We start from the raw sequence: 53,007 nt of genomic DNA, 5'->3' as shown, positions 1-53,007 counted from the left end.
GCAGCGAGCAACACCGCTTTGTAACCGGCAAGGTTGGCTTGTGAAGACAAGACGTCCATATTCTGTGCGCGTGATAAGGTGCGTGGCAATAGCTCCATGGCAAAGGCGGTAGCCCCTTTGGCAGCATAAGTATCCAGTTGGGTATTGCGATAGGGATCAAGCATACCGATGATGATTTGACCAGCGGTTAAAGCAGCCGTCGTTGACGTCGGCAAATCATTGACGGTGGTAATAATCTGCGACTGGTTGACGACGTCAATGCTACTATTGGCAATATCAGCACCCGCTGCTTGATATAACGCATCTGCATAATAAGAGGCTTGACCTGCGCCTGACTGAATGACCACCTCAAACCCAAGTTCGCGTAATTTCTTTACTGCGTCTGGGGTTAGCGCGACCCGACTTTCGCTTGCGCTATCTGCACTAATAACACCGATTTTCATACCGTCTCCTTACGTCTAGTGACTATACTTACGTTTTCGTCATTCAATTAGCAACAAGCTTTAGCCTAACGTACTGAAATATGCTAGGAATAACATGATGAAGATGAATAATATGGGTAATAACCACACTACTTTATCAACCTTACCAGGTACAACATACCAACCATCAACTTTTTCTGGTAAACCTTCAGCTGCGAATTTTAACTGCTGACCTTTGACTGTCTGTTCGTGCCAACTTTTTTGCTTACCATCAAGTATCAAGCTTGCAACGATTGACACAACAATGTTGATAGCGCCGCCGATGACGACAAACCAAGGCCATGCGATGGTTGGTGGCGTCCAACTGGTAAACGGAATACCTGCTGCAAACACGTACACACCGATAAACCCAACAATTACACCAATAATAAGGCCTTTCTCTGTAGTGTTTTTTGAAAAGAAACCCAAACCAAAAATAGCCAATTGTGCACCAACAAAATAAGAAGACACTTCTGTAAATGTTTCTAAGATAGACCCTTTGCTATCAATGAATGCGAATGCAATAGGGATAATAAATATTGCCCAAGTAACGGTAAAAATACGAGACGCTGTTAGATAATGTTTCTCGTCGCCATCTCTTTTCATATATGGCTGATAAAAATCGAGTACGGATATTGTTGCTAGAGAGTTCAATGCCGACGATAAGCTTGACATTGAAGCTGATAATATTGCGGCAGCAATTATTCCCATTAAACCAGGAATAGCGAGCATATTTGCAAATATCAAGATAATTTGATTTGGTTCTGCAAATACTTTACCTTTGAAATAAACGTAGAGTAAAGCGCCAATAAAAAAGAATAAAAAGTAGATAAAGAATGCAGCAAAGCCCATTAATAGATAAGACTTTTTGGCATCTCCCATACTCTTTGCACCTAAGGTACGCTGTACCATCATTTGATTACCACCGTATACGGTGATATGAAACAATGTCATCGCGACCACCCCTGCCCAAACCGTTGGGGCAACAGAAAAATCTAGGCTCCAATTCAATGGATTTAGCTTATCGTTTTCTCCCAGCATAGTGAGAGCTCCTGACATCGGTGATACTTCTCCAATTAATATGTAAAAGATAATTCCCGCACCAAGAAATAGAATAAATCCCTGCAAGACGTCTGTCCAAATGACAGCGTTCATACCACCCATGAGGGTGTAGCCTACAACAATAGCTGACATAAGGATGATTGCAGTTTTCGGATCTATACCTGTCGCAAAAGTAATGACAAAAGCCGTAGCAGTTAGGATAGAGGCTGTAGTGATCGTTTGGGTAACCAGAAACAGTGCACTTATGATGGCTCGAGATTTTTTGCCAAACCGACGCTCTAAATAATCATAAATAGAAGCGACGCCACTGCTATAAAAGAAGGGTAGGAAAAATACGACGACGATGAAGATGACTATGGGATAGTTGATATGAATGGCGAGGGCTGCCATACCATCACCATATGCCCAAGCAGGTCCACCTAAGAATGATAAGGCACTGATGTATGTAGCAATTACGGAAATACCAATGGCCCACCAAGGGGATGAGCGGTCACCGATATAATAGTCTTCTGCAGTAGAAATTTTCCGACTCATAAACCAGCCAAGCAAAAGATTGGCTAATAAATAAACAATGACAATCACCCAATTGAGGGTACCAAAACTTTCCATCATCAAGATCCTTTTGTTAATGGCCCTCCCAGGTTCATAAAGTAAAACCTTATGAACTTGAGTAGGATTTAATATAAATTAATATGACTTGAGTATATTTAATATTGAATTCGAATGCAATAAATTTATATAATCGTGTTTTGGTATGTTTTGAATTTTAGAAGGAAGAATGTCGAAATAGACTTTGTTTAAAAAGTGAGCGATATTAAAGAGGCAGTAAAAGCAGAGTTACTAAGCTAGATACTCCATACGAAGCTTACTATAACTGACAAGATGAAGTGCGTCCTGCTGTCCAAAGCCATGGACATTAACTTGGAAGATTGTAGTTACGGAGCCTGAAGATAGAAGTCAAGCAACATCTATCTTAGCGAGGCTTTGCTAAAAATTGTGTAACGGCTTATGCTTATAGCCCACTAGCCATAAAATAAGCAATGACCAACCAATCTGACATTGAAAAACTGGCTGAGCAAATGGCTAGCAGCATGAATAGCTTTGATGACATCAAATACTTTCAGGAGCAGCCCATGCAATCTTTTATCGATACTGCCTTAGAATAGCTGAGATGGAAGACTATCTCGGCTATCCTAAGCATGAGAAAGCAGACAAACCTAATAAGCACAATAATAGGCACACTAAAAAGACCGTCCGCAGTGACACAGGCGATCTTGAGATCTTCACCTTAAGAGACCGTGATGCGCTGAAATGGAGTAGTTACATTGAAGAGGCACATAACTTATTTGCTAATGTCAGTATTTATTTCGCAAGCCACTATTGACCTATGTAGGGTCAATAGGACATTCAAGTATTTTTAACTCAACAACGTGATACTTATAAATTTATCCATGATTAAAGCGTACGTCGGGTGAATAAAGGCATGACACCTGGTGAAATTGCAGAAGATATCAAGTTGCCACCCAGTTTATCTAAGGTATTTTCTAATCGCGAACAGCTTGATTCTAAGATCGTAGCGCTGACGACGATTACGATATTTATGAGCTACGATTTTGAACCCTTTTATTAAGCCTGTTTTTTGTTCAACCATAATGCGGAGCTTAGCGAGATACGGATTGGCTTGTTTACAGAGCTCTAACAATTGACCCCAACGTGGCTTTTTAAAGGAGATGAAGCTCTATTCATGTAACTTTGCAATGCCCTGATTGAGCTATGCTGAAGAAACCGTAGTGTAGTGGTCAACTAATTTAGGACACCTGATAAAAGCGTTCTTAGAGGATATCCAATATTCTATGTAACTCTCATTTAGACTAAACGCCTGCAGATGCAATTATTAAACATAATGATAAACCTATTTAAGGCAGACTCCCAGTTTCAAATGGACATCGATCACTGCTTTTTTTTGTCAGTTAGATAATGTCTGCACGGCTAGACTTATCTACTTTGCAGACGCTGAAAACATTACTGTTGCATGATATTTTTTTGACAGATTCAGCCTTTAAATCTGCATTGTATATTCTGATTTTCTTAGTCATGATAAGCTTCTGTTAATATTCTTATTTTACCAAATTTACTTATACGGTTTCTTTTGCATAGCTCATAGGTGTCTCAGTTGAGATTCCCAACAGTTTAAATAAAGGTTGTTGTACTCAGGTTATGTCACATATTAAGGTTCATGAACCATTTATTTTTCTATTAACTATAGGCTATTGTTTTTACTAGACAATCATCTTTTTTAAACTATGAACCTAAATTTAGGTAGCCATAAGTTAAATGAAGTTTATGAGATTATGATCAAATAGTTATTAAGTTCATTTTAGATTCCATCATACCCATTCGTTACCATCTTGACCATACTCTCTCGGGTCACTTCAAAGTGACACTGCCAGCCGATAACGAAAGATCCAAGCTCTTTATGCCGAGGTGTTTGTTAGCCAAATTTATTAACGCTTTTAACCTATATCAAACTCCATACGTCTTGCAGTTGTTTGCATAGTTTGACTATCTAGTAACTTCTTCACACAGTACAGGCTGGCATGAATACCGGCACTTATTCCTGCTGATGTTACCAACTTAGTAGTCTCGTCACTGGCATCGACAAAACGGGTATTAGCGATGACTTCAATATTAGGATAGGATGCTAAATTGTCCAAATCCATCCAATGAGTGGTTGCAGACTTGCCAGCCAGCAATCCAGCTTTTGCTAATAGCAAGGCACCGGTGCAGACTGATAGCGTTAACTCGGTAATTTTTGCTTGAGAGATAATCCAATCAATAACCACTGGATTATTTATTTCGATCTTTTCAGCACCATAACCTCCAGGGATAACCAAAACATCGATAGTGGGATGATTGTCGAAGCTATAATCCGGTATAACAGTTAAACCATTTCTAGCAGATATTGGCGCTTGCTGCTCGGCAATGGTAATGACATCAAAATGCTTATCACTGCTATCATTTTCAGCCAATGAAAACACCTCGAAAGGTCCTGCGAAATCTAATACTTCGACTTCGTTAAAAAGTAATATGCCAACGGTTCGTATCGATGTCATGGTGTGTCCTTGAGTTGATTTTATTAAATTAAATATCACTCATTCATAACCTTATAATCAAGCTTAATCTTCATTTACCTTTTCAACCAACGTCGCCATCGCATCCGCCTTTGACGTTCCTAGCTGTTTCAGTCCTGCGACAGCCCCTACTCTATTTTCAGCAGATTTGTTTTGGCTCAACTTAAAATGAGCACTGCACTAAAGCTTTGTGCAGTATTTTGGCATGACGCCCCATGCTTATATTATCAATAAACGCATTCAATACGGAATACGGTCAGCAACAACTGAAAAAAGGGTTATCTATTATCGATACTGCTTTAAGTGCTGGGTTTGCTGATCAAGCGCACTTTCAGCGTACTTTTAACATTTAGTAGCAGCCACGCCCAATCAATACCGTAAGCCCTTACCGAAATAGTAAAAATAAGCAATTACCTGCCAGCAAAACCGCTAATATTCGATTGATAGTACATAGCGTTTTGGAATACCCTGTCAGTAAATACAGCCTAGAGGTGTCCATAGTAAAATAACAAGACAGACTCAGTCTAATACAATAAAGGTTGATTTTATGACTCCTGAATTTTGGAAAAATGCATGGCAAAATAGCCAAACTAATTTTACTCAGAAAAAACCACATCCCATGCTAATACATCATTTTAAAGCACTCAATAGCCCTAAAAATGGTCGCGTTTTTGTGCCTTTATGCGGTAAGAGCGTGGATATGCTATGGTTTACCAGTCAGGGTTTTGACGTTATTGGTGTTGAGCTGTCAGAAATAGCAGTCATACAGTTTTTTGCCGAAAACGATTTGCAAGCGACAGTATCGCTACATCCAACTACCCCTAGCCTCACTTGTTATCAAGCTGAACACGAAGGACAAACTCTTGAAATTTGGGTGGGTGATATCTTTGACTTAAGTCCTATTGATATTGGAGTAATAGACGCTGTCTATGATCGTGGTGCATTAGTAGCTCTTCCAGACATTGAGCCTGACAATCTACGTACGCACTATACACAGCAAATTATGGCGCTTAGTAATAGCGCAAACCAACTTCTCTTATCTTTTGCTTATGATGGTGAGAAGCAGCGCAGCGATAATCATAAAAACTTACCTCCTTTCTTAGTGACACGATCTCAACTTGAACAATATTATGCTGAGTACTATGAGATAAACTTGATCGCACAAGAGAAAGTAGACTATGTTTCTACCGCAGGTGATTCAGGATATCGTCTTGTCTATACATTAGTATCTAAAAAATAATATTTTCTAACTCAATGCCTAACCTCTATGACAAGCCTTGTTTGGGCAAGCTCATCAAGATACTGATCTATAATTTGAGTATTCTCTTTATCCAAATGGGCATCCCACTCATCAAGCATGACAATCCTACTTTGGTCGTCCTCTCTAATTTCCTGAATTTGCTTGATGAGTTGTTGTCCTGTTGAACCTCTATGGGCTTTGTCAGTTTTGTAATTGAAATACAAATTGTGCTTGGCGGGTAAATAGTAAGCCTGTTCTTGGTAGTGCTCTTTGAGCTTGAGCAACATACAAGATTTACCAACGCCATTATTACCAACCAACGTTACTCTACCTTGCTTGGGTAGTTGTGTTGAATCAAAAATATCCCCTGTTTGCTTAACACGTATTTGGTCTGCTTGAATATAGTTATCTAAATTGACAGCGGTAGGTTGTAAGACCTCCAAAATACCATCTAGCATCGTTTTGATAACGCCAATACTGGTATGGTATCCAATCAATGCATAGCACATTTGCAATAGCTGAATTTGTCTTGGCAGCGTGGCAATTAGTACCGCCATCGTCGCAGCATCCTGCCAATTTTTATTAAAAATAAAAGCCGTGACCACAAAAACAGGCAGCATCAATATGATTATGCCTAGACTTGAATTGATATGCTGGATCGATGTGGATTTAACACTATTATTCTTCGCTGTCGCAAAGCTTTTTTGAACAATATTATTATAGAGCGTGTAATTATGCTTATTGAAAATAACGACGTTATCCCAACTGTCAAAGAGTTTAGCGGTTAAATTCAGCCGTGATTGCTGATCTGTTTTGGCAGCCGTTTTTAAAGCATGTCGTCTAAAATGCACAAACATGGAGGCGAAAACAATTCCTACTGCATAACCAAGCAGTAAGGTGCCATCTAAAAACCAAGCAATGACCAACACATTAAATAAGACATTGAGCACCAGCGCTGAAATATCAAAAATGCTATCAATGACGGTTTCAAGGGTGTAGTTGCTTTCCTGAGCGAGTGTTGTGGTTGCCGTACTCTGTAACTCATCGTTAGATAACAAGTAGGTCTTGCCTAAAAAGACAGTATGAAAATTATCATTGTACAGCTTATGAGCATCGTACTTGGCGCGCTCCGTATTGGTGACACAAAAATACGCGGGCACATAAACCGCTACTAAAGAGACGGCAAATAGCACCATATATAAAATTGAGATACTCTCCTCGGTCAAACTTTGTGCAAGGCGAGCAATAAAGTACGTTGATGAAGCAACAATAATTTGCTGAATCAGCAAAAACAGCAGTGCAACCTGCAAATGCTTATTTAGTATGAGCTTATAAATCAAATTTATTCACATCCTTTCAGATCAAAACACAATAATTGAGCAAGTAACGACTTCTTACTGGTGTCAACTCTACTGACATATAATATTCTTACTATTTTTTAGAGCTTTTTTGGGTGTAAGTCATAGCTATAGTACTATCTATGCAGAACCTACGATAGGATTGATAAATTTGACTAGATTAAAAATTCCTAACTTTATATCTATGAGATTGGCGAAATATATCAACTGTATCAATAGAGTTAATAACCTCTTGGTAATTATTTACTACATTAAATGTAGACATGGATTTATCTAGTACCTCTTTGGAGGGTGAAAATAAGTATCCCTGAACTGATAATACGGAGCAACCCCACTCATTATTTATGAAAAAAAACTGAAATGACTGTGAGATTATGCTCACGGTCACAATAATCTCCGAGAATCTGAGTGCAATTCACTTCAATAGACCTGAATTAAAATATAATATTTACATCCTTATCACCTTTTATTCAGTTAAAATCACTATTATCTAACAACGCAGTAGAAATACGGTTACCCAACTCATATGCAACAGATTCTTAATGATATTGCCGCAGAGATGGCCCTTGAAACTGATCGTGGAAAAGTGGCAGATTATATCCCGCAACTGGCGCATGTCGATCCGAACCAGTTTGGTATTGCCGTAGCGACACCTGATGGGCAGGTATATGTAGCAGGGGATGCGAGCACCCTATTCTCGATCCAAAGTATCTCCAAAGTATTTACCTTAACCATCGGTCTTGGCAAGTTAGGTGATGCGATTTGGACCCATGTTGGTCGTGAGCCATCTGGCGATCCCTTTAACTCAATCACGGTATTGGAGTTTGAATCGGGTCGACCGCGTAATCCATTTATCAATGCTGGTGCGATTGCCGTGGTGGATGCCATTATGATGGGACATGAGCCGAAAGAAACCTTGGGTGAAATTCTGCGGTTTGTACACTTTATTGCCGATGATGATTCGATCCGTTTTGACCATAAAGTGGCAGCGTCTGAAATGGATCACAGAGATCGAAATGCCGCCTTAGCCCACTTTATGAAGTCCTTTGGTCATATAAAGCACGATGTAGATAAGGTGCTCGGTGTTTATTTTCATCAATGCGCGATTGCAATGAGTTGTGAGCAGTTAGCCCGTGCGGGTCTTTTTTTAGTGTCTAATGGTGTTAATCAACACACAGGGATACGAGTGATTAATGCACAGCAGTCTCGACGGATAAACTCCTTAATGATGATGTGCGGTCATTACGATGGCGCTGGTGAATTTGCCTACCGTGTCGGGCTACCGGGTAAAAGTGGTGTTGGTGGCGGTATTTTGACGATAGCGCCAGGTAAAGGCTCAATCGCAGTCTGGTCACCAGGGCTTGATCACGTAGGAAATTCCAAACTTGGGTCAAAGGCATTAGAGATGCTGGTACAGAAAACGGGCTGGTCAGTTTTTTCGAATTGAAAGCGATCACTTAATGCTTTTTTAATTGATTATCAATCCAGCGGATAACGTAGCTTTTTCGGATGGTATTACATCCTGATTGTAGCGATTCTATTTTAGGGATCGGTAAACGGATACTCTGATCCACATTTGCGTCCATTGATACCCCCTTAGGATATATTGATATCGTATTTTGTGTCTTCCAAACGTGTATAGAAAATCCTTTTTCCTATACATTCTGACTTGGTATTTATAAATTTCCTATTCTTCTAGACTTAATTGAGCCGTATCTAAAAGAGAGGCTCAGAAATATTTAAGATAGGTTACCTAGGGAGCGTTTGAATCCATGAACCAGTGCCTTCAGGCTTGGATTTTTTACCAGTATTTTTAGCTAAATGTAAGCACTAGCATTAACAAAATCTAATTAATTGGAATACCATAATGATCTGCGATTAGTTCAACGGTACGCTATACAAGCATCGAACTGCTAGTGTTAGATATGAACTTATTGACTATAAAATCAACAGCATGGGTCATTATGATCGAGCTGTCTGATTAAAACCTCCCATATTAGTTTCTACAATTTCTTCAGCATAGCTCACTACTGAGCCTCTTTAGGTTCAGACTTGCTGCTAGCATAAATAAAATAAAGCGCAATTGCCAAACAAACCAAAGCACCTATTCGACTGCCTGAAAGGCTAATCGCCTCATTACCTAACCAACCAAAATTATCAATTAATACACTCATACTCAGCTGACCAAAAATAACTGCTACCGTTGCTACAGCAGTCCCAATACGCTGCACCGCAACCACCATAATGACAATGTAAGGCACACCGCATAAGGCACCAAGCAATTGCCATTTAGGGACATCCATCAAAGTAACGGTATGATTTGGCTCAAAAAAGAAAATGAGCAAGGCAGTTACTACTGCACCCACAGAAAAGGTTAAAAAGGCACTTTTAAATACGCCAACATTGCCGCCAAGGCGACCATTTAATGCCGCTTGAATGCTCAAAGCTGCACCGCCAATTATTGCTAATACAATCATTAAAATAAGCATCATTTAGGTTATCCTTTTGCCATAAAAACAAGTGCGGCAATAATGAAAAATAAAGCGATAATTCGTTTGCTATCTATTTTTCGTTCCATGGTTTCGAATAAACCATAATGATCTATGATTAAACTCTGAAATACTTGCCCAGCCAATATCCCAATCATCGTCAGCGCAATGCCAATAACAGGCGTCACCACGGTTAATACCACCACATAAACAGGCCCTAAAATACCACCAACCAGTAGCAAAGGCGGCTGTGAGAAAAAGGAAGGGCTGTCTCGCGGACTAAAAAACAGCATCAAAAAGAATGTTAAAGCAGCGCCAACACCAAAAATGCTCAATGTTGCCCACAGCTCGCCTACCTGACTCCCTAAAGGCCCAAGTAATCCTGCTTCAACAGACAACCCCATGCCGCCTAACACAACAATGAATATCAATAAAATGTGCATGAAAAAAATCCTTAATGAGCAATACGCTGCAGCTTACAGCAATGTATACCCATTAAAAAACGCTATAATACGAAAATGACCTTTGCATAAGTTGCACAAATGAATACGGTAGATACCATCAACATACAAACACTATTATTTTTTATAGAGGTTTTTGACGCTCAGAGTTTTTCTGTAGTGGCTCGAAAAGAAGGCGTTTCGGCTTCTAAAGTGTCACGTATTATCAAACAGTTAGAGGACTCACTGGGACAGCAGCTTTTTTACCGTAATACACGCGCTGTTACTCCTACTGAGGCAGGTCGCGTATTTATGCGCTATGCAAAATCCATGACCGAGAGCATGAGTGCAGCACAGCAGGAGCTTCAAGACAGGACATTAGAACCGGGTGGTTTAATTAGAATCAACGCTCCTGTATTTTTTGGACAACGACATATCGCACCTTGGCTGCCACAGCTTAGTGCTCAGTATCCTAAATTACAGATAGATTTGAGTTTAACGGATGACTTTATTGATCCGCATCACTATGCAACAGACGTTATTTTTAGAATTGGCACGTTACATGACTCCGCCTTTCATGCGCGTATTTTTGGCGAGCAAACCTATCATCTTGCCGCCTCTCCATCGTACATAAACACGCATGGTAAACTGCAAGTGCCAGCAGATCTGACACATCATAAATGCTTAGTATATAAAGGATCAACAGGACCCAATCGTTGGCTTTTTAAAACAGAAAGTGAAGATTGGACGCCATTCTTAGCACCCGCTTTATTGATGTCCAATAATGCAGAATCTTTATTGGTATCTGCACTCAAAGGTATGGGGATTGTGCTTTTTCCAGATTGGCTCATCGGTGAGTATTTAAAGAGCGGTGAGCTTATCAAGCTATTACCTGATTATAGTACGGCCGTCAAAACCACACCTCAACATGTCGCAGCTATTTACCCTCATACTCGTCATGTCTCTCTAAATGTTAGAACATTAATTGATTATTTTGCTAAGGTTTATGGTCGTCCTCTTTACTGGCAACTCAATTAAAAAAACAAGAATTTAAAGCAATAAATATCCATGCACCTTATCAGGAAAAGGTGCAATAGGAATATGTAATTGTACCCATTCAGGAGCGTTTCTAACTCAGGTTATTCATTGTTGTAGAAAGTACAAGATTGATGGATGCTCATTTTACTTTGTTTTACGCTTTTGTTCATTTGCGCTCGAAAATCTGCTGACCTTTCGGGTGATCATAGAGAAATTCTTGATAAGCGCAGAATCAAGCCTTCGAATACTTATCTGCTCTCATGCACACTCTATAATAAATGGGAATTGTTGTACTCAGTCTAAGTCAGATATCAAGGTTCATGAACCATTTATTTTCCTCCTTATTATAGAGTGCTGTTTTTAATATCCGGCTGAAATCCAATCAACTCAATTACCTGGTTTATAAACTTACCCGTGCCATCAATCATTTATCATCTCAATCAATACTCTTAAAAACCCATATCCAAACTAGGCAAAGAGCAACGCCTGTTATCTTCTTAAACGCTCAATGAGCCAGCCTGCTAGTGGAAATGACACCATCTGCGTCAACGGCACGAGTATTATGGTTTCAATCAATACCACCACTGGCAGACTTAGACCATGAGTCACAGGCTTTAATAACGTTAATACGATTAAGAGCGTCGGATAAAGTCCGACATATCCTACTAATATACGTATCAGTCTGTCTTTAGTATTCTGATTCATTGCCTGCTACCTATTGATAAAATGATAAAAGAAAGATGTTTAAGCGAAAAAAAACAATAATTGTCGCTTGATGATTGACTGTTTGTGAATATCCAACAAGTCTCAAATTTATAAATAAAAATAAGGCCATTAATATTAATGGCCTTATCTCATTCAATGCTCAGCTGCTTTGCTATTCCTGATAGCGAGGATAATCACTGTAGCCAATGGCAGTGCCACCATACATCGTGGCAGGATCTGCCTCATTGAGTGGCCAATCATTGGCTATGCGTTCAGGTAAATCGGGATTAGCAATAAAAGGACGACCAAAAGCAAATAAATCCCCATAACCTTTAGATAATATATCGACCCACTTCTGCACAGTATACTTACCCGCATAAATAATACGTCCTGAAAACTCAGCTCTGACAGCTTGGTAAAAAGGCTCTGGCAAATCTGGAGCATTATCCCAATCAGCCTCTGCAATAGACAAGTAAGCAATACCAGCCTGCTCAAGCACCTTAATCGCTTCAATATAGGTATGATGAGGGTCTGCTTCTACCAGCCCTAGATACACACGAGTCTCATCCGTGCTGGCAAATAAAGGCGCAAAACGTACGCCTAAACGATCAGCACCAACCACATCACTGACGGCAGCGACCACTTCTTTTAAAAAACGCAGACGATTGGTCAACGAACCACCATATTGATCATCACGTGTATTACTATGCTCAGATATGAACTGGTTCACCAAATAGCCATTGGCACAATGTAGCTCTACCCCATCAAAACCCGCTTCTAATGCGTTGCGTGCGGCTGCCGCATACATAGCGACCAGTTCACCCACTTCTTCTGTGCTCAGTGCGCGTGGCTCACTTGGATCGGCCAATGCGCCTGTACCTGGGCCTGTTTCAATAAATACTTTTACATTGTCAGCAGCAATCGCTGATGGGCCTACAGGCTGAGCACCTTGCGGCTGTAAGCTGGTATGAGACACGCGGCCAACGTGCCACAGCTGCGCAAAAATAATACTGCCTTTAGCGTGTACTGCCTGCGTGACTTTTTTCCAGCCTTCAACTTGGGCTGGTGAATGAATCCCGGGCGTCCATGCATAACCTTGGCCTCGTGGCTCAATCTGTGTACCTTCAGTCACCATAAAACCTGCTGTCGCACGCTGTGCATAGTAGCTGGCCATTAAGTCATTAGGAATATTGTCAGGCTGCGTGCTACGAGAGCGTGTCAATGGCGGCATTACGATACGGTTTTTAAGGGTATAAGGTCCAAGTTGTACAGAGGAAAATAGTGTATTTGTATTTAGAATGGTTTGTGTCATAAATGTCTCTTTTAAAGCAGCTGATGGCTTATTATTGAATGTATTTAGTCTGTTTTGATGCTTAATAACCAATCTAATGATTACTTAAGCAATGTTGGTCAGCATAGAGTTTTATGGGTACAATTAGAAACAAGCCTTTCTTGTTTATGGTACAATTATTAATGGTGAGTGTTATGAATGGTATGAACCGGCTAGATATCAAGCAGCTTAGGGTATTGCAGGCGCTGCTTGATCTACAAAACCTCTCGCAAGTTGCGCGCAAAATGGGACTGACACAACAAGCGATTAGCGAGCAGTTGCGTAAGCTACGGGATTTGTTTGATGATCGTTTGTTTATTCGTCAAGGCAATAGCATGGTGGCAACACCAAAAGCACTAGCGATGCAGCAACCGATTGACGAGATATTAAAGCAGTTGGAAGTATTGTTAGAGCCAGAAGTGTTTACGCCGCAAACCTACAAAGGCGTCTTTACGATTAGTGCAACCGACTATGCGACGCAGGCATTATTGCCGCAGTTGTTTAGTATCACACGCCGTGAAGCGCCTAATTTAAGGCTGATAGTGAGAGATTTTGCCTCAGACAATATCAATCAGCTTATTGCGGCAGGCGAACTTGATTTGCTGATTACTTTTCCAGAGTTTATCCCTGATAATTTATCGTATGTGACGCTATTTGAAGAGCAGCATTTATGTGTGACGGGTTATAAAAATACCTTTGTAACAGAGATATTCACACTGGCTCAAGTTGCCGCACACCCGCAGCTGGTGGTATCGCCTTCGCGGGCCAATTTGCGCGGATCGCATGATCAATGGTTTGCAGAGAAAGGGCTTAAACGCCATATTGTGATGTCAGTGCCTAGCTTTTCAGCAGTGCCAGATATCCTACATACCACCGATATGATTGCCTTTTATCCTGCACGACTACTACCAAATAATAAAGTTAAAAAGATTAAAATCGAAGCATTACCGCCTACCTTTAAGGTAATTGCAGCATGGCATCCACGTACCAGTGACAGTGGTATACATCGCTGGTTAATTAAGCAATTACGAAATTTATAGTTAAAGGATTAGCGTGTCTTAAAGTCATCTTATTGAGCATTTAGACTAACCCTATATTTTATGCAACACTCTCAAAAGTAGGTATAAGATGTTTATCAGTGATGGATTGCTTAATATTGCAGACTGCACGCTTACCAAATGTACCAAGGTTGTAGTCTGCAAATTCATGATATAGCGTCACCACATCGCCCATAATCAGTAATGCTGGGGTTGGTAATTTCGCTTCAGCTTGCTGCTTAGCGATACTACCAAGCGTGCCGATGAGCAGTTGCTGCGTAGGCAAGCTGGCATGGCTAATCACCGCAAAAGGCGTCGCGCTATCTCGTCCCGCTGCTATTAACCCTTCGGTCAATTCATCTAGCTGATGCAATCCCATATAAAAAACGATGGTTTGGGTGCTATCTAAATGCTCGTCATAGTTATTATTTGGCGCTCCTGATTTCTTATATGCCGTTACAAACTTCACTGCCTGCGCATGGTCGCGATGCGTCAATGGAATACCTGCACTGCTAGCAGCGGCACTGGCGGCAGTAATACCAGGGATAGATTCAAAAAAGATACCATGGCGCACCACTTCTTGAAGCTCCTCGCCGCCGCGCCCAAAGATAAAAGGGTCGCCGCCTTTGAGTCTTACAACTGTTTTACCTGCCAGCGCGTGCTTGACCAACAGCTCATTGATGCCTTCTTGCGGCAGCGCATGATTGGCTCGGCGTTTACCAACAAATATCTTTTCCGCTGTTGGTTCGCACATATCCAATATATCCTCTGAGACTAGGCTATCGTAAAGCACCACATCAGCGCGCTGCATGATTCGCAAAGCTTTTAGTGTGAGCAGCTCAGGATCACCAGAGCCTGCACCGACTAAATGCACAGTACCTACTTTTGTAGCTGCTATATTTAATGGCGTGTTTAGCGCATTGACGACACACTTTTTATTAGATAAATCGTTTGGAGGTAGTGTTGCGATAAAGGCAGATGAATCCGTCATGACGGTGACTCCTAATGATGCTGTTAGTGCAATATACGGTGCAAGCCCTATGCCATATTGATCAATTGGTTGTATTTCATAAGGCGGTTATAAAGAAGTTATAAGACAGCTATGACGCATACTCCTCAATAAGCGCATTGATTTGACCCACACACGAGCCGCAATTGGTACCAGCACGGCACGCTTTGCCCACTGCTTGTGCGCTATGACACTGCTGCTTGGTGATTGCATTGATAATGATGTTTTCTCCGACTGCCATGCAAGAGCACACCAACGGACCTGGATCGATATAGCCAGTAGCTGGACGACCTGCCAGCAGCCATTTATAGCGCTGCTGTACTGGTATGGCATCGGTACTGCCAAAGCAGCTGTCAAGCCAATGTGTACTAGGCAAATACATCAATTTTGGTGCAAAATAAATAGCTAATAGCAGCTGATCACTCGGCATAGCAGAGTCTAAAGGACTTGGTATATGGTTTAACGCTTCACTCCTCACCTCCGACTGAGTCGAGATAAAGCGTAGTTGCTTCTCTGGTTTACTCAAGGTGAAAGCGCTATTAACCGTCAGAGTATCGTCGGCATTGCCAGTCAACCACTTGTCTGATACAGACTTTTGATAGTCATCGATAAACTGCTGCCAAAATTTAGGGTCAAGCAACTGCCTAGCTGTGCGCTCGGCTGGGCTGGCAAGGGTAATGAGCACACTATTGGCTTGCCTGCTGATACTCCATGTCAGCGCTGGTAGTGAGAGAGACGAACCTGCATCATTTAACTCAAAGTTTGTAGACGCTGTTTGCGACTCACCCGCTATTGCTTCCTTCTTAAAATGAGCAGTCATCGCACGCAAGTGCACTAATATGGTGTCCTGAAAATCAGGATGCACCATAATCTTGCCAAGTGTCTGCATAGGCACGGCGCTCATGCGAATCGCTGAGTTTTTTAGCTCAGGCTGTCCTGAATGTGGATCGACCACAATCGGAATGAGTGTTCCTACTCGTGCAAAGCTAGCAAAGGCATTACTCCAGTGCATGGGCATAAAGGCATCACCAACACGCATACTATCGCTGATGACGATTTGCGCTAAAACTGTTTGCTCTATATTATCTGTATCTGTACTAAAATTATTAGTATCAATAGTTGTCGCCTCACTATTCGGCAGGCTCTGCTCATAGCGAGGATGTAGCTGCACATAGTCGCCCTTTTCAACACCGAGTTGTTTGGCTTCATTAGGATGGATAGTCAGTGTCGGCACAGATTCATGTTGATTGAGCTGTGGCGCCAGTCCTGTGCGTGTCATGGTATGCCACTGATCTCGTATTCTGCCCGTAATCAGGCGTAGATTCACGGTTGATGGGTTGAAGTCAGTGTTATGCCGCTTATCTCTATTCTTGACATCGCTCTTATTCGACTTCTGCCGACGTTGATGTTGATGGAAGTGATGAAAATTAGGCAGGCTAGCACTATCTGAAGGCGTAATAGCAATGAGTTTTACTTGAGTGGGTGTAATACGAGCACCGCCCCACTGAAAGGGATTCATTACCTCATAGTCAGAACGGTTTAGGATTGGCATTGGTAAGTCTTTAGCCAAATTGAGATAGCGCGGTTGATTCTTTTTCGATTCTGATTGATTAGGGTCGTTCTTAAAAGCAGTGAGCGCCACGTACTCATTAAATATCTCACTAGGATGGTCATAATCAAACCCTGATAGCCCCATACGCCTCGCCACTTGCGAGAGTATCCACCAATCAGGTTTGGCAAGATCGAGTGCAGGCTTTACAGCCCGTTGGCGTGAGATGCGCCGCTCAGAATTGGTGACTGTGCCTGACTTTTCGCCCCAACCTTGGGCTGGCAATACAATATCTGCGCACTTAACCGTATCGCTGTCTACCGAGCAGTCAGAGACAATGACCAAGTCACAAGCTGCTAATGCGCGGCGAAATTTATCCGCTTCAGGTAAGCTCACGACTGGATTGGTCGCCATAATCCAAATGGCTTTGATACGCCCATCTAAGATAGCATCGGCAGCATCACAAGCTTGGATGCCCACCTCTGGCGCAATAGACTGCGGTGCCTGCCAAAAGTCAGCCACCAGTTGACGATGAATACCATTACTCAAATCTAAATGTGCCGCCAGCAAATTAGCCAGCGCCCCGACTTCACGGCCACCCATGGCGTTTGGCTGACCAGTAAGTGAAAACGGACTGGCGCCTACTTTTCCTACGCGTCCGGTGTACAGATGACTATTGATAATGGCATTGACCTTGTCGGTGCCACTCTTTGATTGGTTAACACCCATACTAAACGCGGTCACTGTCTTGTCATTGGCAGCGACTAGCTGATAAAACTGGCGTATGAGGTCAGCGCTGATTTTGCATGCTTGAGCGACTTTGTCGATGCTCCACGTCTTGGCAGCCTCCAAAGCGAGATCGACATCATTACATTGATTGAGGTAATGCTCATCGCAACAACCTTGCTGCTTAAGATAGTGCAACAACCCATTATATAAATGCGTATCGGTGCCCGCTGCTATTGGTAAGTGCAAATCTGCGAACTCACAGGAATCCGTACGACGCGGATCAATGACAATAAGCTTTTTACTGGGATCAATTTTTTTGGCAGCTAAAAAACGTCCAAACAAAATAGGGTGACACCATGCCATGTTTGAGCCCACCAGCACCAATAAATCGCAGGACTCTAAATCCTCGTAATTACCAGGCACCAAATCAGCGCCAAAGGCACGTTTGTGCCCTGCTACTGCGGAAGACATACATAGGCGTGAGTTGGAATCAATATTATTATTACCGATAAAGCCTTTGATAAACTTATTGGCGACGTAATAATCCTCAGTGAGCAGCTGTCCTGAGACATAAAACATAATACTGTCGCGACCATGCTTAGCAATAGTGTCGTTTAAGCGCGTGGCAATATCATCTAAGACGTTATTCCAATCGGTAGGCTTTATAAGGGGCTCATCAGATATGTCGATAGCGTTAAAATCATTACCCAATTGCGTGGGTCGATGTTGTTGCATTACCGCTTGCTTGTTTTGATAGTAAGGCTCAGTTAAGCGTCGCTCACTGCCTAAGGTTTGCGCCAATGCACCGCCCTTTGAGCACAATTTACCAAAGTTAGCAGGATGTTCAGGATCTCCTTTGACACTCACTACCCCTGTCGCATCGACACTGGCTAGGACGCCACACCCTACCCCGCAGTAAGGACAAGTGGTACGTATGGTGGACGTCGTTTCTTCAGTATAAGTGGCAATAAGAGCCGTTTTTGAAGGATTGATCATGTCATTAGATTTGTGATCAGATCGGCGTATACCACTTTCTAATTCTTGACTAGCATTTGGTTTATTACTCAAGATCACTTCACTCATGACGCCGCTCCTACTATGTCTGCTGCGCTTAATAAATCCAGATCGCTATCGTTATCCATGTCTCCGTTAGCCTCATTATCTGTCGTTATTTTCTCCAAATCACAGTAAGCCTCGCCAAATATTAAATCCGCTTTTATAGGCGCGATATCACTATTGCTGTTAATCAGCTGGCTATAGAAACTGCCCTCATTGACCTCACCGTAGAGTACAGCGCCGATCAGTTTATTGTTTCTAAGATAGAGGCAATGATAGTGATTTATACTGGTTTGCTGATAAGTGATGGTTTCGATAGCCGCCGCTTCCTCCTCATCAAAGTCGACTTGCCCTGCTGAAAAAGCACTGATGCCAGATACTTTTAGCTTTAAAGACAGCGGTTTGCTAGTAAAGGGGTGCCAATTATTTCTGGATGCTAAGCCATCGTTTGATATCCTCGCATCTTTTAGGACAGAAACTAAGGTATCAACTTGCTGATTGACGGGCGCCACCATACCGAACAGCTCACCGTCTAGCTCCACACATTCGCCAATAGCGTATACGTTGGCAGCGCTGGTATGCATATAATTATCGACCATGATGCCACGGTTGACCGTCAGTCCGCTGTCTTTTGCCAATGTGATATTAGGTACCACTCCCACTGCCATGACCACAAAATCTGCTGGCAACATGCGCCCATCTTTTAGCAACAATCCGCACACTTCATGCTGGTTGTTGACCGCTATACATTCAGTGATCGCTGATACCTCAAGTCCGACATTTCGACAACTGAGCTCTGCTTGCAATAGCTCAGCGGCGGGCAAATCAAGCTGTCGGTTCAGTACATAGCTGTCCACATGAACAACCGTCATATCTGCTCCTTGAGAAGCCAAAGCACACGCGGCCTCTAACCCTAATACCCCGCCCCCAATCACCAGACCTTTTTTCCCTTGATGTGCATATGCGGTTAGTGCATTTACATCGGCTACTTCTCGAAACACGTGCACGCCTTTAGCATCATAATTAGGAAAAGGAATGATTCGAGCGCTTGAACCTGTAGCGATAACCAGCTTGGCATACACCAGCGTCTGTCCATTATCAAGCTCAATGGATTGCTGTTTGATGTCTATTGTGTCAACCGAAATTCCAGCCAATACGGTGATACCCAGCTGTTGATACTCTGATTGCTCGTATAAATAAGTATCCTCAAAGGCGCTATCTCCTGCCAGTACTGGTGATAGCATAATGCGGTTGTAGCCGACCTCTGGCTCTTTGCTGATAAGGGTAATCGGTAATGGTCTTTGGTTATTTGGCGACTTACTTTGCTGCTGGGCACGTGCCAGCTCAATGGCAAAACGGCTGCCTGCCATGCCAGCACCAATAATGACAATACCCGCATTTAAATGAGCATGAGACGTTGTCTGTATTGTTAATTTTGATCTATCTGATGACATGAGCAAAAAATCCCTTAGCCGCAACGCGCAGCATTAATTAAATGGCGTGTCAGAGTGTCTTTTGTGCTTAAAGCCTGCGCTTATAAGAAATAAGCCAACAGCGAAAAAATGAGCACAAATTGAATAAAGCAAATGCTATGCCATACCAGTAATGGGTTGCGTATGATGAGCGGCTCAGGGTCGCTAATATAATTATGATTCTCAGGGTTAAAATCTTGTAAGAACTCACCAATTGCTTGATAGCGAGCTTGGGTATTAGCAAGCAGCGCACGCATTAGCGCTTGCTGGCTGGCAGCAGGTACACGGTACTGACGTAATAATTGAGTAGGTAGGGTTAATGTATGATTTGCTTGATGTGAATGCATCAACGCTTGCGAGCTAAATGGCAGCTCACCTGTTAGCAGCTCATAGCCAATCACCGCTATGGAAAATAAATCAGAATGCACACCTTTTGGTGCATCGGTGTAATATTCTGGTGCAGCATAGTGCAAATCACCGTTCGGTGGTCGCGTACTGTCTTTAAGTATGGAAGAGCTGGCTGAACCAAAATCTATCAATTTGACCGCGCCTGATGTGGTCAATAGGATGTTTTCCGGCTTGATATCTTGATGCAATAGATAGTTTCGATGCATCACCCGAACCGCCATGCCTATTTTGGTTAACAAATCATAGGTCTGCCACACATCACAAGGCGCATGACGATCCATAAAATCTCTGAGGCTTTCGCCTTCAATATATTCGGTCAGATGGTATAAATAAGTACTACTCGCTGGTACGGGGTAATAACGTAGCAATCCTGAAGAACTAAGCGCTGAGCTCGCATCNATAAAATCTCTGAGGCTTTCGCCTTCAATATATTCGGTCAGATGGTATAAATAAGTACTACTCGCTGGTACGGGGTAATAACGTAGCAATCCTGAAGAACTAAGCGCTGAGCTCGCATCTTGATAGGGTTTTATGCCGCTGATGCTTGTAAGGCTGCTGTCGCTAGATGAATTATTAGGATCTGCCTGATTATAGGCAGGCTCGCCTGCCCGTCTGTGCTTAGATAAGCTCAAACCGATTTTACGCTCCTTTAGAAATTCGCGCAGATAGTGTCCATCAGTAGCTGCATCAAGGCTTGGAGACTTGAGCACAAACTCATGCTGATGCTCATCTTCTACTAAGTACACCTCGCTACGGGCAGTGCAGGCTATAATATGCTTGACGATAAAACCATCAATCCGCGCCCCCACTTCTAAGCCCGTTAATAACTGATAACGATGAATATCATGAAAGCTAGCGTTTTCATTATCACTATTGTTCTTAGTATGAGCGCTATTGGCTGTCTTTTTCTTATGGAGCGCTTGCGCATTCATACCGAGTATCACCATACTTAAATTGTCATGACTGCCCTCGTTAAACGCCTGCTCGCATATGCTTTGGCTGATGCTAAGACTATTCACTGCCCCGTCATTCGAGCTATTATCCGTCGTATCTATCGTTTGACTCGGCTGACACAGCGCCTTTACTGCTGAACATAGCTCAAACTGGAGCTCGGACGCTGCAATAGACTCATAGACGCCATCTGTCATCAGTGCTAAGCATTCATTTTGATGCAAGGTAAATACTGACTGCTGGAGCTCGACCATCGTATCCGCGCCAATAGCGGCGGATAGCGCGCCTTTATCTTGCCCATGGTGAATGCGGTGGTCTTTACTGAGCACTTTTATACTCTCTAAACCGACACGGTAAATACGCGAGTCGCCTGTATGAAACAGATGGATACGGTCGCCGATACATAGTAGACCTGATAAGGTGGATAATAGTGGTGGCACGCGCTCATAGACTTGCGGGAAATAGAGGGCGTCATTGGCTTTATTGACCGCCTCACGAATCAAAATGGCAACTTGATTGTCATCAAAGTCTATGTTTGCTGATTGCGATTGGTTCTCTGCCAATACCATCTCTTCAATTGCTTTATTTTTAAGTGCTAAGGTAAGATGGTGCGTGACAGTGTTGACCACCAATTGACTGGCTTGTTTGGGGAACTGACAGGCACTGACGCCATCAGCCATCAGCACCAATAAAGGCGCACAGGGCATATAGTGACATCTATCGTTGCTGCTGCTGGACACTGATGCTGAAAGCTTGTCATATGGCAAGCATGTTGTTGTTAGCAAGCTGTCTTGATTTTCAGACTTACGCCCTTGCATGGTATGAAAATCAAGCTGCCACAGTGCCTCATTCATTTGCATAATTAGCTCACTTTAATTTGGGCAAAGCTGCCATCAGGCATCTCTTCGATGATGACGCCTTCAGGTTCTTTTAAAAAGAACAGCGCAAAGAAGCCAACGACGGCGGTCGCGGCAATCACCATGAAGAATACTTGATAAGAGACCAGACTCAATACAGTTAAATAAACAACCGAGCCAACATTGCCATAAGCGCCGGTCATGCCAGCAAATTGTCCGGTCATGCTACGCTTGATCAGTGGAATAACCGCAAACACAGCACCTTCACCCGCTTGTACAAAGAAAGAGCAAAACATCGTGATGAATAATGCCAGTGCAATTGGCCATGTTGAATCCACGATACCCATTAATAAATAACCAACAGCCAAACCTGCGGTCAAAATCAGCAGCGTTATTTTGCGACCAAACTTATCGCTGAGCCAGCCGCCGCCCGGTCGCGACATCAAGTTCATAAACGCATAGCTAGATGCCAAAACCCCTGCCATCACAATTGATAGATTAAATGTCTCTTGATAGAAAAGCGGCAACATAGACACTACGGCAAGCTCTGAGCCAAAGGTCGCAAAGTATAAAATATTTAAGATACCGACTTGCTTAAAATCATATTGATGCGCTTTTGGCACAGGAGTCGTAAATACCTCTTTATTAAAGCGATAACTACTCACAAACTCATAAATATATAAAACGACCAATCCGATGTAGACGATATTGACACTTGCCTGACTGAGTAAGCTGACACCAGCGGGTGATAACTTCCATCCCAAAAGCGCTAACGCCAAATACATTGGTAGCTTAAACGCCATCATCAGCCAAAAGTCACCTGTTGAGGTCACCATCATGGCGCCAGACTTTTTGGGTTTAAAATACGTCGCACCCTTAGGCGTATCACGCACCATCTTATAAAAAATCACACTATAGAGCATCATCACCACCCCGGAGGTGGCCGTCGCATAACGCCATCCTTCATCACCACCAAATATAGCAGCAGCAATAATAGCTACTGTCGGTAACAGCAGCGCAGCAGCAGCAGAACCAAAATTTCCCCAACCGCCATAAATACCTTCAGCAGTACCCAGCTCACTTGCAGGGAACCAATCACTCATGAGACGAATACCCACCACAAACCCAGCACCCACAAAACCCAAGAAAAAACGGGACAGTGCCAGCGCGTTGTAATCTTGCGCAAAGGCAAAGGTAAAACAGGGAATGGCGCCAATTGCCAAAATGGCGGTATAGACGAGGCGCGGTCCAAAACGATCGGTCAACATGCCAATAATGACTCGAGCTGGAATAGTCAAAGCGACGTTTAATATCAACAAGGTTTTGACTTGATCCTTGGTCAAACTCAAGGTCTCACCAATGGCAGATAAGAATGGTGCGTGGTTAAACCACACAAAAAAGGTCAGAAAAAAAGCCATCCAACCAAGATGGAGAATTTTATTCTTACCTGTAAAAGATAAGATATTAAGCTTGTTTTTAGTTGGCGCAGCGGGGTTCGATGGTGGCGATGACGACATAAGCGATTTCCTTAAATGGCAAACTTTAGGGCCAACATAAAAAGTTATAAGAACAAGTTATGTTAAACAGAATGAGCAGTTAGAACACTTAAGGGGGTGCAATGGCTGTGCCATTTGCCGTCATAAAAATCATTGTAGAGGCAAACCATCGTCTTTGGTGAAAGCGTCAATGCTTTGTAATAGCAGACTTACAGGCGACTATCACAAACCGATTCATCTCTTAAAAAACATGATGCCCTTGTATCATTGAGAAACATAAAGAAATGCCACTCATTATAAATGTAATCAAATTGGTGCATGAATCTGTCCACTTTAGTGCATCAATACTTATCACCTCATTGCCAAATGATCGATTAATGTTTTATTTACCATCATCATCAACCTCCTCATAAATGCCTTGCGACCTTGTAAATACGCGATGAGCGTCATACGTATTCGTCTGAATTTTTTAGCAATCCCCTTTAATACAAAGCGCTATATAACAGTGCTTGGCACAGTTATTGAAGGTGTAATTGGTGTAGGCACTAAATATTACTAAACATCATAACGTTTAGATCACGATATTTAGACAACCCCATTACTAAGGATAAGCGCATGAGCAGCACTATAGTGAGTACAACAAATAAAGCTAAGTTAGTGGTGATTGGTAACGGTATGGTCGGGCACCATTTCGTTGAGCGAGCCATAGAACAAGGGCTACATGAGAAATTTGAGATTCATGTCTTTGCAGAAGAAGACCGTCCGGCTTATGATCGTGTGTATTTATCGAGCTATTTTGAGCATAAAGATATCAGTAAGCTAAATTTGGTTGATTTGAGCGCCTATGCCGCCGCCCAAATTCAATTGCATCTGAATCAGCGCATTGTAGATATCGATGCGACCAATCAATACATCATCACTGAAGCTGGCGAGCAGATTGAATATGGTGAGCTGGTGCTGGCGACAGGCTCCTATCCGTTTGTACCACCCATTCCAGGGCGTGAACATCCGCATTGCCACGTATACCGAACCATTGCCGATTTAGATGACATTCTTGCCATTGCTGAGCGCCCAACAGTCAGAAAGGGTGTGGTCGTGGGTGGTGGACTGCTGGGACTTGAGGCAGCAAAAGCACTGGTCACTTTAGGGTTAGAAACTTATGTTGTAGAGTTCGCCCCACAATTGATGGGTGTTCAGCTTGATGCTGCTGGCGGTGAAATTTTGAAACGAAAAATTGAGGCGCTTGGCGTCAAAGTATTGATTGGTAAGAATACCCAAGCCATTATTGATAATAGCGACGCGATACATAAAAACCTGAGCACCTTTAGTGAGAATCCGTGCCAGCTGACCATGCAATTCACCGATGATACCTCGCTTGACACCGATATGATCGTCTTTAGTGCAGGTATTCGTCCGCAAGATGGCATTATCAAAAACAATCCTGAGTGCGGTATTGAGATAGGTGCACGAGGTGGTATTTTAATTGACGAACAATGCCGCACCAATGCCGCGCATGTCTACGCTATCGGCGAATGCGCGGTGTGGGATAACCAAATATTTGGCTTAGTGGCGCCTGGCTATAGCATGGCGAGTACTTGTGCGGCGCAAATTTCAGGAGATCATTCGCAAACCTTTACAGGCGCTGATATGAGCACCAAGCTCAAACTCATGGGCGTGGATGTTGGTAGTATTGGCGACGCCCATGGCAAAAGCGCAGACAGTTTGAGCTATTTATATCAAAATCCTGCGACAGGTATCTATAAGAAACTGGTCACAACGTCTGATAATAAGCGCTTGCTTGGCGCGGTATTGGTTGGTGATACCGAAGACTATAACAATCTATTACAGCTATATCTCAACAATATCGACTTGCCTGCCCATCCTGAAAGCCTGATTTTACCTAACGTTGAAAAACCAACGATGGGTATAGAAAATTTACCAGATAGCGCCACGATTTGCTCATGCTACAACGTCACCAAAGGGGCTATTTGCGCGGCGGTTGAGAACGGTGCTTACTCCATTGCAGAAGTGAAATCCTGTACCAGTGCAGGTACAGGCTGTGGTGGCTGTGCGCCTATGGTGAAAGACACTTTAAGCTATCAGTTAACGACCCTTGGGTTTGAGGTCAATAATGATTTATGTGAGCACTTTGCTTATACCCGTCAAGAGCTCTATAGCTTGATTCGTGTTCATGGTATTAGAACATTTGATGCTCTGTTGGATGAGCATGGTAACGGTCATGGCTGTGAGATTTGCAAACCTACGGTCGCCTCCATCTTGGCCTCATGCTGGAATGATTATGTGCTCAAGCCTGAACTGACACCGTTGCAAGACAGCAATGATTATTATCTAGGCAACATCCAAAAAGACGGCACCTATTCTGTCGTACCTCGTGTGCCAGGTGGTGAAATCACCGCCGATAAGCTGATCATCCTTGGGCAAGTCGCCAAGGAATTTAATTTGTATACCAAAATCACAGGTGGTCAACGCGTGGATCTATTTGGGGCACGTTTAGACCAACTGCCTGATATTTGGACACAATTGGTGCAAGCTGGCTTTGAGACTGGTCACGCTTATGGTAAGTCACTGCGAACGGTTAAATCGTGTGTGGGTAATAACTGGTGTCGCTATGGTGTCGATGACAGTGTCGGCTTAGCATTAAGATTAGAAGACCGTTATAAAGGGGTGCGTTCACCGCATAAGATAAAAATGGGCGTGTCCGGATGTACGCGTGAGTGTGCGGAGGCACAAAGCAAGGACTTTGGCATTATCGCCACCGAAAATGGTTGGAATTTATTTGTCTGTGGTAATGGTGGTATGACCCCGCGTCATGGCGAGTTGTTTGCCACTGATCTTGATAGCGACACGGTCATCAAATACATCGACCGTATTATCATGTTTTATATAAAAACAGCAGATAAACTCCAGCGTACCTCAAAATGGCGCGAGAGCTTAGATGGCGGATTGGCGTATCTACAAGCGGTCATTATTGAAGACAGTTTGGGCATCGCTGATGAGCTAGAGGCGCAGATGCAACTGCTGATCGACAACTATGTGTGTGAGTGGAAAGCCACCATAACCGATAGCGAAAAGCTCAAACGTTTCCGTCACTTCGTCAATAGCGAGCAAGGAGATGACAACGTTGTCTTTGTCACCGAGCGCGAGCAGATCCGCCCCGCAACCGATACTGAAAAAACTCAAATCTTAGTGACCGAGCTGGCTTAATCAACGTTTAACACTTTCCGATCATATACGAATAAGGATCACCCAATGAACCAGTATACCGTTTGTAAATTAGAAGACATACTCCCTGAGACTGGTGTTTGCGCACTGATAGAGGGTAAACAAGTGGCAATTTTTCGCACTAAGGATGCTAAGCTGTTTGCGCTTGATAACTATGACCCGTTTAGTCAAGCCAATGTATTATCTAGAGGGTTAATTGGAGGCACTACTGTTACCAACGATGCTGGCATTGATGAAGCGGTACTGTATGTGGCCTCACCTATTTATAAGCAGAGATTTAACCTTGCCACCGGTCAATGCTTAGATGATACAAGTGTCACGCTTGCTACTTACCATGTTGAGCTTGATACCAGTCTTGAAGGTAATAATGTGGTGATAAAATATGATCAGTTAGAAGCGTCATCTACAACACTATTAGAAATGGAAGTTGTTTAAGGCGTAGCCGTCTTTTTAGCAAATTGAAACATGTAATTTACATTAAGATACTGAATAAAAAATTGTACTGGCATAATATTGGCGGTAAATATATTTCACTTAATGCCATTAAAAGGATCATAAATCATGTCTGACAAGTCTACTAATAACGATAACATTAAAAATGCCTTAGAGTCTCTTGAGAGTGCAGCGACAACGCCTTCAAATGATGCGGTAACAGGCGTAGAAGTAGTAAAAGGTGATACTGTCGTTTATGAAGACGGTGATTTTGAAGATTACAATGCTGACAAAGACTATGAGGTTGATGAAGAAACTAAGTCTGGCAAGGATGATGAGTCCAATAAAGACGATCAAGATGATAATTCTGCCAAAGAAGATAAGCACAGTACGACGATAGCGAACATCTATCAATGGGCTTCTAAGCTCAAAGATGACTTAATTTCTGACAAAAAAGAAGCGAAATCTGACGAAGAGGATAAGTCTGATTCTGAAAATGAAGACAAGCATAGTGCGACGATAGCTAATATCTATCAATGGGCTGCTAAGCTTAAAGACGATTTTACGTCTGAAGCTTCTAATATGACGCTTGACGTTTCTGAAAAAGCGGTTGCTATTATGCTTAACAGACTTTTGGATGCCAAAACTGCCGAGTTAGAAGCTTTTGATAAGAAAGTGGCAGACTCTGGAGAATCGGTAGACAATGCAGAAGAAGAGCGTAGTAAGATTGCTGAGAAAAAAGACAAATACCAAGGTATGATTGATCAGCTACAAGGCTAAGTGGTACTTTGAGTAATTGGTACTTTGATTGATTGGTCTTATTGATCCAGTGTTAATTATTTAGCACTGGATTTTTTATTGTTTTTGGCTTGTCGTGAGCTCAAGAGTGTTCGTTTCGATCATCGACTGTAAACCCTCTAAATATTAACGGTACATTATAAACCTAGTTTGATATAAAAATAAATCAAATACGATTGACGTCTATTAGCTATTAGTTATCAGCTACTAGGTATATCCACGACTAACGGTGAAATGTAAAGCCAAACCAATTACGTAAACACGCCTATCGATTTCTGCTAGTATTATGCCACTACGTTACTAATCACTTATAATATGTAAGGTTAAGAGGATTTAACATGCGATTCAAATCATTCGTTCAAAAACTACATGAACGCAATCCTAAACTTGGCAAGCTTGCTTCGCTGACCACAGCAACAGGCGTTATTACCTTTAATAGTATGTTGGCAGGTCCCCCTGTATGGATTATGGGTGCAGCCAAAGCCGTTACTGGCGCAGCGATTGCTGATAAAGCGGTCATTGATGTGACCAATTATTGGATTAACAGCAATAACGCGATGATCGATAATATCCTGCCGGATAAAGACTGGCGTATCAGCCTACCTGACGATATCCATACCAAGGGCAAGTACTTACTGGTAAGCAATCACCAATCATGGGTTGATACCAGTATCGTGCAATATATTAGTGAAAAGCGTTTGCCATTGACGCGATTTTTTACCAAGTTTGAGCTGATATATATTCCGGTCATTGGGCAAGCTTTCTATTTTCTCGATTTTCCAATGATGCGTCGACATTCTAAAGAGGCGATTGCGAAAAATCCTGCCTTAAAAGGCAAAGATATCGAAGAAGCAAAACGCGCTTGTGCATTACTGAAAGACAAGCCTTTTACGCTGTTAAATTATCTAGAAGGCACACGTTTTACCACCGTAAAACGGGATAAGCAGCAGTCGCCCTATACGCATTTGCTTAAACCAAGAGCGGGCGGTTTGTCACTAGCGATTAGTGCGCTTGGCGAAGATATCGATGGTATTTTAGATATGACCATCGTCTATCCTGATGGTGTGCCGACATATGGCGACTTATGGAAAGGCAATATCAAGCGTCTGGGCGTCGATGTCAGACATATTAATATGCCTGATGACTTATTTGCCAGTGTTCAAAATGGCGGCTATGAGACTGATGAGGCGATAAAAGCAGAAATGTTTGATTGGGTTGAGCAAGTTTGGCAGCAAAAAGACCAGCTCATTACTAAGATGCTTGCTGAATTTGAAAGTAAGCCCCCTGCCCTTGATGCTTAGCTTGCAAGCTTTTTAACTTAATCTGTTTTATTTGCACATATATTGACCGTTCTATTGGTTTTTTCACTAAAGGCAATAATAGCAACCTACGGCTGCTATTATTGCTTACCTCGTTAAACGACCATACCTTATATGTCGATGACAAAAGGAAAATACAGTGCCACAGGCTCAGCCAATGTTTGAACCCGCCTCTAATCTTACAACAGAACAAAGTACAGCATTAAAAACGCTTACAATGATAGGTTATCTAGAAGGTACCTCGTTTTTACTGTTGCTCTGCATCGCTATGCCACTAAAGTATATGATGGACATTCCAGAAGGGGTAAAATATATCGGTATGGCTCACGGTGGCTTATTCATCGCCTATATTGTTGTACTCATGGGCACAGCCGTCAAGATAAAAATGCCTATATGGGCGATCCCTGCCGGCGTGCTTGGCTCGTTCTTACCATTTGGTCCGTTCATATTTGACCATTGGTTAAAAAAGAGCCTAAAGAAAAGCAAGAAAGTTATTTGAGACAAGAGTTTTTATGACGCTAATCATTGGTTTCACGATATAGCGTGTTTTGTGACTCTTCTCTAAAATCTTCGTATGTGATGGCAGGCTTGGATGTTGACGTACTAGCAGCTGCCTCATTATTATTCATTGCGTTCGTTGCAGGCTTGGTTATTGATGATTTGGCAGGGTCAGAGTCACTGGGCACTTCAATGATAGCAGGTGGCTTATTAGCCTCTACCACAACATTTTTCTCAGTGGTGTTTATTTCAGTGTCAGTAGCTGTTTGTTTGGTGACCGGGCTTGTCTGAGTCGCGTTTTCATTAATAGGCGTGCCAGCTTCATTTAACGCTGTAGACGTATTACCGGTGGACAAGAAACCAGTCGCAATTAACGTGAATACAGCACCAGAAATCATGAGTGAGCCAAGCACCATACCTATAATGAGCGTCTTTTTACTACTCTTCTGCGTTTGTATTAATTTTATCGCTTTCTTTTTTTTCGATTTTTTGATGAGCAAAGTTGTTAAAGGTGCAGGGCTGATAGGTTCATCAATATAAGCGCTATCATTTACCTCAGTATCTTCATCTTCATCTTTAACTGTAGAAGCTGCGTTATCAGTCGCCTCAGTTGTCATTAAAGGGTGTATAACCTTCTCATCTTCATCAGAGAAGTCTAAGCTTACCGATGTGCTCGCGTTATCAGATATCTGTAACCCTGCTGTATTTTCCACATTATCTTGCTCTTGGCTGCCAAATAACTCTAGTTCTGCTGCACTTAGTGGCTCATAGGATGACAGCTTGTCAGCGTTTTTAAGCGGTTGTAATATGTGCGGCTGAACAGAACTGTCCAGTAGACTTGCACTAAGACCAACATCAGTCTCATCATAAGCATCAGTGGTGACAGTTGGCTTGAGCTCATTTTCTGTATTTTCGATAGTACTTTCAATAGTCTCTGCGCTTTCAACACGAGTGATATAACGCTCATAGATATTATGTTTACGATTACGCAGTCGTGGCTTCGTATTAGCGATTTTTGCTAAGTTTGCCTCTAAATCGGCGCTTTGCTTGTCTTTTTTGTCGCTCATGAAGTGATACCAAACCAGTTTATGCCACGAAACCGTAGATGACTGCTAGAATGAAGGGAAAAGTTTTTTAGTTTGCTAAAGTGTAACGCTATCGTTAATAAACAATATAGAGTGTCAACTCATATGCTTCAAGCATAATTTTATAGTTTTGCTATTATTGATATAAAATACAGTAGTATCCGCTTCATCAATCGACATGATATTACAGATAAATGAGCATAAAACATGGATTTAAAGCAGCTCAATGCGTTTATTGCCGTTGCCGAGCTTCGGAGCTTTAGTGCAGCCGCTACCAAAATCGGACTGTCACAGCCCAGTTTAAGCCGTTTACTGAAGCAACTTGAGACAGACATGGGCGTGATGTTGGTTGATCGTTATCATAGACCGCTACATTTAACAGAAGCTGGCACGTTCTTTTACGATAAAATCAGTACCATACTGACAGAAGTCGATACGGTTGTTGGTATGACCCAGCGCTTATCTGCCCCTAGCAGCGCATTAAATATCGGTTTTGTACCCTCTATACTGTATGGGTTGCTACCTGAGATTATTGCCAGACTGAAGCAGTCCAATCCTGAGATTGACGTCAACCTAAAGGACATTAGCTCCTATCAGCAAATGGATGCGCTCAAATCTGGTGATATCGATATTGGTTTTGGACGCTTTGCCCATCAAGACCCATGGATACAGCAAATACTGTTACGCCACGAGCGCTATGTCGTTGCCCTCCCCAAAGCCCATCCGCTTGCCAATGTGCGCGAGCAACGCTTGATCGATTTGGCCAATAACCGCCTGATTCTCTATCATCAAACCCACTTGCCTGTATCTACAATGCCAGAAACGGTATCAAGCACAGGGACTCCTAAAACCTTGGGGCAGAATAAGAAAAATAATACGAGCCATCATCAAGCCTCTACTGTTGAGCAGATAACAGAGCCTTTACTATATTTATTTGCACAGTACGGTATCTCTCCATTTATGACCACCACCGTTAGTGACTTGCAAGTGGCACTCGGGTTAGTAGCGGCGGGCGAAGGCATCACCTTAGTCCCTGCCAGCTTAAAAACGGTGCGTACGGAGCAGATCAGCTATCAGCGTCTCATTCACGAAAACGTCACCTCACCTATTTATCTGCATACACTTAAGGATTTTGTGCATCCTCATATTCCTGACTTATTGCGTGCGACTTATCATGTCTATGAGCAGCGCGGCATTACTTACCGCCGGCAAAAATTTGAATCTCAGCGCTAAATTATCAGATATTGAGTCATAATTGTGGTATAAAGAAGCCCGAAAAAATAGCCATTGATAAATCTTGATATTTACATTTAATTATGCTAACTATCAGGAATGGCTATGCAAAAAATAAGTAATAATTATATGAATAATCATTCTACTAAACCGGATTGGTGTGCTAAAGTCGATACAAGACAAATCGTTTTAAGAAACAGTACTCGTAAACAGTACTAATGAATAGTATTAAGCGATGCGCTCATGATCATTGGCAAACTGACACAGGTAAGTGATGATTTGCCGTTTTAACCATTTCGAGGTAAGCATGACCACACAACCACTCAATAACCCAAGCGCCACAGGCGATACTCTCTCCGCGCAGCAAGAAGGCTTTAGCTGGCGAATCTTTGGTCCCGGTATTCTGATGGCGACTGCTGCTATTGGCGGCTCGCATCTGATTTCATCGACACAGGCTGGCGCGTTATATGGCTGGCAGCTGGCGATTATGATTATATTAGCCAACGTCTTTAAGTATCCGTTCTTCCGCTTTGCCACCGATTATGTCTACGACACTGGCGAGAGCTTAATCGCAGGCTATGCCAAACGCTCAAAAGCTTATCTCTGGATTTATTTTATCCTATCTATTTTATCGGCGGTGATTAGTACGGGGGCTGTGACATTGCTTGCGGCAGTGATATTGGGCTTTATGCTTCCCGCATCTGTAGGACTATCAAGTATTGCCTTAGCTGTCATTATCGTTGCTGTATGTTGGTTTTTTCTGATTGCTGGTCATTATAAATTGCTTGACGGCGTGACCAAGTGGATTATGATTGCGCTCGTATCTGCAACCGTGTTAGCGGTGATGATTGCTGCTGGTAAGCCGACGGTTATGGTGGCGGATTTTGTCCCTGCCTCTCCTTGGAACTTGGCGACTTTAGGGTTTATTGTGGCTCTTATGGGTTGGATGCCAGCACCACTTGAGTTCGCTGCCATCACCTCGATGTGGACATCAGCCAAGAGAAAAGCGGACAATACCACTCACCGTCAGGGCTTACTGGATTTTAATGTCGGTTTCTTAGTTTCCGCTATTTTAGCCTTGTTCTTTTTAGCGTTGGGCGTTTTCGTACAATACGGCTCAGGTCAAGAGATTCAAACCGCAGGTGTCGCTTATATTGATCAGCTTATCAATATGTATACCGCCACTATCGGTGAATGGTCAAGACTACTGGTCGCCTTTGTCGCCTTTATGTGTATGTTTGGCACCACTATTACCTGTGCGGATGGCTATGGACGTGCCAACGCCGAATGCTGGCGCTTACTAAAAGGTGAAGACGAGATTAATAAAAAGCAAATCGCCTTTTGGACCACCTATGCTATCGGTGGCGGTCTTTTGATTATCAGCTTCTTTGCCGGACAATTAGGCGCTATGCTGAAGTTTGCGATGATATCCGCCTTTATATCCGCGCCTATCTTTGGTTGGTTAAACTATTCGCTAGTGAAAAACCATAAAAAGCTATCAGCCGGTATGAACGCCTATTCGATTGCAGGGCTTGTATTCTTAGGTGGCTTTACCTTGTTATTCCTAGCTAGCCTTGCAGGTATTATTGGTTAAAAATAAAGGTTAGCCAATCTAGCTAATAATAGACTTGATAGAGTAAAAGCCCTTTTAGCAAGACTAAGAGGGCTTTTTTGTAGACAACGATAAAACGCTTATAGATATAATTGTAACCAGATGTAAATATTTAATTAGGAGAAATGCAGCGTTTGATACGTTATGAATACTAATGGATACAAACCTCTAATTATTGGATAGCACTATCCATTAATTAAATAGTATTAATATTTTTAATTTGTTAATTTAATTTATATTAACAGTTGAATGAAAATCCCGCTTTGCAGTCCTGAATAATTGGTTATAATCAAGCACAACGATTGAATCGCGAATGATAACGACAAGATCTTCCCTCCACGTAAGGACCACGACATGACCCTATCAGCTGGCGCTCGCTTTCGCAGTGCAATGAAACAAAAAAATGATAATAATCAACCGCTACAGATTGCTGGCGCAATTAACGCTTATACAGCAATGATGGCAACTCAAGTTGGTCATCAAGCCTTATATCTCTCTGGTGCTGGCGTGGCCAATGCCTCATTTGGCTTGCCAGATTTGGGTATGACTAGCCTTGATAACGTCTTAGAAGATGCGCGCCGTATTACCGATGCGGTTGATACGCCATTATTGGTTGATATTGACACCGGTTTTGGTGGTGCATTTAATATTGCTCAAACCATTCGTAAAATGGAAAAAGCCGGTGTGGCGGCGGTTCATATCGAAGACCAAGTGGCGCAAAAGCGTTGTGGTCATCGTCCAAATAAAGAAATTGTTAGTATCTCAGAAATGGTTGATCGCCTAAAAGCGGCACTTGATGCCAAGACGGACAAAGATTTTGTGGTGATGGCACGTACCGACGCCCTATCTGTCGAAGGTCTTGATGCAGCGGTTGAGCGCGCGGTTGCTTTTCAAGAAGCTGGTGCTGATATGATTTTTGCGGAAGCACTAACGGATATTGAGATGTACCGTAAGTTTACCGATGTGCTTGATATTCCAGTCCTAGCTAATATGACCGAATTTGGTCAAACCGATCTATATACCACCGAGCAGTTATATGCGGTAGGTGTTGATATGGTGCTTTATCCGTTGTCAGCTTTCCGTGCGATGAACAAAGCGGCATTAAACGTATATCAGCATCTATTGACTGATGGCACACAAGACAAAGTTGTTGACACGATGCAAACCCGTATGGAGCTGTATGACTTCTTAAACTATCATGAGTTTGAACAAACCCTAGACAAACTGTTTGCAGATAATAAGTAGTCTTAGTGGTTAAAAGCGTTGGTTTTTCTATCAATGAACATACCAGCGCATTATCTAATATTTGCAGTACCTTTATATTTTATCCAACACAAGCTACCAACAAAAGGAATTTATCATGGCAGCACAGAAAGAACTTTCAGGCGCAGGTTTACGTGGTCAAGTAGCAGGTAAGACGGCTCTATCTACCGTTGGTAAATCAGGATCAGGTCTGACTTATCGTGGTTATGATGTCTCAGAATTGGCAGACAAGTGCATCTTTGAAGAAGTCGCTTATATGTTGCTATACGGCAACTTGCCTACCCAAAGCGAGCTTGATGCTTATCAAACTAAATTGAAAGGTTTACGTGGCTTACCACAAGCATTAAAAGATGTGCTTGAGCGTATTCCTGCAGATGCCCATCCGATGGACGTATTACGTACCGGTTGCTCGATGCTTGGTAACCTTGAGATGGAAACTGACTTCTCACAAGAGAACGATAAAACCGACCGTATGCTGGCGGTTTTCCCATCAATCATCAATTACTGGTATCGCTTTACCCACGACAATGTGCGCATCGAAACTGAAACCGACGATGATACGATTGGCGGTCATTTCTTACATCTGCTTAAAGGTGAAAAACCAAACGAGCTACATACTAAGGTAATGGACGTATCACTGATTCTTTATGCTGAGCATGAGTTTAATGCTTCGACCTTTACCGCGCGCGTCTGTGCCTCTACCCTATCTGATATCCATTCTTGTATCACTGGCGCGATTGGCTCATTACGCGGTCATTTGCATGGCGGCGCCAACGAAGCTGCGATGGATATGATTGAAGGATTTACCTCTCCTGATCAAGCAGAGTCTGAGATGATGGCAATGCTGGCGCGTAAAGATAAGATTATGGGCTTTGGTCATGCTATCTATAGCGAATCAGATCCGCGTAATGTTGTGATTAAGGGTTGGGCTGAAAAACTGGCAGCAGATGTTGGTGATGAAGTGCTATATCCAGTATCAGTACGCTGTGAAGAAGTGATGTGGCGCGAGAAAAAACTCTTCTGTAATGCTGACTTTTTCCATGCGTCTGCCTATCACTTTATGGGTATTCCAACCAAACTGTTCACGCCAATCTTTGTTTGCTCGCGTCTAACAGGCTGGGCCGCACACGTGTTTGAGCAACGTGCTAACAACCGTATCATTCGCCCAAGTGCGGAATATACTGGCGAAGAGCTGCGCCCAGTACCAGAGATGAGCGCGCGTTAATCCATAAGTATTTACTATCTCGCATAAATACTTATGCGAGATAGCCGGCTTAACTGCTAAACATATACAACAATTTAGTAGTTAAACCTTTTCTTAATAACCTCACTGTCTTTTTAACCATGTTTTTTTAGCAAAGCCCTCTTCTAACGTCTCATTTCACTGATGATTTTGCTAAAAGAATGACTATTTTTTGAATTTAAACCACCCAACAGCTAAAGGTGACTTATGGACAACGCCCTTGTACAACCGATGAATGAACCCTTTAAAAAGCCATTACCTGACACAGATTTGTATTACTTTGATACCCGTGAAGCAATCGAAAATATCGAAGCTGGCGCGTATGACAAGCTACCGTTCTGCTCAAAAGTATTGTGTGAAAACTTGGTACGCCGCTGCCCACCAGAAGATTTAACCGCAGCGCTTAAGCAGCATATCGAGGGCAAGCAAGACCTAGATTTTCCTTGGTACCCTGCCCGCGTCGTTTGTCATGACATCTTAGGTCAGACCGCGTTTGTTGACTTGGCAGGTCTCCGTGATGCCATCGCTGAGCAAGGCGGTGACCCATCTAAAGTGAATCCGATTGTTCCAACACAATTAATTGTTGACCATTCATTGGCCGTTGAGCATGCAGGTTTTGAAGAAAACGCCTTTGAGAAAAACCGCGCTATCGAAGAGCGCCGTAACGATGACCGTTTCCACTTTATCAACTGGTGTCAGTATGCCTTTGATAACGTGAACGTCGTACCGCCTGGTAACGGCATCATGCATCAAATTAACCTAGAGAAAATGTCGCCGGTTGTGCAAGTAGTAAAGAATAAAGCCGGTGAACAAGTGGCGTTTGCCGATACCTTGGTCGGTACCGATAGTCATACGCCGATGGTTGATGCCTTAGGCGTTATCTCAATCGGTGTTGGCGGGCTTGAAGCGGAAAGCGTCATGCTTGGTAACCCGTCTTATATGCGTCTCCCTGATTATGTAGGTGTTAAGCTAACTGGTAAATTACAAAGAGGCATTACTGGTACCGATTTGGTATTGGCTATGACCGAGTTCTTGCGTGATGCAGGCGTGGTATCTACATATATTGAATTCTTCGGTGAAGGGGCACGCCAATTAAGCGTCGGTGACCGTGCTTCTATCTCAAACATGACCCCAGAATATGGCGCAACCGCAGCGATGTTCTATATCGATGAGCAAACCATTGACTACCTACGCTTAACAGGTCGTAGTGAAGCACAAATTAAACTGGTTGAGCAATATGCCAAGCAGACCGGTCTATGGGCTGACGGCATGGAAAATGCGGAATATGCACGTGTGCTTGAGTTTGATCTATCATCAGTAGTCCGTAATATGGCAGGCCCTTCACGTCCGCATGCGCGCGTGTCAACCACAGATTTGGTTGCGAAAGGTATTGCTCACGGTGAGGGTGATAAATTACCAGAGCCAAAAGATGGTTTGATGCCAAATGGCGCGGTGATTATCGCCGCGATTACCAGCTGTACCAATACGTCTAATCCTCGCAACATGGTTGCTGCTGGTCTTGTCGCCCGTAATGCTAATAAGAAAGGCTTATTGCGTAAGCCTTGGGTGAAATCGTCATTAGCACCCGGCTCAAAAACCGTCAAAATGTATCTAGAAGAAGCGGGTCTGATGCCTGAGCTACAAGAAATCGGCTTTGACGTGGTTGGCTTTGCTTGTACCACTTGTAATGGTATGAGTGGCGCGCTTGATCCTGATATCGAAAAAGAAATCATCGATAACGATCTGTTCACCACTGCGGTATTATCGGGTAACCGTAACTTTGATGGTCGTATCCACCCGTATGCCAAGCAAGCGTTCTTAGCGTCACCGCCACTGGTCATCGCTTATGCTATCGCCGGTAATATCCGTTTTGATATTGAAAAAGATTCATTGGGCAAAGACATGGATGGCAATGATGTTTATCTAAAAGACATTTGGTTTGATGATGACGAAGTCGATGCTATTGTCGCTGCTGCCGTGAAGCCTGAGCAGTTCAATGCCGTGTATATCCCGATGTTTGATGAAGCCAAAAAAGATACGGGTAAAGCGCTCAGTCCACTATATAACTGGCGTGATCAGACCACTTATATTCGTCGTCCACCCTATTGGGAAGGCAAAATGGCAGCGATGAATAAGCTAAAAGGTATGCGTCCATTAGCGGTATTAGGTGACAATATTACCACTGACCATTTATCACCGTCTAATGCGATTTTGGGCGACTCAGCAGCTGGCGAGTACCTTGATACCATGGGTCTGCCAAGCGAAGACTATAACTCTTATGCCACCCATCGCGGCGACCATTTAACGGCTCAGCGTGCAACCTTTGCCAATCCAAAGCTATTGAATGAAATGGTACGTGATGAAAAAGGTGAAGTAATCCAAGGTTCGCTTGCTAGGGTTGAACCACAAGGTCAGGTCATGCGCATGTGGGAAGCAATCGAAACCTATATGAACCGTGAACAGCCGCTGATCATTATCGCAGGTGACGGCTATGGTCAAGGATCAAGCCGTGATTGGGCTGCCAAAGGCGTGCGTTTAGCAGGCGTTGAGGTGGTGGTCGCTGAAGATTTTGAGCGTATCCATCGTCAAAACTTAGTTGGTATGGGTGCACTACCTTTGCAGTTTGAAAAAGGTACGACTCGTAACACCCTAAATATAGACGGCACGGAAGTCTTTGATGTCACAGGCGAAGTTTCTGCTGGCGGCATGATGACGCTGGTGATTAACCGTGCTGATGGCAGCACGACTGAAACCCCTATCATTTGCCGTTTAGATACCGCTGATGAGGTCAAAATGTATAACGCAGGCGGGATGCTACAGCGCTTTGCCAAAGAGTTTATCGATGGCACGCTAGATATTGTTTAAGCGTTTGAGTGTTAAATAAACAAAGAGCCGATGTTGTATAACCTTATATGACATCGGTTTTTATTTGCTTTTGCATTTTATACACTAAGCCTTCTTACTTATACCTAAGTATTAGATAGTAGCTAAATATTGAGTTTACTTAATTAATAGCGTAATATGTACTATATATTGTACAAGTTATGGAGTATGTTGTGAGAGTCATTAGTTTTTCAGAAGCCAGAAAGCACTTAAAGTCCGTTCTAGATACGGTAAACGACGATGCCAACGCCACTATCGTGACCCGTCGTGACGCTGATGATGCGGTTGTCATGTCGCTTGATTATTACAATAGCCTGATGGAAACCGTTTATTTATTAAAATCTCCTGCCAATGCAGCGCACTTAGCAAAATCTATTGCCCAATATAAAGCTGGCAAGACTGTTACGCGTGAGCTAATTGATACGGCAGAAGGCAATGATAAAAGTGACGGTAGCAGCGATGACAATGAGCACACGGATAGCAACGTTGAGAATGCTTGAACTCAAAGGCTTTAATCAATCCAAAGGGTCTAATAATGAGTGAGCAACTAGCATGGACAGATGCTGCGTGGAAAGACTATCTGTATTGGCAAACACAAGACAAAAAAACACTCAAACGTATTAACAAACTCATTACCGAATGTAAGCGTAATCCGTTTGAAGGCATTGGCAAACCTGAACCCCTAAAAGAAAATCTATCAGGATTTTGGTCAAGACGCATCGATGATGCTAATCGGTTGGTATATGCCGTCGATGATAACTATCTGACTATTATCTCTTGTCGCTATCATTATTAACGAGCGCTCTTAATCGTTCGGGTTTACTTGCTGATGGCACCATACCCAATCTTATAACAATATAAAAAGGACTTAATACAGTGGCCCAAACCAATTCTCAATCAAAACCCTCTTTTGCCCCGCAACTATCCGTCTCTGCTACCTATATGCGCGGCGGTACCTCTAAAGGCACGTTTTTTAAACTGTCTGATTTACCTGAGCGTTGCCAAGTTGCTGGTGAATCACGTGATCAATTTTTGCTACGTGTCATCGGTAGCCCAGATCCTTACGGTAAGCAAATCGATGGATTAGGTAATGGCAGCTCTAGCACGTCAAAAACGGTTATTTTATCGGTTTCTGATAAATCAGATCATGATGTGAATTATCTGTTCGGACAAGTCAATATCGCAAAGCCTATGATTGATTGGGCGGGTAACTGTGGCAACTTAACCGCTGCAGTTGGCGCCTGCGCCATTAATATGGGTTTGGTCGATGCTGACAAGATTACTAACAGCCTCGAAGACAACGCAGATAGCGGTATATGTGAAGTACGCATTTGGCAAGAGAATATCGGTAAAACCATTATCGCCCACGTGCCTGTGTATCAAGATGAGCAAGGCAAGGTACAAGTGCAAGAAACCGGCGATTTTGAATTAGACGGTGTGACCTTCCCAGCCGCTGAAGTAAAAATTGAGTTCATCGATCCGGTTGATTCATCTAGTGACATGTTCCCGACAAACAATCTAATCGATGACTTCGATGTCTCAGGCTGTGGTCTAAATACTGATAGTGTCAAAGCAACCTTTATCAGTGCAGGTATTCCAACTATCTTTATGAAAGCAGAAGATTTAGGCTTTACCGGTACTGAGCTGCAAGGCGATATCAACAGCGATGGTGAGCTACTTGCCAAGCTTGAGAAAATCCGTGCCACAGGCGGCGTTGCGATGGGATTGTTTAAAGACGTCAGCGAGGCACAAGCCAGTCAACATATTCCAAAAATCGCATGGGTAGCTCCTGCGCAAAGTTACAACGCCTCAAGTGGCAAAGCAGTTGAGGCAGCAGATATTGATTTGGTCGTACGGGCGATGAGTATGGGTCAATTGCATCATGCGATGATGGGCACAGCAGCGGTTGCCATAGCAGCAGCAGCGACTACGCAAGGTACGCTAGTTAATGAAGCAGCGGGCGGGAGCGAATTGTCAGAAGTACGTTTTGGTCATCCCTCTGGCACATTGCTCGTCGGCGGAAAAACAGAACAAGTCGCTGGGCGCTGGCAAGCCAAAAAAGTCTCGATGAGTCGCTCAGCACGTCGTATCATGGTTGGTGAAGTTTTTGTGCCAGCGGATGCTTTTTAACCGTTTACTTTACTCTCTCCATATATCATTAACATCCCGCCTATAGTGACTAAGGCTAAACCAGAAATTTTATAGATATCTATTGTTTTAACCTCTAAGCCAAATAAGCCAGTTTGGCTTAGAATCAAGGCAAAATACATTTGCCCTAGAAAAACCCAGAGCAATGTATTACCTGCGCCTATTTTTGGCGCGGCAATAAACATAAACAAGATATAAAAGCTGCCCAAAAATCCTGGTAACCACATCCACCATGTCGCATTTTCAATTATTGGCGGCTTGATACCACCACTCATCATATAGGACAGCACTAGAGAAGCCAATGCACCTCCTAAGTATAAATAAAAGGTGGATTGGATCTGCGAGGCTTGCGTACTTTCTCGAAAAGCGTTGACAATAGCCAGTTGGAGCGGAACAATGGCACCGCCTAACAGGCTAATCAAGATATAAGGAAGCATTTTCAAATGGCGTCCACCAAAAGAGAACAAAGAATGTCTCTATATAATACCAAACTTTATTTTAATAATTTTAATATAAATATGATTTAGTAAAATATTAAAATCCATGAGCTAAGTTTTTATGCCAACTCGTCCCCAGTCACGCCATGTGCAGTTAGATAAAAAGCCGCCGGTCGAGAAAAAAGAACGGCGGGCGCTGTTGTGGGACATCCTTAAAAAACTGGCTGTCTTTGCCGCGCCTTATAAGATCTTAATTATAGCGACCTTGATACTAACAGTGCTTGGCTCCTTTACCGCGCAAGTTAATGCCTTTGTGCTGCGCTATGCCGTTGATACCTTGACCGAAATCGCTACTCTCGCTGAGCCTTGGGAAGCTGGCGTGCGCATGCTGACCATTATCAGTGCGGTACTCTTAACCAAAGAGATATTATCGATATTCATCTCGTTTGGGCAACGCTTCTTCGGCGAAAAGATTCGTATCAATCTATCACGTGATTTATCGCAAAAAATCATTGAGCGCATCTTGACCTACCGCATGGCATTTTATACCAGTAGCGAAAACGACAGCGGAAAATTACAAACCCGTATTGATTATGGTGTCAGTAGCCTGACCAGCTTGGTGCAAAACTTCTTTATCGATATGCTACCGCTGTTTGCCAGTGCGATCGTCTCACTCATTATCATGTTTTCGACCAATTTTTGGATAGGCTTGGTTGGTCTGATTATCATCCCGATTTACTTTTTTATTAGTCAAAAACAAGCAAGGCGGTTACAAGGTTTTCGCCGGCAGATGCGTGGCTTTAGAGAAGCCAAAAGCGGGATGGTTATATCGCTGATTAATTCTATCAGTGTCGTAAAATCGTTTGTCCGCGAGTCTATCGAGGCGGAGAAGCATTTACAGATTCAAAAAGACATGACTGATAATCAGCTGCGTATTCGTAGCATTGGTTTTATTTATGATGCAGTAAAGACCTTTATTGAGCAAATCGGCGTGGTGGTTATCATTCTTCTCACAGCTTATTTTGTATTAAAAGGTCAAATGACTATTGGTATGATTTTATTCCATGTAATGCTATTCCAAAACGTCGCCGCTCCTATCCGACAGTTACATCGTATTTATGATCAAATCAATAATGCCTTGACCTATGCCGAAGGATTTTTTGAGATTTTAGAAGATGAAAGCCAAGTTGAGAACATCACTGGCAAAAGCAGTAAAGATTTAAAAGGTCTCATCGAACTTAAAAACGTTTATTTTACTTATCCCAATGGCACCCAAGCGCTAAAAGATGTCAGCTTTACCATCAAACCCAATCGTATTACTGCACTGGTGGGCCTCTCTGGTGCAGGAAAGAGTACGATTATTAGCCTATTGGTAAAATTTTACGCGCCAGATAGCGGCAAGATATATTTAGATGGGCATAATTTAGCCGACTGTGATACTCATGAATTGCGTCAAAATATCGGTCTAGTGCTACAAAGCAATCATATTTTTTCGGGTACGATTGGCGAAAATATCCGCTATGGCGATATGAATGCGACTGATGAAGATATTATCATTTCAGCAAAAAAAGCCTCTATTCATGAGCAAATCATGTCGTTATCCAAAGGCTATGAGAGTACCGCAAAATCTTTATCAGGTGGACAGCAGCAACGTATTGCGCTGGCAAGGATGTTCTTAAAGGATCCGCCTATTGTGTTTTTGGATGAACCAACCGCTAGCCTTGATGCCATTGCCAGTCAACAGGTCAAAAAAAGCTTAGATCTTATTAAGAAAGACCGTACTGTTATTATGGTGTCGCACAATATTGCCCAAATCATTGATGCCGATGACTTGGTAGTGATAGAAGATGGGCGCGTGGTCGAGACCGGCACTCATGAAGAGCTTTACCGTAAAGGCGGCAAGTATTTTGAAATATTCAGTGCCATGTCAGATAGTCTGAACTTAGATAAAATCAGTCAAACCTTGAATAGTTAATGCGGTACGAAATCGTTATAATGCTCACTCTTTGCTGCATCCTATTTTTGATTATCCTTTAAATCGTTAGAAGCTGTGTGATTATGACTTGTGAAATTTCGATAAAAACCTTTGATGAATTAACCTCCGTTGATCTGTATCATATTTTAAAAGCGCGCTCGCAAGTGTTTGTGGTTGAGCAAAATTGCCCTTATCAAGATATGGATGAGGTCGATTTTGATTGCTTACATCTGGTCGCGCACCAAAACGAGCAGCTGATTGGTTATTGCCGCATTATTCCGCCTGTTTTTAATACCAAAAAATCTGCCGTAACCCCATCAGGTCCTATCCCATCGATTGGTAGAGTGCTGGTTTTAGCAGCACATCGCGGTGATGGTGTCGCCCGTCAAATGATGCTAGAAGCTATCAAATATTGCCGTAAAAAATACGGTAAAAAACCTATCATCATCTCAGCCCAGACTTATCTATTAAACTTTTACCAATCTCTTGGATTTATCCCTGAAGGCGAGCATTATCTTGAAGACGGTATTGAGCATGTCATTATGGTGCTACCTATTATTAAAAAGGTCAAAGTAAAAAGAGAAAGCTCAGGTACGACAAGCAGTATTCTTAGCTTTTTGCTATTGATATTAGCAGTGTTGTTTATTATTGGTTTACTGTATTTGATGGTCTAAAGATTTTTCCACTCAAGGCAAGTCTTACACTACTTCACTGTGGTTCGATTGTGAGTATGCTATTTTTGATAGCAGGTTTATTGATTCGTAATAGGATTGATAAGTCACTTATATATCTGACTCAAGGAAGAGGTAACGATTATGTCCACTGTGGAAAGCAATGTACGACCGGCGTATGATAGCGAGATTGAAAAAATCGCCGATTATGTACTCAATTACTCTATAGATAACGACTCACCCAATAGCGCTGATGCTTGGAATACCGCTCGCTACTGCCTGATGGACACGCTTGGCTGCGGACTACTGGCATTACGTTTCCCTGAATGTACCAAGCATTTAGGTCCTGATTGCGCCGATCAAATTACTCCTAATGGCGCGCGTGTCCCCGGCACCTCCTATCGCCTAGACCCTATTAAAGCTGCCTTTGACATTGGTTGTATCGTGCGCTGGCTTGATTATAATGATACATGGCTCGCTGCCGAATGGGGTCACCCCTCTGACAATTTAGGGGCGATTTTGGCAGTGGCGGATTATATCAGCCAGCAAAACGTCAGTCAGGGGCATGCACCTCTTATTATGAAAGAAGTGCTAGAAGCCATGATTATGGCGCATGAGATTCAAGGGGTGTTGGCATTAGACAACTCCTTTAATCGTGTGGGTCTCGATCATGTATTTTTAGTGAAGTTGGCGTCGACCGCTGTCGTTGCCAAACTTTATAAACTGCCACATTAGCGTATCATGGCTGCCATCTCTCAAGCTATCGTCGATGGTCAAGCGCTACGTACCTATCGTCATGCACCCAATGCTGGTAGTCGCAAATCATGGGCTGCAGGGGATGCGACCAGTCGCGCCGTACGTTTGGTCGATATCACGCGCCGCGGCGAGATGGGCATTCCATCTGCATTGACAGCGCCGCAATGGGGCTTTTATGATGTGCTCTTTAGTCATACTAATAAGGATTTGGCGCTTAAGCCTGAAAACGAACGGTGCTTTACCTTCCAGCGCGAGTTTGGCAGCTATGTGATGGAGAATGTCTTATTTAAGATAAGCTTCCCTGCCGAGTTCCATGCGCAAACTGCTTGTGAGGCGGCCGTTATCTTGCATCCACGTATTGATGACCGCATGGAAGACATTGAAAAAATCATCTTAACGACTCATGAGTCTGCTATTCGGATCATCTCAAAGGAAGGGACGCTGGCCAATCCTGCTGATCGCGATCATTGCTTGCAATATATGGTCGCCGTGGCTTTACTCACCGGTGATTTGATGGCTGAAAACTATGAAGATGATTATCATGCCGAGCATCATATTTTGATTGATGGTCTGCGTCATAAGATGGTCGTTGAAGAAGATGCTGGTTATTCAAAAGACTATCATGATCCAAGCAAGCGCTCGATTGCCAATGCCATTCAGGTGTTTTTTAAAGATGGCAGTAGTACCGATAAGGTAGCGATTGAATACCCTATCGGTCATAAACGCCGCCGTACTGAGGGTTTGCCGATATTGGAGGCAAAGTTCCGTGCCAGTCTTGCGACACGGTTTATCGACAGTCGCTGTACAGAGATTTTTGCATTGTGTAGCGACCAACAGCGGTTAGAGCAGACACCAGTAAACGTATTTATGGATTTATTTGTCGCCTATTGATCGCCTTAACTCGTCAATTTCTAATGAAATAAGGCTCATTCTAAAACCTACCACGGTATAGATTCCCCTGCCCAATCCACAAAACTCCCTGATTGGGCAGCACCCATCTTACTGAGTACCTCAAGCAAGCATTCAGCACTATAGGCTGGCGAAAATAACTGCCCGTCAGCTACGTTGCCCTGAAACGGAGCTGATAGCTGGGTGTTGACAGTGCCTGGCTGCATTACTACCACGCAGACGTCTTTAAGAGAGCGACTCCATTCAATACTCAGGTTTTTCATACCCATATTAAGCGCCGCCTTACTCATGCGGTAGCTGTACCAACCGCCGAGTTGATTGTCACTGATACTACCTACCCTTGCCGATATCGTCGCAAAAATCGCAGGCTTATCTGCGCTTCGTTTAGATTTTGCCAATAGCGGTTTGATGTGCTTGGCAATGAGCAAGCTTGCCAAAGCATTAACCTGCATATTCTGTAAAAAAAACTCACTTTCAATCTGTTGTAGTGATTTTTCTGGCTGACGCATTTTGGTATGCAGCAATCCAGCACAGTTAATCACCCAATCTATATGTGTGGTTTGCTGCTTAATCGCATCAGCTGCTTGTTTGATACTTTGCTCGTCACAGATATCCATCGCTATCCAATACAGATTTTCTGCTTCAAAATCAGGCACGCTTTTATGGTATGTGGCAAAGACACGGATGTCAGTATCGGTGTGCATATCGTTATTCGTAAGGGTGCTAGCGTGTTCATTGGCGGCAGTTTGTACCAATTGTTCAACCATGGCTTTACCGATACCGCCTGTACCACCGATGATAAAATAATTTTTAGTATTCATAAGGCGTTCATCCTTGTGAGTATTTATAGGGGTTATAACGCAATATTAAAACTACTTCTACTATATTGATTCAATGTAAACCTATTTACCATAGGGGGAGTGTGTCACTTATATTGAACGCTGATCATGTGATAAATTTTCGCAGCCTTATTATTTTGATGAAATAGAATATACACAAGAACAAAAAAGCTGCCATAACAGGCAGCTTTTTATACGTTTGCTTTAATTGTCTGGCTTTTTTTAGCCTTTGATTTTAGCTTCTAGTGATGCGCTGGTTCTTTTGATATAGGTATCTCTTTACCATCGCAATCAAACAATTTGCCTTCAGTAAAATAATCACCTTCATATAGATCAATCATCACTACAGGACGTACCGAGCGGTCTTCTGTACCAGCAACAAATACGGACTGTTGGTCTGAATTGCCTATTTTTAAGTGGTTAAACAACAAGTTTAGGGCAATGGCCATGATGGCAGCAGAACTGATACCTGAATGGAAAATCGTTGCAAACCAGTCTGGAAATTGATCATAAAACGCTGGCGCTGCAATCGGTAGCATACCAAAACCGATGGAGGTCGCAACGATGATTAGATTCATATTATTGGTGTAGCTGACCTGCGCAAGCGTACGAATACCACTGGCTGCAACCGTACCAAACAATACGATACCGGCGCCGCCAAGTACGGCAGTAGGAACAGTAGCGATAACACGACCCATAATCGGCATCAAGCCCAAAATAACCAAAATAATACCGGCATAAGCGACTACAAAACGGCTTTTAACACCCGTTACGGCAACTAAGCCTACGTTTTGTGCAAAAGCACTTTGAGTAAATGAGCCAAATATAGGGGCAATCATACTGGCTGCCATATCAGCTCGTAGTCCATTACCCAAACGTTTTGAATCGATATCTGTCTCAATGATATCGCCAACCGCCAAAATATCTGCTGACGTTTCAACCAAAATAACCAATACCACGATAAACATAGAGATAATTGCCGCAATCTCAAAGGTCGGCATACCAAAATGGAACGGTGATGGGAAAGCAAAAATAGAGCCTGTCGTAATACCAGAGAAATCAACCAAGCCTAATGCCCAAGCAGCAAAAGTACCAATGACCATCGCTAATAGAATCGATAGGCGACTGATCGCAGCATTACCAAGCTTGCTTAGTAATAACACCATCGCTAGCGTGAAGCCAGCAAGACCAATATTGGTCATACTACCAAAGGTAGGTAAGTTGCTGTTGCCGCCCATTGCCCAGCGGGCAGCGACTGGCATCAAGGTCAAACCAATAGTAGTAATGACGGTGCCAGTCACTAATGGCGGGAAGAATTTGATAATTTGGGAGAAAATAGGCGTGATCAAAAAGCCCAAAGCAGAGGCGGCAATGACAGCACCAAACACAGAAGGTAGTCCACCCCCCGTTGTCACAATCGCAACCACGGTTGCCACACTCGCAAACGATACACCTTGTACGAGTGGCAGCTGACAGCCAAAGAATGGCACACCAATCGTTTGCAATAAAGTCGCAAGACCACCGATAAATAATGAGGCGGCAATTAACAAGCCAATTTCAGCGGGTAATAATCCAGCTGCCTGTCCCACAATTAATGGAACCGCAATAATACCACCGTACATGGTCAGTACGTGTTGAAAGCCATAAGCAATATTGGCGCCAACACCCAAGTTTTCATCTTCTGGGCGAGCAACTGCCGATTGAGAAGTAGATTTAATATCCATATTAAATAGCCGTCCTTCGTGTTCTGTTGTTGATATGTTCTAGGCTTGTTCTTCGACAACTCCTAGAATGGGACTCAAGATTGTTATAAAACCAAATACTCTACCTATCATTGCTAAAAAGGCGTATCGCCCTTTTATTCATCAATCTTTATTATTGGTCAGCTATAGCGCCACTTTTGTTTATAGCGGCAGATAGCGCTGTGTATAATCTGAATTTGACATTAGAATAGGGATGAATATTTGATAAAACATTTAAATCAGGATTCTAATGTGTTTTTAGCATACCGCTTATTTATAATAACTGCCAGTTATTATTGACCATATGGTCAGGTTTTTTTGTTAGCAATATAAATATCGTTAAAATTGACATCTATAACCTTCAGAAATAAAGTAACAATTGCATCAACACATACGCTTTTATGATTATAATTTTCAACACATTTTGATATTTCATTTCACCATTGATTATACGGACATCAGACCATGCTATCGCCCCAAGACCAATTGACTGAGCTGGTACGTACTCTTGAGACGCAGCAGCATGTCTTTGCCACTGACCCGCTACTCATTACTGAAAAGCTGCAAAATGAAGAAGGATCGCCACTGCAAAAACTGCATCGACGAGCGTCACGAATCGACAGCAATGCCGCGCTGGCAGGCGTGCTTGGTAAGATTGATGGTCGCATCAAAGGCATCATGGTTGTTATGAGCGTGATTTGGTGTCTCTCGGGATTTTTGGGATTATTTACCTTATTGCAGACCAATGTGGTGAACTTCTTTTACGTCTTGGTATGCTTACTGGGTTTTCATAGTCTTATGCTTCTGGGCTGGCTAGCCATGACGCTTATCAGTCAAGGCAAGCAGTCTTCAAATTGGTTTGCCAGCTTTGTCAGTCCCAGTTATTTGATACGTGGTAAAGATGATGTAACCCAAGCGGCAGTCACTCTGTACGAGCGTCAATTACAGCATAGCGGTATGCGTTGGTATTTGGGCAGATTTAGTCATCAGTTATGGCTTGCCACACTGACTGGTATGCTGCTTGCGATTATCTTTCTGCTGATTGTGCGTCAATACAGCTTTAGCTGGGAGTCAACGCTGCTGTCAGATCAGGCGCTAATGACTTTGACGCAACTACTTGGATGGTTACCAAGTATGGTTGGATTCGATGTTCCGGACAGTACGGCTATCGTACAGAGCCGATTAGTGACTGATGCTATGCCTTTGTCTGTCGCACGGCAATGGGCAGGCTTGTTGGTTGGTAGTTTGCTGATGTACGGTATCGTACCAAGGGCGATTGCATGGGCATTTTGTGCCTTGATGTTCCGTCGTAAAAAGATGCGTTTGGATATTAAGCTGCCTTATTATCAAAAGATTTTGAATTTTTGGCAGCGTCATGTGGTGGATGCTGATGACTTTAAAGAAGCCCCCGCGCCTATCGCCCCAAAAGCCCAAGTCAGTGCGGGCAAAAAACTGGTTGCGCTATTAGAGTATCCAGCGGAGCAAAACCAATGGTGGCAGTCGGGTTTCGTTACAGGCATTACTGATACGACTGATATTGAGAATTTTGGTATTCTTGATGACCGTGAAGATATGGCACGGCTAAAGGCTTACCTAGATGCAAATCCGGTACAGGTATTGCTTGGTATTCATTTTAAAGCGCTGCCTGACCGTGGTACCTTGCGTAAACTTGATCAGATCGCCAATCACGCCAAACATGGACTGATTGTACAACTGTTAGAGGACAATAGCCTGAGTCTGACAGAGCACCATAATACGGGCAATGATGTTTTAAATGCTGGTTCAGACTCGAATTTAGAAAAACAACATGTTCGTTATCAGCAATGGCAAACTGCCCTATCTGCTCGAAAAATCGGTTTGATTAATAACTGAGGCTTAGGAATGTTGCCTGAAATCTGTTTTTTAGGCGATGGATTATTGAACTCATACCGAAAGATAGATCAATTTGTTCTACAATAAAAGCTATGATGTTTTTGGATACTACCAATCAATATAAGATTCTATTATGAATAATGACAATAATAATCAGGGAAATAATACGCAGAACAGTCTGCAAAAAACTGATAAGCCTGCAGGGCTTTTTGCTGATAAAGCGTATGAGGTAAATCCTCAAGCATCATCGTCTGGATTAGCCACACAGTCATCAAGTGAACCAGAGACTAGCTACAGGACAGCTAAAAAAACCATCGCTAGTGGTGAGGCATTAAAGCTTGCGGTCGTTGGTCATACCAATACGGGTAAGACCTCTATATTACGTACTCTATTGCGTGACGTTTATTTCGGTGAAGTAAAAAATGAAGCCGCAACCACGCGCCATGTAGAGCGTGCCCAACTGACGGATAGTCAAACGGGTGAAGTGTTGGTGGCTCTATATGACACCCCAGGTTTGGAGGACGCATCAGGGCTGATGGATTGGCTTGAAGATAATACCGCCAGTCGCCGTGATGGTATTGAGCGCCTGCAACAGTTTTTGGCAGCTGATATTGCTCAAAGTAGTGATGCGCTAAGTAGCAATGAGGACTATAGCCAAGAAGCCAAAGTGATTCGTCAGCTGTTAGCAAGTGATATGGCCATCTATGTCGTCGATGCGCGTGAGCCGGTACTCGGTAAATATAGAGATGAGCTGGCTATTTTATCTTGGGCCGCGATTCCTGTTATGCCGGTATTTAATTTCACTGATGCTCAGGATGCCAATATTGATGACTGGCAGACTATGCTGGCAAGACGTAACTTACATATCTCGACGCGCTTTGATTCAGTGGCATTTGAATTTAACGATGAGATGCGTTTATGGCAGAATCTTGCGACTATGCTTACCCATTCTGAAATGCTTGAACAATTAATGGCGCGCCGCACTGGAAACTGGGCACAGTTATATGATGAAGCCAATATTATCATTGCAGATTTCTTGTTAAACGTCGCAGCATTTGTACGAGAGATTGGCGAAGATGATGATCCCATGCCAGTATTACAGCAAATGCAAGAAGCGGTTAGACAGAGTGAACGCGCAATGCAGCATAATTTGCTTAGTTTATATAAATTTTATGACAATGACGTAGCGGCAACGCCACTTGAGCTACAGGCCTATCAGCAAGACCCGTTCGACCCTGAGCTTCTCAAAAGTTATGGCATTCGCACCACATCAGGCGCTGCGGCTGGCGCGTTACTAGGATTGGGTATTGATGCGGCGGCTCTTGGTACAACCTTGGGGTTGGGTGCTGCCATCGGTGGCATCGCAGGTGGATTGCTATCCAATACTGGCAGTATCGCCGATAAAATATCAGGGGTTAAGCGGTTATATATCGACCCTGCAACATTGACCCTGCTAGCTACTCGGGCGATAGATTTGCTCACTGCGCTACGTCACCGTGGGCATGCAGCAACAGATGCTACGCAGCTGATATATAAGGGTGAGGCGTCAATTGGTGATACTGACGCTGGGAATAATAATGCTATAACGCCATGGGCAACGCACAAACTGCCAAGTGAGCTAAAAAAAGCTCGTGGCAAACCGCAGTGGTCATCACTCAGTAGTGGCAAGTCTGAGCAGGCGCAGTTATTACGCGCAGATATGGCATGGTCGCTGGCAAGTAAGCTGTCGTCGTATCAGGGTCAGCCATAATGCATAAACATGTTAAAGATAATATCTCTTACTGACGGGCTTTATGATGCTGGGCTTACTAATGCACTTAAGGCATCAGTACCGCGTACGTCGGTTTGCTGTAGATATATTGGGTATAGCGGATAATTGGGAAAGCTTTGCTCAATATCTTGCATTAATTGCTGTTGGCGCTCAGCACGACGACGCCAAAACGTATCGGACTGGGTCAGAGCTATCAACTGATTGATAACGATTGCGGCTGGCATAAGCTTACTGTCTTCTAACTGCTCTATCGCTCGCTTTGTTTCAGCCAGTGGCAATACGTCAGCCGTCATCACTAATACAATGGCGGTTTGTGTACGGTCATGAAGCAGCAACCCTGCCTGACGAAACAGCTGTTTGCGTTTTTCTAGTACAGATACTGCTTGCTCCCAGCGATCATTCTTTTTTTCGGCAAATGGATTGGCTAAGTCGTTTTTATTATTGTCTTGTTCATGACTGC

38 protein-coding genes and 4 pseudogenes (1 of these 42 only partly in view) are annotated in these 53,007 nt (G+C 43.0%); 24 read left to right on the top strand and 18 right to left on the bottom strand.

All coding sequences use genetic code 11. The features are described from left to right. Both VLA57_RS10715 and VLA57_RS10710 read right to left on the bottom strand, forming a co-directional pair. Positions 1-443 (bottom strand): annotated as a pseudogene (locus VLA57_RS10715) (NAD(P)(+) transhydrogenase (Re/Si-specific) subunit alpha); the annotation flags it as partial. A gap of 60 nt (positions 444-503) precedes the next feature. After that, positions 504-2,132: a sodium:solute symporter family transporter gene (locus VLA57_RS10710; protein ID WP_133104373.1), complete on the bottom strand. Its 1,629-nt coding sequence runs from the start codon at positions 2,130-2,132 to the stop codon at positions 504-506. Between the two features lie 431 nt (positions 2,133-2,563). On the opposite strand from VLA57_RS10710, the pseudogene VLA57_RS12575 reads away from it, so the two are divergent. Together VLA57_RS12575 and VLA57_RS10695 are read left to right on the top strand one after the other, a co-directional pair. Further along, positions 2,564-2,823, top strand: a pseudogene (locus VLA57_RS12575) (transposase); the annotation flags it as partial. A gap of 183 nt (positions 2,824-3,006) precedes the next feature. Further along, complete coding sequence (locus VLA57_RS10695; protein WP_333954887.1) at positions 3,007-3,153, top strand: hypothetical protein; 147 nt, start codon at positions 3,007-3,009, stop codon at positions 3,151-3,153. A gap of 883 nt (positions 3,154-4,036) precedes the next feature. On the opposite strand, the gene VLA57_RS10690 is transcribed toward VLA57_RS10695, so the two are convergent. Beyond that, a complete protein-coding gene (locus tag VLA57_RS10690; RefSeq protein WP_133104372.1) occupies positions 4,037-4,636 on the bottom strand; it encodes a DJ-1/PfpI family protein in 600 nt (199 codons plus the stop codon). Between the two features lie 565 nt (positions 4,637-5,201). On the opposite strand from VLA57_RS10690, the gene VLA57_RS10685 reads away from it, so the two are divergent. Further along, complete coding sequence (locus tag VLA57_RS10685) at positions 5,202-5,894, top strand: thiopurine S-methyltransferase (RefSeq protein ID WP_133104371.1); 693 nt, start codon at positions 5,202-5,204, stop codon at positions 5,892-5,894. A gap of 11 nt (positions 5,895-5,905) precedes the next feature. Here the strand turns inward: VLA57_RS10685 and VLA57_RS10680 are convergent, their stop codons facing one another. After that, positions 5,906-7,234: a hypothetical protein gene (locus VLA57_RS10680; protein ID WP_133104370.1), complete on the bottom strand. Its 1,329-nt coding sequence runs from the start codon at positions 7,232-7,234 to the stop codon at positions 5,906-5,908. A 544-nt stretch (positions 7,235-7,778) separates the two neighbouring features. On the opposite strand from VLA57_RS10680, the gene VLA57_RS10675 reads away from it, so the two are divergent. Beyond that, positions 7,779-8,699, top strand: coding sequence for a glutaminase (locus VLA57_RS10675; RefSeq protein WP_133104369.1), 921 nt, complete (start codon positions 7,779-7,781; stop codon positions 8,697-8,699). A 580-nt stretch (positions 8,700-9,279) separates the two neighbouring features. Here VLA57_RS10675 and VLA57_RS10670 read toward each other — a convergent pair. After that, a complete protein-coding gene (locus tag VLA57_RS10670) occupies positions 9,280-9,741 on the bottom strand; it encodes a DMT family transporter (protein ID WP_133104383.1) in 462 nt (153 codons plus the stop codon). Between the two features lie 8 nt (positions 9,742-9,749). Next, positions 9,750-10,184: a DMT family transporter gene (locus tag VLA57_RS10665; RefSeq protein ID WP_133104368.1), complete on the bottom strand. Its 435-nt coding sequence runs from the start codon at positions 10,182-10,184 to the stop codon at positions 9,750-9,752. Positions 10,185-10,283: 99 nt separating this feature from the next. On the opposite strand from VLA57_RS10665, the gene VLA57_RS10660 reads away from it, so the two are divergent. Beyond that, positions 10,284-11,219, top strand: coding sequence for a LysR family transcriptional regulator (locus VLA57_RS10660; protein WP_133104367.1), 936 nt, complete (start codon positions 10,284-10,286; stop codon positions 11,217-11,219). Between the two features lie 489 nt (positions 11,220-11,708). Here VLA57_RS10660 and VLA57_RS10655 read toward each other — a convergent pair whose 3' ends face one another. Continuing rightward, complete coding sequence (locus VLA57_RS10655) at positions 11,709-11,924, bottom strand: hypothetical protein (RefSeq protein WP_083759467.1); 216 nt, start codon at positions 11,922-11,924, stop codon at positions 11,709-11,711. 172 nt (positions 11,925-12,096) lie between these two features. After that, positions 12,097-13,236: an alkene reductase gene (locus tag VLA57_RS10650; RefSeq protein WP_133104366.1), complete on the bottom strand. Its 1,140-nt coding sequence runs from the start codon at positions 13,234-13,236 to the stop codon at positions 12,097-12,099. 173 nt (positions 13,237-13,409) lie between these two features. Here VLA57_RS10650 and VLA57_RS10645 point away from each other — a divergent pair, with 173 nt between their 5' ends. Next, the gene (locus tag VLA57_RS10645; protein ID WP_133104365.1) at positions 13,410-14,294 is read left to right on the top strand and encodes a LysR family transcriptional regulator; all 885 of its coding nucleotides are present in this window, start codon (positions 13,410-13,412) and stop codon (positions 14,292-14,294) included. Between the two features lie 58 nt (positions 14,295-14,352). Here VLA57_RS10645 and cobA read toward each other — a convergent pair whose 3' ends face one another. The 5 genes from cobA to VLA57_RS10620 all read right to left on the bottom strand — a co-directional run bounded on the left by cobA (position 14,353) and on the right by VLA57_RS10620 (position 23,839). Next, entirely contained in the window at positions 14,353-15,282 is a 930-nt protein-coding gene (cobA, locus tag VLA57_RS10640; protein WP_133104364.1) for a uroporphyrinogen-III C-methyltransferase, read from the bottom strand. Between the two features lie 109 nt (positions 15,283-15,391). After that, entirely contained in the window at positions 15,392-18,661 is a 3,270-nt protein-coding gene (locus VLA57_RS10635) for a molybdopterin-dependent oxidoreductase (protein WP_133104363.1), read from the bottom strand. Further along, entirely contained in the window at positions 18,658-20,088 is a 1,431-nt protein-coding gene (locus VLA57_RS10630) for an NAD(P)/FAD-dependent oxidoreductase (protein WP_133104362.1), read from the bottom strand. Before VLA57_RS10630 ends, VLA57_RS10635 begins: the two co-directional genes overlap by 4 nt. Positions 20,089-20,168: 80 nt before the next feature. Continuing rightward, positions 20,169-22,325 (bottom strand): protein kinase domain-containing protein, encoded by a 2,157-nt coding sequence (locus tag VLA57_RS10625; RefSeq protein WP_333954886.1) that lies wholly within the window; start codon positions 22,323-22,325, stop codon positions 20,169-20,171. A 2-nt stretch (positions 22,326-22,327) separates the two neighbouring features. Further along, positions 22,328-23,839, bottom strand: coding sequence for a NarK family nitrate/nitrite MFS transporter (locus tag VLA57_RS10620; protein WP_133104360.1), 1,512 nt, complete (start codon positions 23,837-23,839; stop codon positions 22,328-22,330). A 594-nt stretch (positions 23,840-24,433) separates the two neighbouring features. On the opposite strand from VLA57_RS10620, the gene nirB reads away from it, so the two are divergent. The 5 genes from nirB (at position 24,434) to VLA57_RS10595 (ending at position 30,109) form a co-directional block, all read left to right on the top strand. Further along, positions 24,434-27,043: a nitrite reductase large subunit NirB gene (gene nirB, locus VLA57_RS10615; protein ID WP_133104359.1), complete on the top strand. Its 2,610-nt coding sequence runs from the start codon at positions 24,434-24,436 to the stop codon at positions 27,041-27,043. 45 nt (positions 27,044-27,088) lie between these two features. Next, positions 27,089-27,496 carry a nitrite reductase small subunit NirD gene (gene nirD, locus VLA57_RS10610; RefSeq protein WP_133104358.1) on the top strand — a complete coding sequence of 136 codons (408 nt, stop codon included), beginning with the start codon at positions 27,089-27,091 and terminating at the stop codon, positions 27,494-27,496. Between the two features lie 126 nt (positions 27,497-27,622). Next, a complete protein-coding gene (locus tag VLA57_RS10605; RefSeq protein WP_133104357.1) occupies positions 27,623-28,273 on the top strand; it encodes a hypothetical protein in 651 nt (216 codons plus the stop codon). A 356-nt stretch (positions 28,274-28,629) separates the two neighbouring features. Beyond that, complete coding sequence (locus VLA57_RS10600) at positions 28,630-29,592, top strand: acyltransferase (RefSeq protein WP_133104356.1); 963 nt, start codon at positions 28,630-28,632, stop codon at positions 29,590-29,592. A gap of 175 nt (positions 29,593-29,767) precedes the next feature. After that, positions 29,768-30,109 (top strand): DUF3817 domain-containing protein, encoded by a 342-nt coding sequence (locus VLA57_RS10595; RefSeq protein WP_133104355.1) that lies wholly within the window; start codon positions 29,768-29,770, stop codon positions 30,107-30,109. A 19-nt stretch (positions 30,110-30,128) separates the two neighbouring features. Here the strand turns inward: VLA57_RS10595 and VLA57_RS10590 are convergent, their stop codons facing one another. Beyond that, positions 30,129-31,175 carry a hypothetical protein gene (locus tag VLA57_RS10590; protein ID WP_133104354.1) on the bottom strand — a complete coding sequence of 349 codons (1,047 nt, stop codon included), beginning with the start codon at positions 31,173-31,175 and terminating at the stop codon, positions 30,129-30,131. 225 nt (positions 31,176-31,400) lie between these two features. On the opposite strand from VLA57_RS10590, the gene VLA57_RS10585 reads away from it, so the two are divergent. The 8 genes and pseudogenes from VLA57_RS10585 (at position 31,401) to prpF (ending at position 41,557) form a co-directional block, all read left to right on the top strand. Beyond that, complete coding sequence (locus VLA57_RS10585; RefSeq protein WP_133104353.1) at positions 31,401-32,426, top strand: LysR family transcriptional regulator; 1,026 nt, start codon at positions 31,401-31,403, stop codon at positions 32,424-32,426. Between the two features lie 307 nt (positions 32,427-32,733). Next, a complete protein-coding gene (locus tag VLA57_RS10580; protein WP_011513645.1) occupies positions 32,734-34,020 on the top strand; it encodes an NRAMP family divalent metal transporter in 1,287 nt (428 codons plus the stop codon). Positions 34,021-34,392: 372 nt separating this feature from the next. Continuing rightward, on the top strand, positions 34,393-35,283 hold the full coding sequence (gene prpB / locus VLA57_RS10575) for a methylisocitrate lyase (protein WP_133104352.1): 891 nt from the start codon (positions 34,393-34,395) through the stop codon (positions 35,281-35,283). Positions 35,284-35,398: 115 nt separating this feature from the next. Further along, complete coding sequence (prpC, locus tag VLA57_RS10570) at positions 35,399-36,526, top strand: bifunctional 2-methylcitrate synthase/citrate synthase (protein ID WP_133104351.1); 1,128 nt, start codon at positions 35,399-35,401, stop codon at positions 36,524-36,526. 249 nt (positions 36,527-36,775) lie between these two features. Further along, entirely contained in the window at positions 36,776-39,409 is a 2,634-nt protein-coding gene (gene acnD, locus VLA57_RS10565; RefSeq protein ID WP_333954896.1) for a Fe/S-dependent 2-methylisocitrate dehydratase AcnD, read from the top strand. A 191-nt stretch (positions 39,410-39,600) separates the two neighbouring features. Further along, a pseudogene (locus VLA57_RS10560) lies at positions 39,601-39,858 on the top strand (type II toxin-antitoxin system Phd/YefM family antitoxin); the annotation flags it as partial. A gap of 104 nt (positions 39,859-39,962) precedes the next feature. After that, a complete protein-coding gene (locus tag VLA57_RS10555; protein ID WP_037025847.1) occupies positions 39,963-40,223 on the top strand; it encodes a Txe/YoeB family addiction module toxin in 261 nt (86 codons plus the stop codon). 80 nt (positions 40,224-40,303) lie between these two features. After that, a complete protein-coding gene (prpF, locus tag VLA57_RS10550) occupies positions 40,304-41,557 on the top strand; it encodes a 2-methylaconitate cis-trans isomerase PrpF (RefSeq protein WP_133104348.1) in 1,254 nt (417 codons plus the stop codon). On the opposite strand, the gene VLA57_RS10545 is transcribed toward prpF, so the two are convergent. Continuing rightward, positions 41,554-42,018 carry a DMT family transporter gene (locus VLA57_RS10545; protein WP_133104347.1) on the bottom strand — a complete coding sequence of 155 codons (465 nt, stop codon included), beginning with the start codon at positions 42,016-42,018 and terminating at the stop codon, positions 41,554-41,556. The two genes, prpF and VLA57_RS10545, sit on opposite strands and share 4 nt — an antisense overlap. A gap of 115 nt (positions 42,019-42,133) precedes the next feature. Between VLA57_RS10545 and VLA57_RS10540 the strand changes: the two genes are divergently transcribed. The 3 genes and pseudogenes from VLA57_RS10540 (at position 42,134) to VLA57_RS10530 (ending at position 46,305) form a co-directional block, all read left to right on the top strand. Beyond that, positions 42,134-43,987 (top strand): ABC transporter ATP-binding protein, encoded by a 1,854-nt coding sequence (locus VLA57_RS10540; RefSeq protein WP_133104346.1) that lies wholly within the window; start codon positions 42,134-42,136, stop codon positions 43,985-43,987. An 83-nt stretch (positions 43,988-44,070) separates the two neighbouring features. Further along, positions 44,071-44,661, top strand: a complete 591-nt coding sequence (locus tag VLA57_RS10535; protein ID WP_011513636.1) for a GNAT family N-acetyltransferase — start codon at positions 44,071-44,073, stop codon at positions 44,659-44,661. Between the two features lie 141 nt (positions 44,662-44,802). Next, a pseudogene (locus VLA57_RS10530) lies at positions 44,803-46,305 on the top strand (bifunctional 2-methylcitrate dehydratase/aconitate hydratase). A 47-nt stretch (positions 46,306-46,352) separates the two neighbouring features. Here VLA57_RS10530 and VLA57_RS10525 read toward each other — a convergent pair. Together VLA57_RS10525 and VLA57_RS10520 are read right to left on the bottom strand one after the other, a co-directional pair. Then, the gene (locus VLA57_RS10525; protein WP_133104345.1) at positions 46,353-47,144 is read right to left on the bottom strand and encodes an SDR family oxidoreductase; all 792 of its coding nucleotides are present in this window, start codon (positions 47,142-47,144) and stop codon (positions 46,353-46,355) included. 260 nt (positions 47,145-47,404) lie between these two features. Then, the gene (locus tag VLA57_RS10520; protein ID WP_133104344.1) at positions 47,405-48,886 is read right to left on the bottom strand and encodes a nucleobase:cation symporter-2 family protein; all 1,482 of its coding nucleotides are present in this window, start codon (positions 48,884-48,886) and stop codon (positions 47,405-47,407) included. A gap of 483 nt (positions 48,887-49,369) precedes the next feature. Between VLA57_RS10520 and VLA57_RS10515 the strand changes: the two genes are divergently transcribed. Together VLA57_RS10515 and VLA57_RS10510 are read left to right on the top strand one after the other, a co-directional pair. Beyond that, entirely contained in the window at positions 49,370-50,776 is a 1,407-nt protein-coding gene (locus tag VLA57_RS10515) for a DUF2868 domain-containing protein (RefSeq protein WP_133104343.1), read from the top strand. Positions 50,777-50,909: 133 nt separating this feature from the next. Further along, a complete protein-coding gene (locus VLA57_RS10510; protein ID WP_133104342.1) occupies positions 50,910-52,526 on the top strand; it encodes a DUF3482 domain-containing protein in 1,617 nt (538 codons plus the stop codon). Between the two features lie 41 nt (positions 52,527-52,567). Here VLA57_RS10510 and VLA57_RS10505 read toward each other — a convergent pair whose 3' ends face one another. Further along, a protein-coding gene (locus VLA57_RS10505) for an ArsA family ATPase (protein ID WP_133104341.1) crosses the window boundary here: on the bottom strand, positions 52,568-53,007 show its 3' portion. 577 nt of this gene lie beyond the right edge of the window; the window shows 440 of its 1,017 coding nt (coding positions 578-1,017); its start codon lies beyond the right edge, outside the window — the gene reads right to left on this strand; the stop codon is at positions 52,568-52,570.

It is taken from the genome of Psychrobacter sp. S4(2024), from assembly GCF_036861305.1.
GTDB classification, from domain to species: Bacteria; Pseudomonadota; Gammaproteobacteria; order Pseudomonadales; family Moraxellaceae; genus Psychrobacter; species Psychrobacter cryohalolentis.
Note: the sequence above shows the minus strand (reverse complement) of the source record. Positions and strands in the feature narration are given on the sequence as shown.

Coding starts and splice junctions, on each gene's coding strand:
- VLA57_RS10710 (WP_133104373.1), bottom strand. CDS start 2,132: ATGGAAAGTTTTGGTACCCTCAATTGGGTGATTGTCATTGTTTATTTA.
- VLA57_RS10695 (WP_333954887.1), top strand. CDS start 3,007: ATGACACCTGGTGAAATTGCAGAAGATATCAAGTTGCCACCCAGTTTA.
- VLA57_RS10690 (WP_133104372.1), bottom strand. CDS start 4,636: ATGACATCGATACGAACCGTTGGCATATTACTTTTTAACGAAGTCGAA.
- VLA57_RS10685 (WP_133104371.1), top strand. CDS start 5,202: ATGACTCCTGAATTTTGGAAAAATGCATGGCAAAATAGCCAAACTAAT.
- VLA57_RS10675 (WP_133104369.1), top strand. CDS start 7,779: ATGCAACAGATTCTTAATGATATTGCCGCAGAGATGGCCCTTGAAACT.
- VLA57_RS10670 (WP_133104383.1), bottom strand. CDS start 9,741: ATGCTTATTTTAATGATTGTATTAGCAATAATTGGCGGTGCAGCTTTG.
- VLA57_RS10665 (WP_133104368.1), bottom strand. CDS start 10,184: ATGCACATTTTATTGATATTCATTGTTGTGTTAGGCGGCATGGGGTTG.
- VLA57_RS10660 (WP_133104367.1), top strand. CDS start 10,284: ATGAATACGGTAGATACCATCAACATACAAACACTATTATTTTTTATA.
- VLA57_RS10655 (WP_083759467.1), bottom strand. CDS start 11,924: ATGAATCAGAATACTAAAGACAGACTGATACGTATATTAGTAGGATAT.
- VLA57_RS10650 (WP_133104366.1), bottom strand. CDS start 13,236: ATGACACAAACCATTCTAAATACAAATACACTATTTTCCTCTGTACAA.
- VLA57_RS10645 (WP_133104365.1), top strand. CDS start 13,410: ATGAATGGTATGAACCGGCTAGATATCAAGCAGCTTAGGGTATTGCAG.
- cobA (WP_133104364.1), bottom strand. CDS start 15,282: ATGACGGATTCATCTGCCTTTATCGCAACACTACCTCCAAACGATTTA.
- VLA57_RS10635 (WP_133104363.1), bottom strand. CDS start 18,661: ATGAGTGAAGTGATCTTGAGTAATAAACCAAATGCTAGTCAAGAATTA.
- VLA57_RS10630 (WP_133104362.1), bottom strand. CDS start 20,088: ATGTCATCAGATAGATCAAAATTAACAATACAGACAACGTCTCATGCT.
- VLA57_RS10620 (WP_133104360.1), bottom strand. CDS start 23,839: ATGTCGTCATCGCCACCATCGAACCCCGCTGCGCCAACTAAAAACAAG.
- nirB (WP_133104359.1), top strand. CDS start 24,434: ATGAGCAGCACTATAGTGAGTACAACAAATAAAGCTAAGTTAGTGGTG.
- nirD (WP_133104358.1), top strand. CDS start 27,089: ATGAACCAGTATACCGTTTGTAAATTAGAAGACATACTCCCTGAGACT.
- VLA57_RS10605 (WP_133104357.1), top strand. CDS start 27,623: ATGTCTGACAAGTCTACTAATAACGATAACATTAAAAATGCCTTAGAG.
- VLA57_RS10600 (WP_133104356.1), top strand. CDS start 28,630: ATGCGATTCAAATCATTCGTTCAAAAACTACATGAACGCAATCCTAAA.
- VLA57_RS10595 (WP_133104355.1), top strand. CDS start 29,768: ATGTTTGAACCCGCCTCTAATCTTACAACAGAACAAAGTACAGCATTA.
- VLA57_RS10590 (WP_133104354.1), bottom strand. CDS start 31,175: ATGAGCGACAAAAAAGACAAGCAAAGCGCCGATTTAGAGGCAAACTTA.
- VLA57_RS10585 (WP_133104353.1), top strand. CDS start 31,401: ATGGATTTAAAGCAGCTCAATGCGTTTATTGCCGTTGCCGAGCTTCGG.
- VLA57_RS10580 (WP_011513645.1), top strand. CDS start 32,734: ATGACCACACAACCACTCAATAACCCAAGCGCCACAGGCGATACTCTC.
- prpB (WP_133104352.1), top strand. CDS start 34,393: ATGACCCTATCAGCTGGCGCTCGCTTTCGCAGTGCAATGAAACAAAAA.
- prpC (WP_133104351.1), top strand. CDS start 35,399: ATGGCAGCACAGAAAGAACTTTCAGGCGCAGGTTTACGTGGTCAAGTA.
- acnD (WP_333954896.1), top strand. CDS start 36,776: ATGAATGAACCCTTTAAAAAGCCATTACCTGACACAGATTTGTATTAC.
- VLA57_RS10555 (WP_037025847.1), top strand. CDS start 39,963: ATGAGTGAGCAACTAGCATGGACAGATGCTGCGTGGAAAGACTATCTG.
- VLA57_RS10540 (WP_133104346.1), top strand. CDS start 42,134: ATGCCAACTCGTCCCCAGTCACGCCATGTGCAGTTAGATAAAAAGCCG.
- VLA57_RS10535 (WP_011513636.1), top strand. CDS start 44,071: ATGACTTGTGAAATTTCGATAAAAACCTTTGATGAATTAACCTCCGTT.
- VLA57_RS10525 (WP_133104345.1), bottom strand. CDS start 47,144: ATGAATACTAAAAATTATTTTATCATCGGTGGTACAGGCGGTATCGGT.
- VLA57_RS10520 (WP_133104344.1), bottom strand. CDS start 48,886: ATGGATATTAAATCTACTTCTCAATCGGCAGTTGCTCGCCCAGAAGAT.
- VLA57_RS10515 (WP_133104343.1), top strand. CDS start 49,370: ATGCTATCGCCCCAAGACCAATTGACTGAGCTGGTACGTACTCTTGAG.
- VLA57_RS10510 (WP_133104342.1), top strand. CDS start 50,910: ATGAATAATGACAATAATAATCAGGGAAATAATACGCAGAACAGTCTG.